General features: G+C 55.6%; 50 protein-coding genes and 3 pseudogenes (1 of these 53 running past the window's edge). 22 read left to right on the top strand and 31 right to left on the bottom strand.

Going from position 1 to position 57,671, the window contains the following annotated elements; all coding sequences use genetic code 11:
• Positions 1-692, top strand: partial view of a tRNA 2-thiocytidine(32) synthetase TtcA gene (gene ttcA, locus ACESQ2_RS09280; protein WP_004850317.1) — the 3' portion only. It extends 244 nt beyond the left edge of the window; 692 of the gene's 936 nt are visible here — the last part of the coding sequence; the start codon falls outside the window, past its left edge; it ends in the stop codon at positions 690-692.
• Positions 693-736: 44 nt separating this feature from the next.
• Here ttcA and dbpA read toward each other — a convergent pair whose 3' ends face one another.
• From dbpA to ACESQ2_RS09260, 4 genes and pseudogenes are all read right to left on the bottom strand, one after another.
• Positions 737-2,110, bottom strand: coding sequence for an ATP-dependent RNA helicase DbpA (gene dbpA / locus ACESQ2_RS09275; protein ID WP_032749350.1), 1,374 nt, complete (start codon positions 2,108-2,110; stop codon positions 737-739).
• A gap of 40 nt (positions 2,111-2,150) precedes the next feature.
• Positions 2,151-2,315 (bottom strand): annotated as a pseudogene (locus ACESQ2_RS09270) (hypothetical protein); the annotation flags it as partial.
• Positions 2,316-2,593: 278 nt separating this feature from the next.
• A complete protein-coding gene (zntB, locus tag ACESQ2_RS09265) occupies positions 2,594-3,577 on the bottom strand; it encodes a zinc transporter ZntB (RefSeq protein ID WP_004850311.1) in 984 nt (327 codons plus the stop codon).
• A 342-nt stretch (positions 3,578-3,919) separates the two neighbouring features.
• Positions 3,920-4,540 (bottom strand): LuxR C-terminal-related transcriptional regulator, encoded by a 621-nt coding sequence (locus tag ACESQ2_RS09260; RefSeq protein WP_014229117.1) that lies wholly within the window; start codon positions 4,538-4,540, stop codon positions 3,920-3,922.
• Positions 4,541-5,157: 617 nt separating this feature from the next.
• Between ACESQ2_RS09260 and ACESQ2_RS09255 the strand changes: the two genes are divergently transcribed.
• Positions 5,158-5,901, top strand: a complete 744-nt coding sequence (locus tag ACESQ2_RS09255) for a DeoR/GlpR family DNA-binding transcription regulator (protein ID WP_014229116.1) — start codon at positions 5,158-5,160, stop codon at positions 5,899-5,901.
• On the top strand, positions 5,894-6,985 hold the full coding sequence (locus ACESQ2_RS09250; protein ID WP_373170324.1) for an oxidoreductase: 1,092 nt from the start codon (positions 5,894-5,896) through the stop codon (positions 6,983-6,985). The genes ACESQ2_RS09255 and ACESQ2_RS09250 overlap by 8 nt, the downstream gene beginning before the upstream one ends.
• 72 nt (positions 6,986-7,057) lie before the next feature.
• Here ACESQ2_RS09250 and umuC read toward each other — a convergent pair whose 3' ends face one another.
• Both umuC and umuD read right to left on the bottom strand, forming a co-directional pair.
• Positions 7,058-8,323: a translesion error-prone DNA polymerase V subunit UmuC gene (gene umuC / locus ACESQ2_RS09245; protein WP_014229114.1), complete on the bottom strand. Its 1,266-nt coding sequence runs from the start codon at positions 8,321-8,323 to the stop codon at positions 7,058-7,060.
• Entirely contained in the window at positions 8,323-8,745 is a 423-nt protein-coding gene (umuD, locus tag ACESQ2_RS09240) for a translesion error-prone DNA polymerase V autoproteolytic subunit (RefSeq protein WP_004850301.1), read from the bottom strand. The genes umuC and umuD overlap by 1 nt, the downstream gene beginning before the upstream one ends.
• 286 nt (positions 8,746-9,031) lie before the next feature.
• Between umuD and ACESQ2_RS09235 the strand changes: the two genes are divergently transcribed.
• The 3 genes from ACESQ2_RS09235 to ACESQ2_RS09225 all read left to right on the top strand — a co-directional run bounded on the left by ACESQ2_RS09235 (position 9,032) and on the right by ACESQ2_RS09225 (position 10,066).
• Positions 9,032-9,226 (top strand): hypothetical protein, encoded by a 195-nt coding sequence (locus ACESQ2_RS09235; protein ID WP_014229113.1) that lies wholly within the window; start codon positions 9,032-9,034, stop codon positions 9,224-9,226.
• Positions 9,227-9,382: 156 nt separating this feature from the next.
• Positions 9,383-9,574 carry a hypothetical protein gene (locus tag ACESQ2_RS09230; RefSeq protein WP_004850297.1) on the top strand — a complete coding sequence of 64 codons (192 nt, stop codon included), beginning with the start codon at positions 9,383-9,385 and terminating at the stop codon, positions 9,572-9,574.
• A gap of 177 nt (positions 9,575-9,751) precedes the next feature.
• Entirely contained in the window at positions 9,752-10,066 is a 315-nt protein-coding gene (locus ACESQ2_RS09225) for a PTS sugar transporter subunit IIB (RefSeq protein ID WP_004850294.1), read from the top strand.
• 54 nt (positions 10,067-10,120) lie between these two features.
• Here ACESQ2_RS09225 and ACESQ2_RS09220 read toward each other — a convergent pair whose 3' ends face one another.
• From ACESQ2_RS09220 to ACESQ2_RS09205, 4 genes are all read right to left on the bottom strand, one after another.
• Complete coding sequence (locus tag ACESQ2_RS09220; protein WP_244346314.1) at positions 10,121-10,684, bottom strand: DUF1440 domain-containing protein; 564 nt, start codon at positions 10,682-10,684, stop codon at positions 10,121-10,123.
• 196 nt (positions 10,685-10,880) lie between these two features.
• Positions 10,881-11,462, bottom strand: coding sequence for an outer membrane beta-barrel protein (locus ACESQ2_RS09215; protein ID WP_042934341.1), 582 nt, complete (start codon positions 11,460-11,462; stop codon positions 10,881-10,883).
• Positions 11,463-11,587: 125 nt separating this feature from the next.
• Complete coding sequence (locus ACESQ2_RS09210) at positions 11,588-12,217, bottom strand: winged helix-turn-helix transcriptional regulator (protein ID WP_014838304.1); 630 nt, start codon at positions 12,215-12,217, stop codon at positions 11,588-11,590.
• Positions 12,218-12,578: 361 nt separating this feature from the next.
• The gene (locus ACESQ2_RS09205) at positions 12,579-12,767 is read right to left on the bottom strand and encodes a cold-shock protein (protein ID WP_071532263.1); all 189 of its coding nucleotides are present in this window, start codon (positions 12,765-12,767) and stop codon (positions 12,579-12,581) included.
• An 838-nt stretch (positions 12,768-13,605) separates the two neighbouring features.
• On the opposite strand from ACESQ2_RS09205, the gene ACESQ2_RS09200 reads away from it, so the two are divergent.
• On the top strand, positions 13,606-14,631 hold the full coding sequence (locus ACESQ2_RS09200; RefSeq protein ID WP_025107986.1) for an AraC family transcriptional regulator: 1,026 nt from the start codon (positions 13,606-13,608) through the stop codon (positions 14,629-14,631).
• Between the two features lie 194 nt (positions 14,632-14,825).
• Positions 14,826-15,656: an oxidoreductase gene (locus tag ACESQ2_RS09195; protein WP_373170323.1), complete on the top strand. Its 831-nt coding sequence runs from the start codon at positions 14,826-14,828 to the stop codon at positions 15,654-15,656.
• A gap of 44 nt (positions 15,657-15,700) precedes the next feature.
• Here ACESQ2_RS09195 and ACESQ2_RS09190 read toward each other — a convergent pair whose 3' ends face one another.
• Positions 15,701-16,681, bottom strand: coding sequence for a nitronate monooxygenase family protein (locus tag ACESQ2_RS09190; protein ID WP_014229106.1), 981 nt, complete (start codon positions 16,679-16,681; stop codon positions 15,701-15,703).
• A 158-nt stretch (positions 16,682-16,839) separates the two neighbouring features.
• Here ACESQ2_RS09190 and ACESQ2_RS09185 point away from each other — a divergent pair, with 158 nt between their 5' ends.
• Positions 16,840-17,724 (top strand): LysR family transcriptional regulator, encoded by an 885-nt coding sequence (locus ACESQ2_RS09185; RefSeq protein WP_046877226.1) that lies wholly within the window; start codon positions 16,840-16,842, stop codon positions 17,722-17,724.
• Positions 17,725-17,837: 113 nt separating this feature from the next.
• Here ACESQ2_RS09185 and ACESQ2_RS09180 read toward each other — a convergent pair whose 3' ends face one another.
• Positions 17,838-18,722: a LysR family transcriptional regulator gene (locus tag ACESQ2_RS09180; protein ID WP_373170322.1), complete on the bottom strand. Its 885-nt coding sequence runs from the start codon at positions 18,720-18,722 to the stop codon at positions 17,838-17,840.
• Between the two features lie 171 nt (positions 18,723-18,893).
• On the opposite strand from ACESQ2_RS09180, the gene ACESQ2_RS09175 reads away from it, so the two are divergent.
• The 11 genes from ACESQ2_RS09175 to ACESQ2_RS09125 all read left to right on the top strand — a co-directional run bounded on the left by ACESQ2_RS09175 (position 18,894) and on the right by ACESQ2_RS09125 (position 28,721).
• Positions 18,894-20,030 (top strand): alpha/beta hydrolase, encoded by a 1,137-nt coding sequence (locus ACESQ2_RS09175; RefSeq protein WP_014229103.1) that lies wholly within the window; start codon positions 18,894-18,896, stop codon positions 20,028-20,030.
• Between the two features lie 143 nt (positions 20,031-20,173).
• Complete coding sequence (locus tag ACESQ2_RS09170) at positions 20,174-21,361, top strand: MFS transporter (RefSeq protein ID WP_171820949.1); 1,188 nt, start codon at positions 20,174-20,176, stop codon at positions 21,359-21,361.
• 97 nt (positions 21,362-21,458) lie between these two features.
• Positions 21,459-21,803 (top strand): DUF1294 domain-containing protein, encoded by a 345-nt coding sequence (locus ACESQ2_RS09165; RefSeq protein WP_025107991.1) that lies wholly within the window; start codon positions 21,459-21,461, stop codon positions 21,801-21,803.
• A gap of 101 nt (positions 21,804-21,904) precedes the next feature.
• Positions 21,905-22,630 (top strand): MerR family transcriptional regulator, encoded by a 726-nt coding sequence (locus ACESQ2_RS09160; RefSeq protein WP_373170321.1) that lies wholly within the window; start codon positions 21,905-21,907, stop codon positions 22,628-22,630.
• A 242-nt stretch (positions 22,631-22,872) separates the two neighbouring features.
• Positions 22,873-23,307, top strand: coding sequence for a nuclear transport factor 2 family protein (locus tag ACESQ2_RS09155; protein WP_049071938.1), 435 nt, complete (start codon positions 22,873-22,875; stop codon positions 23,305-23,307).
• Positions 23,304-24,023: an SDR family NAD(P)-dependent oxidoreductase gene (locus tag ACESQ2_RS09150; RefSeq protein ID WP_154918952.1), complete on the top strand. Its 720-nt coding sequence runs from the start codon at positions 23,304-23,306 to the stop codon at positions 24,021-24,023. Before ACESQ2_RS09155 ends, ACESQ2_RS09150 begins: the two co-directional genes overlap by 4 nt.
• Entirely contained in the window at positions 24,020-25,273 is a 1,254-nt protein-coding gene (locus ACESQ2_RS09145) for an NAD(P)/FAD-dependent oxidoreductase (RefSeq protein ID WP_373170320.1), read from the top strand. The genes ACESQ2_RS09150 and ACESQ2_RS09145 overlap by 4 nt, the downstream gene beginning before the upstream one ends.
• A 1-nt stretch (position 25,274) precedes the next feature.
• Positions 25,275-25,997, top strand: coding sequence for a DUF1365 domain-containing protein (locus ACESQ2_RS09140; protein ID WP_160740868.1), 723 nt, complete (start codon positions 25,275-25,277; stop codon positions 25,995-25,997).
• The gene (locus ACESQ2_RS09135) at positions 25,994-27,217 is read left to right on the top strand and encodes a cyclopropane-fatty-acyl-phospholipid synthase family protein (RefSeq protein WP_014838292.1); all 1,224 of its coding nucleotides are present in this window, start codon (positions 25,994-25,996) and stop codon (positions 27,215-27,217) included. The genes ACESQ2_RS09140 and ACESQ2_RS09135 overlap by 4 nt, the downstream gene beginning before the upstream one ends.
• The gene (locus ACESQ2_RS09130) at positions 27,214-27,747 is read left to right on the top strand and encodes a DUF3833 domain-containing protein (protein ID WP_049071928.1); all 534 of its coding nucleotides are present in this window, start codon (positions 27,214-27,216) and stop codon (positions 27,745-27,747) included. The genes ACESQ2_RS09135 and ACESQ2_RS09130 overlap by 4 nt, the downstream gene beginning before the upstream one ends.
• Before the next feature lie 14 nt (positions 27,748-27,761).
• Entirely contained in the window at positions 27,762-28,721 is a 960-nt protein-coding gene (locus ACESQ2_RS09125) for a DUF523 and DUF1722 domain-containing protein (RefSeq protein WP_014229093.1), read from the top strand.
• An 82-nt stretch (positions 28,722-28,803) separates the two neighbouring features.
• On the opposite strand, the pseudogene ACESQ2_RS09120 reads toward ACESQ2_RS09125, so the two are convergent.
• A pseudogene (locus tag ACESQ2_RS09120) lies at positions 28,804-29,231 on the bottom strand (carbohydrate porin); the annotation flags it as partial.
• A gap of 462 nt (positions 29,232-29,693) precedes the next feature.
• On the opposite strand from ACESQ2_RS09120, the gene ACESQ2_RS09115 reads away from it, so the two are divergent.
• Together ACESQ2_RS09115 and ACESQ2_RS09110 are read left to right on the top strand one after the other, a co-directional pair.
• Positions 29,694-31,133, top strand: a complete 1,440-nt coding sequence (locus tag ACESQ2_RS09115; protein ID WP_162763191.1) for an MFS transporter — start codon at positions 29,694-29,696, stop codon at positions 31,131-31,133.
• A 54-nt stretch (positions 31,134-31,187) separates the two neighbouring features.
• The gene (locus tag ACESQ2_RS09110; RefSeq protein ID WP_046877217.1) at positions 31,188-32,867 is read left to right on the top strand and encodes a glycoside hydrolase family 43 protein; all 1,680 of its coding nucleotides are present in this window, start codon (positions 31,188-31,190) and stop codon (positions 32,865-32,867) included.
• A 162-nt stretch (positions 32,868-33,029) separates the two neighbouring features.
• On the opposite strand, the gene ACESQ2_RS09105 is transcribed toward ACESQ2_RS09110, so the two are convergent.
• The 18 genes and pseudogenes from ACESQ2_RS09105 to ACESQ2_RS09020 all read right to left on the bottom strand — a co-directional run.
• The gene (locus tag ACESQ2_RS09105; protein ID WP_032720917.1) at positions 33,030-34,364 is read right to left on the bottom strand and encodes a VasL domain-containing protein; all 1,335 of its coding nucleotides are present in this window, start codon (positions 34,362-34,364) and stop codon (positions 33,030-33,032) included.
• A gap of 23 nt (positions 34,365-34,387) precedes the next feature.
• Positions 34,388-34,843, bottom strand: coding sequence for a type VI secretion system baseplate subunit TssE (tssE, locus tag ACESQ2_RS09100; protein ID WP_014838282.1), 456 nt, complete (start codon positions 34,841-34,843; stop codon positions 34,388-34,390).
• A gap of 1 nt (position 34,844) precedes the next feature.
• Positions 34,845-35,384 carry a type VI secretion system lipoprotein TssJ gene (gene tssJ / locus ACESQ2_RS09095; protein WP_373170319.1) on the bottom strand — a complete coding sequence of 180 codons (540 nt, stop codon included), beginning with the start codon at positions 35,382-35,384 and terminating at the stop codon, positions 34,845-34,847.
• Positions 35,362-36,447: a type VI secretion system baseplate subunit TssG gene (gene tssG / locus ACESQ2_RS09090; RefSeq protein ID WP_201208839.1), complete on the bottom strand. Its 1,086-nt coding sequence runs from the start codon at positions 36,445-36,447 to the stop codon at positions 35,362-35,364. Before tssG ends, tssJ begins: the two co-directional genes overlap by 23 nt.
• On the bottom strand, positions 36,411-38,171 hold the full coding sequence (gene tssF, locus ACESQ2_RS09085; RefSeq protein WP_143440434.1) for a type VI secretion system baseplate subunit TssF: 1,761 nt from the start codon (positions 38,169-38,171) through the stop codon (positions 36,411-36,413). Before tssF ends, tssG begins: the two co-directional genes overlap by 37 nt.
• A gap of 213 nt (positions 38,172-38,384) precedes the next feature.
• The gene (locus tag ACESQ2_RS09080; RefSeq protein ID WP_373170318.1) at positions 38,385-41,807 is read right to left on the bottom strand and encodes an ImcF-related family protein; all 3,423 of its coding nucleotides are present in this window, start codon (positions 41,805-41,807) and stop codon (positions 38,385-38,387) included.
• 85 nt (positions 41,808-41,892) lie between these two features.
• Positions 41,893-43,107: a hypothetical protein gene (locus tag ACESQ2_RS09075; RefSeq protein ID WP_222581887.1), complete on the bottom strand. Its 1,215-nt coding sequence runs from the start codon at positions 43,105-43,107 to the stop codon at positions 41,893-41,895.
• Positions 43,107-43,373, bottom strand: coding sequence for a PAAR domain-containing protein (locus ACESQ2_RS09070; protein WP_071957396.1), 267 nt, complete (start codon positions 43,371-43,373; stop codon positions 43,107-43,109). Before ACESQ2_RS09070 ends, ACESQ2_RS09075 begins: the two co-directional genes overlap by 1 nt.
• Positions 43,370-44,140 carry a DUF6708 domain-containing protein gene (locus ACESQ2_RS09065; RefSeq protein WP_373170405.1) on the bottom strand — a complete coding sequence of 257 codons (771 nt, stop codon included), beginning with the start codon at positions 44,138-44,140 and terminating at the stop codon, positions 43,370-43,372. The genes ACESQ2_RS09070 and ACESQ2_RS09065 overlap by 4 nt, the downstream gene beginning before the upstream one ends.
• A 267-nt stretch (positions 44,141-44,407) precedes the next feature.
• On the bottom strand, positions 44,408-47,029 hold the full coding sequence (locus tag ACESQ2_RS09060; RefSeq protein WP_222581891.1) for a T6SS effector BTH_I2691 family protein: 2,622 nt from the start codon (positions 47,027-47,029) through the stop codon (positions 44,408-44,410).
• Positions 47,030-47,042: 13 nt separating this feature from the next.
• On the bottom strand, positions 47,043-47,894 hold the full coding sequence (locus tag ACESQ2_RS09055; RefSeq protein ID WP_134896733.1) for a DUF4123 domain-containing protein: 852 nt from the start codon (positions 47,892-47,894) through the stop codon (positions 47,043-47,045).
• An 11-nt stretch (positions 47,895-47,905) separates the two neighbouring features.
• On the bottom strand, positions 47,906-50,278 hold the full coding sequence (locus tag ACESQ2_RS09050) for a type VI secretion system Vgr family protein (RefSeq protein ID WP_373170317.1): 2,373 nt from the start codon (positions 50,276-50,278) through the stop codon (positions 47,906-47,908).
• Complete coding sequence (gene tssH / locus ACESQ2_RS09045) at positions 50,275-52,917, bottom strand: type VI secretion system ATPase TssH (protein ID WP_049070116.1); 2,643 nt, start codon at positions 52,915-52,917, stop codon at positions 50,275-50,277. Before tssH ends, ACESQ2_RS09050 begins: the two co-directional genes overlap by 4 nt.
• A 246-nt stretch (positions 52,918-53,163) precedes the next feature.
• Positions 53,164-53,655: a type VI secretion system effector Hcp gene (hcp, locus tag ACESQ2_RS09040; protein WP_014229074.1), complete on the bottom strand. Its 492-nt coding sequence runs from the start codon at positions 53,653-53,655 to the stop codon at positions 53,164-53,166.
• Positions 53,656-53,799: 144 nt separating this feature from the next.
• Positions 53,800-55,488 carry an OmpA family protein gene (locus ACESQ2_RS09035; RefSeq protein ID WP_373170316.1) on the bottom strand — a complete coding sequence of 563 codons (1,689 nt, stop codon included), beginning with the start codon at positions 55,486-55,488 and terminating at the stop codon, positions 53,800-53,802.
• Positions 55,485-56,150 (bottom strand): type VI secretion system protein TssL, short form, encoded by a 666-nt coding sequence (gene tssL / locus ACESQ2_RS09030; RefSeq protein WP_014229072.1) that lies wholly within the window; start codon positions 56,148-56,150, stop codon positions 55,485-55,487. Before tssL ends, ACESQ2_RS09035 begins: the two co-directional genes overlap by 4 nt.
• Positions 56,147-57,490, bottom strand: a complete 1,344-nt coding sequence (tssK, locus tag ACESQ2_RS09025; RefSeq protein WP_373170315.1) for a type VI secretion system baseplate subunit TssK — start codon at positions 57,488-57,490, stop codon at positions 56,147-56,149. The genes tssL and tssK overlap by 4 nt, the downstream gene beginning before the upstream one ends.
• A gap of 13 nt (positions 57,491-57,503) precedes the next feature.
• Positions 57,504-57,671: pseudogene (locus tag ACESQ2_RS09020) on the bottom strand (type VI secretion system contractile sheath large subunit); the annotation flags it as partial.

Raw genomic sequence — 57,671 nt, 5'->3', positions numbered from 1 at the left:
CGGGCTTCCCCGAGCATATCCTGCCGGAATATCTTGAGCAGCTGGGCGTTGAATACAAGATTGTTGAAGAAAATACCTACGGTATTGTTAAAGAAAAAATTCCGGAAGGTAAAACCACCTGCTCGCTCTGCTCACGTCTGCGCCGCGGCATTCTTTACCGCACCGCTTCTGAGCTGGGCGCGACCAAAATCGCCCTCGGCCACCACCGCGACGACATCCTGCAGACTCTGTTTCTGAATATGTTCTACGGCGGGAAGATGAAAGGGATGCCGCCGAAGCTGATGAGCGATGACGGTAAACATATCGTGATTCGCCCGCTGGCCTACTGCCGGGAAAAAGATATTGAGCGTTTCTCCCAGGCGAAAGGTTTTCCGATTATCCCGTGCAACCTGTGCGGCTCGCAGCCCAACCTCCAGCGCCAGGTCATTGCCGACATGCTTCGTGACTGGGACAAACGCTATCCAGGGCGCATCGAAACGATGTTTAGCGCGATGCAGAACGTGGTGCCTTCCCACCTCAGCGACGTTAACCTGTTCGACTTTAAAGGCATTCAGCACGGCTCGGCGGTCGTTGACGGCGGCGATCTGGCGTTCGATCGTGAAGAGATTCCGATGCAGCCGGCCGGCTGGCAGCCGGAAGAAGATGACGCGCAGCTGGATGAGCTGCGCCTGAACGTTGTGGAAGTAAAATAACGTCTTTGCGTCTCAGGCACGCGCCTGAGACGCCTTTTCCGCGCTTATTTCAGCAAACGAACCCGGCAGGCTTTACCTTTAATTTTCCCGTTTTGTAGCTGCTTAAACGCTTTATGCGCGACGCCCTGACGCACAGCAACGTAGACATGCGCCGGATGAACGGCGATTTTACCGATATCTGCGCCCTCAAGACCGATATCACCGGTCAACGCCCCCAGCACATCGCCCGCGCGCATCTTCGCTTTTTTGCCGCCATCAATGCATAGCGTGGCCATCTCTGCCTGCAGTGGCACAACGTTGCTATTCGTCGGCCCACTCATCCAGTTGAGCTTCATTTGCAGCATTTCGGCAAGGATATTTGCGCGCTGCGCCTCTTCCGGCGCGCAGAGGCTAATCGCCAGGCCGCTTTCACCGGCGCGGGCGGTACGACCAATACGGTGTACGTGAACCTCCGGATCCCAGGCCAGTTCATAGTTCACCACCAGCTCAAGCGACTTGATATCTAACCCGCGCGCAGCAACATCGGTCGCCACCAGCACGCGCGCGCTCCCGTTAGCAAAGCGCACCAGCGTCTGGTCGCGATCGCGCTGTTCAAGGTCGCCATGCAGCGACAGCGCGCTTTGCCCGGCGGCGTTTAGCGAGTCGCAGACGGCCTGACAATCTTTTTTGGTGTTGCAGAACACCACGCAGGAGGCAGGCTGATGCTGGCTCAACAGCTTTTGCAGCAGCGCGATTTTGCCGTGTTGCGAGGTTTCAAAAAACTGCTGCTCGATAGCCGGCAGTGCATCAACGGCGTCAATTTCAATAGTCTGCGGGTTGTTTTGTACGCGGCCGCTGATTGCCGCTATCGCTTCCGGCCATGTAGCGGAAAACAGCAGCGTCTGGCGCGAAGCCGGCGCAAAGCGGATCACTTCATCAATGGCATCGCTAAAGCCCATATCCAGCATGCGGTCCGCTTCGTCCATCACCAGCGTTTGTAGGGCATCTAACGATACGGTGCCCTTTTGCAGGTGATCGAGCAACCGCCCCGGCGTAGCAACGATAATATGCGGCGCATGCTGTAGCGAATCGCGCTGGGCGCCAAAGGGCTGGCCGCCGCAGAGGGTTAAAATTTTGATATTCGCCATGAAGCGCGCCAGCCGACGCAGCTCGCCGGCGACCTGATCCGCCAGCTCGCGGGTCGGGCACAGCACCAGCGACTGCGTCTGGAACAGCGAGGCGTCAACGTGCTGAAGTAGCCCGAGGCCGAATGCCGCCGTTTTACCGCTGCCGGTTTTTGCCTGCACGCGGACATCTTTACCCGCAAGAATCGCCGGCAAAGCCGCGGCCTGAACCGGGGTCATCGAAAGATACCCCAGTTCATTCAGGTTAGTTAGCTGGGCGGCGGGCAAAACATTCAGAGTTGAAAAAGCGGTCACAATTATTTCTCGCATTACATTTAGGGGCGGACAATCTGCTGGCGCGTATCGTCGCAGATCTCCGCTCCCGATGCGACAATTTAATCGGCTCATCGTCAGGCGGCGGGTCGGGTAACGGGCGCGGGCGAGGTTTGGGATCGTGGACCGGTACCGGATCGTTGGGTTCCGGCGGAATGGGAATTGAGTTCAGCTGTTTATTACGCATATTGACTCCCGGTTGTGGGCGGGTACACCCGTTAAGCGTAGAAGCTGAGAAACAGAGCGCAAAAAAAAAGCCGACTCATTAAAGTCGGCGTCGTACGAATCAATTGTGCTATGCAGTAAATCAAAAAAGGAAGTAAGACAATATGGAGCGCAACGCCCATCGCTTGACGTTGCATTCACCTGCGAGAGAGATATTGCCCTGAATGGGTAGATGGTTTATTGATTTCGCTCAAACATTGCCGGGTTTTCACCATCATCATCGCGACAAAAGACGATTCTTTACAGCCATTTACTACGATGCAACCACCATGTAACACCCCCAATGAGAACGACTAACATTAGGCAGAAAATGGCAAAACCCATATGCCAGCTGTTGCCGGGAATGCCGCCGAGGTTGACGCCAAAGAGACCGGTTAAAAAGGTACTGGGCAGAAAAACCATGGCCATCAACGACATCGTATAGGTTCTTCGCGATAGCGACTCCTGCATAATCTGAGCGATCTCATCGCTCATAATCGCCGTGCGGGCGATGCAGCTATCAATCTCATCCAGACCTCGCCCCAGACGTTCGGCAATATCCTGCATCCGGCGCCGGTGATCGTCCGTCATCCACGGCAGACGCTCGCTGGCTAATCTGGCATACACATCGCGCTGCGGCGCCATATAGCGGCGCATGACGATAAGCTGTTTACGCAACAGCGCCAGGAAACCGCGCGGCGGAACCTGCTGATCCAATAAATCATCTTCCAGATCGATAATCCGGTCGTGAAGCTGCTCGATAAACTCGCTGGCGTGATCGGTCAGCGCATCGCAGACCTCCACCAGCCAGCCGCCGCCGTCAACCGGACCGTTGCCCTCGCGCAAATCGCCGAGCACATCGTCCAGCGCCAGGACTTTGCGCTGCCGGGTAGAGACAATTAAGCGCTCATCCATATAAAGACGCATCGCGACCAGCTGGTCCGGGCGCTCATCGGTACTGCCATTGATGCAGCGCAGCGTGATTAACGCCCCATCGCCAATCCTCGTCACTCGCGGACGAGTGCTCTCCCCGGCCAGCGCGTCACGCACGTTATTGGGCAGCAGCGGCGTCGATGCCAGCCATTCCGCGCTATCCACATGGGTATAGTTGAGATGCAGCCAACAAGGATGCTCTTTATCAATGGTGTCACTATCGACCAACGGCTTTACGCCGCCCTGCCCGTCGAACACCCATGCAAAAACGGCATCCGGCACGTTCAGTTCCGATCCCTTAATGGCGTCCACTGGACCTCCGTTAACTCATGCACATTTCCGTAGTCTAGCCTTACGCGACGGTTACGCAAGAGCTAATCAGGGCATGCTGCTGAATTCACTGGCGAAAAGCGGGAGGGCTGAAAAAAAGAACCCGCCGGCGGCGGGTTGCTGATGAACTTTGCAATACGGTGCCTAACCTGCATTATCACCTGCCGCCAGACGCTGGGCTGACGGGAAGGCAGGCTAGCAGGAGCCGTTCATTTTTTCTCTTCTGCGTATTGACGAGCGTTGTCATGCAAATTAGTACACATTGCTTTTTCCTCCATTTTAGTAAGCAAAATAAGAATAGAGCGATCTTGCCGGTTTGCAAGTTTAAGAATTATCTTTCGCAACCCAGCGTGCGTTATCCAGATGACGCAGCAATAGTACGAGGTCTAAATCATTGCGTAGATCAAATTTAGACATAATAAGACGCTTGTGGGCAAAAACCGTTTTATTGCAAAGCGATAGCTTTCTGGCAATCGTGTTCACCGTTAACCCCTGATAAATCGCCGCCGCGATGATTCTCTGCTGCGGGGAAAGCGTCCTCTGCGGGCAACTATCGCACCGTAGCGCCAGCTTTTCTTTTGCTGACGGAGGCGTCAGAACCCATGAAAGTTTAATTTTCGCAATAACCTGAGAGAGCTTTTCATCGCGCCCAACAAAAACTATCTCCTTCAAGCAGAGCGGCAAAACGCCTTTCCCTCGATGATTTAGCCTGGCAACCACGCCGATCAGCAATCCCGGTTTACGGTTTAACAACTCTGGATGACATACGAACTCTTCCCCGCGGCATAAATCCAGTACGACGACGTCTGCATCACGCACGAGCCGTTCGTTAAGCGATGCGGTGACCTGTGTAGAGAATGAGTATTCCGGGAAGAGCGCCTGCAATAAAAAATGAAATCCCAAATTAAAGAACTGATTATTATTTTTAATAACAATATTCAACATCGATTTAGCCTGCTGACGAAAGTAAATCAAGTATTATCCAGATAGCTAACGATACGCACAGTACAGCTATCGTCGTTTTAAAAAACACGATATAAATAAACATTATTTTTTGACCTGAGAACGGGCACTCAACGAACTTTAAGTAAAATAGCTATCTGGCGTGACGGGCATTCCCCTCACCAATTAACTTCGAGGTGCCCCATCCGGGATTAATATTTTCAGCATTCAACCCAAACGGAAATAGTGAGAAAACGTCATGCCATCCATATGAATTATATTTCTGCCAACCGGACCGTCGCCAGCAAGTCCAGCTCACGACGAAGCGCTAGCAAAAACCAGCGCTATCGCTGCTGATAGTGAATTTTGATATAAACACACTCATTAACTCAAGTTATTTCTCGGTATCATTTTAGACTATTCATCGCTTGTCTTTTTCTGCAATCCCGACTTATCGCCTCCACGCCTCGTGGATTCAAACGGTGACTTCAGCCCTTGATCAAGCCATCCCGTATAAAAGTCTTCATTAACTCATCCCCGCAGCCGCGCGTTGTGCGGATTTCTTTTTCCGCAAAATGCTGTATTATGCAAGTTATTGCAGCATTTTGCGGATTCAAACGATGCATAAAACGGCCAGGCAAAAATATCTTATTGATATTCTCAGTGAAAAAGGCCAGATCACGATCAGTGAGCTGGTAGACAGACTGCAGGTTTCTGCAGATACGCTGCGCCGGGATCTTAGCGACCTCGAAAAACAGGGGCTCGCCCAGAAAAACCACGGCGGCGCTATCGCGCTCAATCTCTCCGCCATGAATCGGCAGAACAGGAATACCCTGCTACCGGATACCAAGAAGCGCTTAGGTAAAATGGTGGCGGAGAAGATCCCCGGCGGATCCACGCTGTTTCTTGACGCCGGGAGCACCGTGCTGGCCGTCGCCACCCAGATACAGGGTCCAATGACGGTCATTACCCCCTCTTTAGATATTGCCCAGCACTTCAGCACCCGTGCGGATATTCAGCTTATTTTGCTGGGGGGGAAATGGGATATGCAGCAGCGCCTGTTTGCCGGTAGCGCTACGGTTTCGCTGCTGGAACGCTATCGGGCGGATATCGCTGTTCTCGGCACCTGCGCGCTCCACGCCGACCTCGGCCTCAGCGCCAGTCAGGAGGCGGATGCTGAAGTCAAGCGCGCCATGCTGGCGGCCAGCGCGGAACATTGGCTGGTTGCCGATCATATGAAACTGAATCACTGCGAGCCCTGGCTGGTTGCCGGACTCGCCGACATCCATCAGCTCTTCCTCGATCGCCCCTGGGACGAACTGAAGGATAACGACTCAATACAGCTCCATATCGCTGATGCTTAATAACGCGGAGATGCTTATGACTACCGGTAAGAACATTAATATTGCCCTGATTGGCTACGGCTTCGTCGGCAAAACTTTCCACGCCCCGCTGATCCAGTCCGTCGACGGCCTGAATCTGGCGATTGTCGCCTCGCGTGATGAAGAGAAAGTGAAACGTGACCTGCCAGAAGTCACCGTCATCGCATCGCCTGAAGAGGCCATCCAGCATCCGGATGTCGATCTGGTGGTTATCGCCTCTCCTAACGCAACCCATGCTCCGCTTGCCCGTCTGGCTTTACACGCCGGCAAGCACGTCGTCGTCGACAAACCCTTTACCCTCGATATGCAGGAGGCTCGCGAACTGATTGCCCTCGCGGAAGAGAAACAGCGGGTACTGTCGGTATTCCATAACCGCCGCTGGGACAGCGATTATCTGGGCGTGAAGCAGGTTATCGAACAGGGGCTCATCGGCAAAGTTAAACATTTTGAATCCCATTTCGACCGATTCCGCCCGGAAGTGCGCGTCCGCTGGCGGGAGCAGAACGTACCGGGCAGCGGCCTGTGGTTTGATTTAGGTCCACATCTGATCGACCAGACCCTGCAACTGTTCGGCCTGCCGCAGTCGGTGCAGGGGAATATCGCCACCCTGCGTGAAGGCGCGGAAATCAACGACTGGGCGCACGTGGTGCTGAACTATCCGCAGCACAAAGTGGTTCTGCACTGCAGCATGCTGGTCGCGGGCGGCGTATCCCGCTTTACCGTCCATGGTGATAAAGGTAGCGTTGTCAAACAACGCGCTGACCAGCAGGAGAGCCAGCTGCTGGCGGGCGTGGTCCCGGGCAGCGAAAGCTGGGGCGAAGACGACGATAGCCTGGTGGTGTTTGATGCCAACCTGCGCGCCAGTGAAATCAGCGCGCCACGAGGCGATCAGCGCCAGTACTATATTCACGTCCGCGATGCGCTGACCGGCAAAATCAGCAACCCGGTATCGCCCTTAGAAGCGCTCGCCGTCATGGCGGTACTGGAAGCCGCAGCGCAGTCTGCCGAAAGCGGGACAACGCAAACTTTAGCGCTGACCGCCGATGAACTGGCGGGCCTGAAATAAGCGCTGCGCGATATGTTTGACGGTTTGTCGTCCGGAGCGCTGCTCCGGATAACCACTCCCTTTCATACCAGCCTACAATTTCACCCGCAGCAAATCGCTGAATCGGGTGGTGTAGGCTGGCGACAGCATATGCCGTTTCATCTCCCAGCTGCGCTCGATTCCCTGCCCGGCAAACCAGAGCTGGCCTTTTTCACGTCGGTTCACTAAATCAAGCACCGTCATCAGCTGTTCGCTATTCGCTCGCGGCTGATAGTCGTCAAACAGGCCTAACTGCGCCACTCCCTGGCTAAAGAAATCGCCCAGCATCACGCCACACTTTTGATATCGGCATCCCTCCCGCCAGATAGTATCCAGGCATTTTAGCGCCGCAGCGACGATATCCCGGCTATCCTGCGTCGGGATGTGGATTTTCGTGCCGGCGTCTTTGCTGTAATAGACTTCATGACCGGCGAACGGACTGGTCTTCACAAAGACCGAAACATAGCGGCAGTACTGGTGCTCCGCGCGCAGCTTCTCGGCGGCGCGGACCGCATGGCTGCAGACGGCTTCGCGCATCGCCCCGTATTCAATCACCTTCTGACTAAAGGAACGCGAGCAGATAATTTGCTGTTTAGTCGGCATATACTCTTCCAGTTCAAGGCACGACTCGCCTCTCAGCTCCCGCACGGTGCGCTCCATTACAACGCTGAAATGTTTTCTGATCAGCGAAGCGGGCGTCTCGGCCAGCTGAAGAGCCGTCGTAATCCCCATGTCATTGAGCTTTTTCGCAATCCGTCGCCCCACTCCCCAGATTTCACCGACGGCAACCTTCTCCAGCAGTTTTCTCTGCCTGGCCGGCAATGAGAGATCGACAACGCCCTCGAATTTTGGCCACCTTTTGGCCGCATAATTCGCCAGCTTGGCCAGGGTTTTCGTCGGCCCGATCCCCACCCCTACCGTCAAGCCGGTACTCTGGAGTAATGTACTACGCACGTGGCGACCAAACGCCTCAAGCTCCTCAGAACGATGGATCCCGGTCAAATTTACGAACGCTTCATCAATGGAATATTGATACACCGCGGGCGCCAGTTCTTCGAGAATCGTCATGACGCGATGGGACATATCGCCATAAAGGGCATAGTTGCTGCTAAACACCGCTACCTGATGACGTTCAAACTGTGATTTCACTTTGAAATACGGCGCGCCCATTGGAATTTCCAGCAGTTTCGCCTCATGGTTTCTGGCGATGACGCAGCCATCGTTATTGCTTAACACCACCACCGGACGCCCGCGTAAGTCAGGGCGAAAGGCTATTTCACAGCTGGCGTAAAATGAATTCACATCGACCAGGGCAAACATCAGCGGAGCCTGTTGATGCTGAAAGTGACGACGCCAAAAATCTCCAGCGCTTCACCGTCGTTGCGCAGCACAATTGGCGGAAAATCCGGGTTCATCGGCAAGAGCTGCATGATGGGGTGCGTACAAAGACGTTTAACCGTGTATTCACCGTCGACTGAGGCAATGATGATATCCCCATGCTTCGCTTTCAGGCCGCGATCCACCACCAGCAGCGTACCTTCATAAATACCGGCATCCACCATTGAGGTGCCTGTCGCCATGACAAAATAGGTTGCCGCGGGATGGCTGATACAAAGCTCATTGAGATCGATTCCCTTCTCAATATAATCCTGCGCAGGGCTGGGAAAACCGCATGGGACAAGGTCGCTAAACAGCGGAATCGACACGATCTGACGCAACTCAACCGGTTTATAGAACAACATAATAGACTCACCGTTATAATACTGTGTTTTTATACAGTATCGATAGTTCATCTGAGTTTTTCAAGTCGCCTGTCGGAGATTGGCGTGAAGCCGTTGAAGTTGCGCTGAATTTTGCGTAAGGCGTTGCATAGCTCGGGGCTGGAGAATGCCTCTCCCTACGTATTCCAGATGGTTTTGTACGGCATGCTGGAAATTTCCGCGAATTGGGAGGAGGATAGAATCCGTTGATGCGTGCTTTGCTCATCGCTTGTTGTTGTCCACCCGACATACTGAACCGGAGATTCATATGTATTACACGTTAGGAGACAAAACTCTCCACTTTTATCGTTATCAGTGCCGTTTTTATGTCGCTCATTGGGACGGAGGTCATGTGATGACGGAGAAGTTCAAGCCGTTTATTGCCTCCATCACCGAGAAAACGGGCATTGAGGCAAAGAACGTTGAGGCGGCGGCGCGGGACTACTTCAATAACGTCGACTGAGATTGAACCCCGGACCATCGCTATCGGCTTATCCATAGCGATGGCAACGGCTGGCGAACGGCAGAAAGCGCAAATAATAAGCCGTGTCACGCGATCGTAAAACAAAGCCTGTAGGATAGCCCCCGGACGCCACCAGCGCTAAAACGAGGTGAAGAGATGGGAACAGTAAAAGCCAGCAATCTGGAACAGGCAAAGCAGCTTCTGCAGTCCGGCGACGCCATTAAACTCGAACTGGATTTCGAGCTCGACTCTGATGAATTTTTTAACTTTGCTATCGAGTACTGTACAAATGGAACGAAGCTCACGCGAGCCGGCGATCGCTTCCTGATTTCACGTAAAAAAAGGTAGCCTGAGAGTCATCCCTGCCATTCACAGCATCACAGAGGCATACGTTTTTCGCATCTGTGATGCTCTCCGTCATAATAAAAATATCCGCAGAAATTAACCTCAAATATTGATACATCGCGCATTTTCGTGAGTAAAGGAGGAATAGTGTAGCTTCGCTATCTCACCGAGGGTTAAATCGTGAAAAAACTATTAATATGCTGTCTGTTTGGCGAAACGGCAGGGATTATTGCCCGCAAAATGCAAAAAATTGCTGACGATCGGCAATTAGATTTATTAATCAGCGCCGTTGGGGTTGAAAATTTCTTTAGCGTCGCGCCTGCCTATGATGGCGTACTGGTTGCGCCGCATATCCAGTATAAGGTTGAACAATTTATTAGCGCACTGCATTTACCACAAGAAATTGCCGTGATTGAAAGCTTGCCCTATGCCTCATTTGATGGCGAGAAGATCCTCAACTTCGCGCTGAATACAATGCCTTCATCTCTGTCCTGATCTCTACGTCCCGCCCCACACAACCCGCGAGATCGCGGGCTCTGTGGGGATTAATTATCTGAACGGCGCATCAAGAGGCACTTCAGCGTCCGGTTCGTGGGTGATGCGGTTGCGAAGATCGCGACGAATCATCTCAATGACCCAGAACCAAAAAATATGCCCCACCAGTTCCGAAATATATTCATCGGCAGGAATATTCAATAAAGAGGGGGTCAGGCCCAGTAACGGAAAGGAAATCCAGTGTACGGCGATAGTTGCGACAATCCCGGCCCATGCCCCCTGCCATAATTTAACTTTCGGAAAGACCTCCGCGACGACACAATAGCCAACGGCAAATACCAATGAGAATATAATATGCGTAACCATCACCGGATTGATGATGTGTTCGGAAAAAGTATAAACCGTATGCGTCGGGTCAATGCCCAGATAGTCGCGTAAGAAAAGATAAGGTGGGTTAAATTCATCTCTGCCACCGGAGAAAGTACGCGGCGGTAAAGGAACTTCAGCGCCCCATTTAACAAATGCCGACATAATCCCTGCCACTACCCCGACAAATAACGCTACGCCATAACGACGGCGTCCAGGTGTGGTCTGTTTAAAAAAATCCTTAATTGCCATAAAATCACCATTAATATATTACATTTATTTTCCCTGTATCATATTTAAAGGCATTGGCGATTATCAATGTTGATCACGATCACACTTTATCGGGTCCTGTGGCTACCAGTTCTATACTGTAATTATGACCATAGGTATACCATTAGCAGATAAAGAGCCCCTTTTATTCAAAGGAGACTCTTCCCGTACGATGCGTTTATTGCCCAAAGCGGTAGCTAATGCCGGCCATCACGGAGCTCACATCGCTGCTCACGCCAATTTGGTTTTCGTTACCCACATTGTTGACCCACTGGTACTCCAGGCGCCCCGACCATCTGTCATTAAAGGCATATTCGGTACCGAAAGCCAGCACCGGACGCACGCCCGTATCAAATCGATTTTTTCCATTCACATTGGATTCCGCACGGTAGCCCATCAGGCCGGCCCGGCCGTACAGATCCCAGTCGCTGGTCAGGCTGTAGCTGGCCTTCAACGAAAGCTGTAGCCCCTGACTTTTCATTTGCGAACCGGCTGCGCCATGGCGACCATTGATGCCCATATTCCCTAAATAGTCATATCCACCTTCAACCGCCAGCCAGGGGTTAATCTGATAGCCGGTAAACACACCGCCGCCGACGTTATCGCGGTCAACATCGACTTGCCGATCGGTGCTGGAGTCGCCGTAGTGCGACCAGCCAAATTTAGACCCCGCGTACCAGGTTCCAGTCTCCGCAGCAGCAAAAGCGGCAGTCGCCGTAAAAGTATGAGCAATAATTAACGTAATAAGCGTCTTCTTCATAATCATCCCATTGTCGACCCGTTGTCGAATAAATGTCATCGTCAAAAGTTAAGTGGGCCTACAATAGAATATTAGCGTCGCGCTGATAATCGTTTTATTATTTAATTTTGGACACACTGCCAGCGCTAAAAACGCTCGGGTAATTTATTCACCCCCGTCAAATACCCTCCCCGTTTAAAAGCAATATAATTACCACTTTTTAACGCCGACAACACGTTTAATACACTGCTGCGAGATAAGTGCGTACGTTCCTGGATATAATCCAGGATAGAGACCCGCATCCGGGTCTCTTCGGGTAGCTGGCCCATTTCCTGCAAATGATTGCGGATAACGGCGTAGGTTCGCTGCTGTACGACGAGCGCGTCGCGATAGAAAAGATAAGCCGTGTGGTACGACAACAGTGAGGCGACGTCTTCCCAAACGCCGTGCTGGCGAAAGGCTTCCATCGCTTTTTGCGCATCAACGCGCAGTATTGTCGATTCGGTTTCCGCACGCAGCTGATGGCCGCGTACCGGCTGGATCATCTCGGCAATACCAAACAGGTGTGGGTGGTAAACCGTGACAATCAACAGACCGTCCGAGGCCCGGAGTATGGAGAGCTCGCCGTCAAGGAAAAGGAACAACTGCGGTTGATTTTTATGCGTCCAGGTCATGCGTTTCCGCGGCACAACGACCATTTTTTCAGCAATTGGCGTCAGGAGCGCCGTTAAGCGCTGGATACTCTCTTCCGGACGGACGGGCGGTAGGATATGCATAGAAATACCTGATTAGTTCTGGTTTAAGAATTATAGAACGCAACAAGATTTCCGTAAGAATTGCGTAGCTGCGCATTGACGCACATCGGCAAAGAGAAGAAAAGTACGGCGTGATTTAAATTTAAACAAACTAAAAAGCTGCCCGCAGGCAGCCCGATCAAAATGGTAATAATGCTTACTATACCCGTCATACTTCAAGCGGCTTATGTGTTTACTCGGTTCATCCATGAGCCTCGCCCTTACGGGCCGCCGGGATAAGGCGTTATCTATGCTTCTTGAAGCTCACGCCCTGGCCGCCTTTAAGCAACTCGAATTATTTAGGGTATTTGCAGATATCAAAGGCCCTTTTCGGGGCCTTTTCTTACTTCCGTAACGCCAGCGATGCCGAGTTTCTGGAAATATGCGGTGCGATGTTATCAAATGTAATCATTGCGGATTTACAAAAAATGCATTTCGCGCCAAACGGATTTTTTTCAGAAACATCGTAGGTGGATGTTCTGTACTGTGACCCATGACAGCATGGGCATCTGAAATGAATGTGGTCAATCATGATGTTAGCCTCTTTTTGCTACAACATTCTCTACCGCAGGGACATTTAGCCATATTTCACAGAAAACGCCTTCCCGGCTTTTCTGTCACAGCGTAAAAACGCTGCTCTGAATGGTTGAGAATAACAATAACATCATTGTCATTACTTCTTATAGAAACATCTGAAGCGCACTTCAGACTGAACTCTATTACTGCACCAGCGATTTTTTAATGTTGTTAATTTCTTAGTTTGCCCGAGGGCACGTAATGTTCGGTAGATTTCAATAAAATAATCGTGTGCTTTGGGATAACGCTATCTCTTATGCACTTTTCACGCTAAACGGGAGATACAAGGACTTTCCTTCACTATCACCGTTTGCGCCAGCTTCTGAGCCTGTCTACTCGGGTTTAGACCGTCATCGTTGTCGCAGGTTCAAAAAACTTTAACATTATTCGCGTCACAGAGCTTAATTAATCACGATAAGGAGAGTCTAAAGAAGGATTATCTATGGATAACGCTTGAGATGAGAACTGCTTCGCTAAACCGTTTATTACCGCATCTGTGTAGTAAATCAACTTGCTATTGATCACACAGATGGCGATTGATAGCAAGCTTTATTTTCACGCCACGATGTTCGCCAGCTGGCGAGCTGGTAACGCGAATGAATCCAGGGCCCAGGCTGGAGAGGCCGCCCAGGGATGACCCGATGACCCCGGGAAGGTGTACAGCCGCCTCTCATTTGGCGTGATTTGCCACAATTGTGGCGCTTTATGAATGTTACCGCCAGGATTGAAACGTTATGCTCTTCTCCGGGAAAAGATTCGCTCCCTGACAACACTCATCCTGCGGAAACCTGACAATGGCACATAACCGTACTTTCTCTCTCAATATCGGCTGGAAAGCGCTGCTAAAAGATGCGGGTTTAGAGCCTCAACATCTACTACGCAAAGCAGGATTGCCCGACGACACGTTTTCGAGGACAGAGCGCGGCCTTAATATCGAGGAGTATATTCGTTTCTGGCGCGCCCTTGAGGTAGAAACAAACGATCCTGCTTTTCCCTTACCACTGGTAGAAAGAGTCTCTGCTGAAATCTTTGATCCCCCGCTTTTCGCCGCACTATGCAGCACCAACATGATGCAGGCAGTTCAGCGACTGGCCAGATATAAGCAACTCATTGCCCCAATGGTTCTGGAAATAGTTGTAGAACACAGCGGCATCCTTACCGTTTCACCGCGCTGGCTGTCAGCGACAAACATTCCTCCGTCCCTGCAGATAGCAGAACTTGCTTTCTTACTGCGGCTGCTAAAACTTGCCACTCGCGAACCGGTCACAGCAGTGAAAGTCACGCTCCCTCAGCTTCCCGCCAGAATACAGGACGGCCACCTTACCCGCTTTTTCGGTACCGCCGTAGCGTATGGAGAAAAACCGGCCATCAGCTTTTCCGCCGCTGATGCCCTCCGCCCGTTTTTAACGGTGAACGAAGGAATGTGGCAAATATTTGAACCAGAGCTGCGACGCCGTCTCAGCACGTTAGATGAAACGGCCTCAACAACTGAACGCGTACAGGCGGTACTTCTTGAGCTTCTTCCCGGTAACGAAGCCACTATTGAGAAAACGGCGGAGCGTCTCGGTATGAGCAAACGTACGCTTCAGCGCAGACTTGAAAGTGAGGGAGGAAATTTTCGTACATTGGTCAATATTTGCCGGGAGAACCTGGCGCGGCACTATCTGAGTCATACCCATCTCTCCGGCTATGAGATTGCATTCCTGCTTGGCTTTGAAGATCCAAACTCCTTCTATCGCGCATTTATGGCCTGGACCGGACAGACGCCGGAAACCGTCAGAGGGAGCATGCGTCTTAATGGAAAGAACTCCTCAGGTTAAACAAACGAGATGACGCGGTTGTTAAGCACCGACTTGCCATAAGAATCGCGTTACCTCCTGTCGTTTCCACAAAAGGCGGCTTCCTTTCTGATCTGAAGCGAATGGCGCCGTTAGCAAGCGTACTGGCGCATAAGGCCAGATGAAAAGAGCCTGTCTGCAGGCAAACTGTAGCCAGTCCATGAAACGAGGTCCTTATGTTCGCTCCGGAAAAGAAAACCGCGCTGGTCACCGGCGCATCGTCAGGGATGGGTAAAGCTATTGCCCGTCGCCTGATTCAGGATGGTTACCAGGTATATGTTGCCGCCCGTAGCATCCATAAAATGGCCGCTCTGGCCGAACTTGGCGCACAGCCGTTACGGATGGATATAGCCAGGGATGAGGAGATTGTCTCCTGTGTAAACGCCATTCTGTCGCAAACCGGGGGAGTGGATGTCCTGATCAATAATGCAGGTTTTGGCCTGTATGGACCCGTAGAAGAGATCGGTATTGATGAAGCACGCTATCAATTTGAGGTTAACCTCTTTGGTGCCGCACGGCTGACGCAGCTACTGCTCCCTGCAATGCGGGCCAGACGTAGCGGGCATATTGTCAACATCTCCTCGATGGGAGGGAAGATGTACAGCATCCTTGGTGCCTGGTACCACGCCACAAAACACGCGCTCGAAGGATGGTCAGACTGCCTGCGCCTGGAGGTCGCCGGATTTGGGATTAAGGTCACGATCGTCGAGCCGGGGGTGATAGAGACAGGCTTCGGTGATGCTGCCAGCGAAAGCATCGTCAAACGTTCACACAGTGGCCCCTATGGCCAACTGGTGAAAATGGTGGCCGCGTCGATCAAAAAAACTTACGGGCACGGGACAGGCAGCGATCCGAAGGTTATCGCGGATGTCGTTTCAAGCGCCATTAACAGTAAGAACCCACGTACGCGCTATGCCGCGGGTAAGTTTGCAAAAATGCTTATCTGTCTGCGCGTCTGGCTGGGCGACCGTATATTCGACCGTATTATTCTCAGTCAGACACGCTAACAAGCGGATGATTTAGCTGAACGGCCTGCGTCTCTTGGGGAGCGCTAACTCACGGTTAACGCGTCGACCACTTCCGCTACGCTTTTGACGCTGCGGATGCTGCCGATACCCGTGCCGAGCGCGATATAGCCCTCATCGGCATTGCCTTCCAGCATGCCGACGCGCAGGCCGCGTAATCCCCCCATTGCTTCACCGAGCGCCTCGTTGCTGGCGCCGGCTTTATCCATCGCCACCAGTTTTTCGGCCAGTCTGCCCGGCAGAGAGCGATAGTAATGGGGCAGCGTGCGGAAAAGCAGCAAATCCAGGCCACTGGCGGCAATAATTTTATTTTTGACCGACCGCGGCACTCTGCTTTCTTCCGTCGCGATAAAAACCGAACCGGCAAATATCCCTTCAGCGCCGAGCGCGTGCGCCGCTCTGGCGGTGCGCTTGTCGGTAATACCGCCCGCGGCCATCACCGGAACACGCTTCACCGCATCGGCGATCAGCGGCACGATAGAAAAGGTTCCCAGCGCGGTCCCCGGCAATGTTCCTCCCTCATCAAAGCCGGTCGCGACGATGATATCGGCACCCGCTTCTTCAGCAAGGCGGGTATTTTCAGGCGTCGGGTTAATATCGCGATAGATGATAGCAATGCCCGCCTCTTTTAATTCGTTGAACAGCGCCGGTATGAGCGCCCCTTCACCGTAGCCGGTATACACCACGGCCCTGACGCCCTCTTCTTTTATCACCTGCAAAATAGGCGGGGTCCAGATATCGTTTTCAGCCGCGGGGATCAGGTTCACGCCGAAAGGTTTTTCGGTCAGCCGTTTGGTTTTGCGGATCTCTTCACGCATTTTTTCGGCGGTTTCTTCCGGCGTGGACACCGCGGTCTCAGCGGTTAAACCGGCATTCGGCCCCAGCACACCAAGCCCGCCGGCATTGCTGACAGCGGCGACTAAACGGGCATCGGTCAACCACGATAACGGCCCCTGAATAACAGGTTTTTCTATATTCAGGATCTGGCAGATTCGGTTATTTTTCATGGGGTAATATCCTTCACAATAGCGCTATGGAGCGGTTCAGTTTCATGATGGAAGGAGTGTAGGACGTTATATTATTTAGAAAAATAGCCAAAAAAGTGCATCACTATTATAAAATCAGTAACAATGTGATATCCCGATCCCGGCAAAAGAAGCCCGCTATGCAAATAAACCTCTTTGAATCGATTCGCATTTTTATTGAAATTGTCGAGTCCGGTAGCTTTACTCAGGCAGCGGAGAACCTGCAGATTCATCGTCCTGCCGTCACTAAGGCATTGCAGCTGCTTGAGCAGCACTGCGGCACGCGTTTGATGCAGCGAACAACGCGGCGCATCAACCTGACGCCTGACGGCGAAGCGTTTTATCGGCAGAGTAAACCTTTACTGGCCCAGGCAGATGCGCTGCTGGAGTCGTTTGGGAGCGATAGCGTATTGCACGGCCAGCTTCACGTGGATATGCCCGTCGCTTTTGCGACGTTATTGGTCGTCCCCCATTTGCCTGATTTTTATCGCCAGCACCCTGGCGTCGAAATCATCCTCAGTAGCTCAGACCTCCGCCGGGATATGCTGCGCGATGGTCTTGATTGCTTGCTGCGGGTGGGGGAACTGGACGACGGGGACTATATCGCCCGTAAGTTAGGCAATATTAAAATGACGACCTGCGCCAGCCCGGCCTATATTGCCAGCCACGGTGTGCCGCAAACGCTGGAGGATCTACCGCAGCATCAGGCCATCAACTGGATTAACAGCAGCAGCCGACAAATTATGCCGTGGACGTTTTCTACGCCAGAAGGAACAGTTGAAATGACGCTTCCCGGCAAGCTGGTCATCGATAACTCTGAAACCTATTTATCGGCAGGCCTGGCAGGGCTGGGATTAGTCCAGGGAATGAACGTTTTTTTACAGCCTTATCTCGATCGCGGCCTGTTAGTGGAAGTCTTACCTGACAACCCTACCCCCGATCGCAAATTGTCACTTCTGTATCCGCACCGTCATCTCTCACGCAAAGTGCGGGTGTTTACCGAGTGGTTAGAAAGCTTATTGTGAAAAACGGGATTAAGGCACTCATCCCCGCGCAAAACCACAATGATTGATAAATGCTTGCGATTACTGCCTTAAACCCGGTCAACGATCCGCGCCCCACTCTGGGTCCTGCTTGCTCAGATTCTCAGCGTGTCTATCACCGCCCGCAGCGCGGGCGACACATTACGATGGGGATAATAGAGAAAAGAGCCTTCCAGCCGCTGGCTGTAACGCTGCAGGACTCTGATAAGCGCACCTCGCTCTAAGTCATCGGCAACCAGTTCCTGCGGGACATAGGCCAGCCCCAACCCCAGCCGGGCGGCCTTCGCTTCCATGTAGCTGTCGGCAAAGGCCCACTGTCCCTGCGGCCGGTGGGTGATTTTTTTACCGTCCTGATTGAGTTCCCAGGCATAAATAGTCCCGTCGCCAAACTGGTACGCGATACAGGGATGAACCACCAGGTCCGCCGGCGTTTGCGGAAAACCGTAGCGGCGAAAATGCTCGGGCGTGCCAACAACGACCATCTCCATATCGGGTGAAATGCGCACCGCGACCATACCGCCGCCGACTTCCGGCCCCAGACGCACCCCGGCATCAAATCGCTCCGCGATAATATCGACAAACCGGCTTTCACTGATGAGTTCCAGCCGGATATCGGGATAGCGTTGTTTGAACACCGAAAGCTTTGGCAGAAGCACTTTATCAATGGCGTGCTGGCTGGCATTGATGCGGACGGTACCGGAGGGGGTGTTGCGATAATACGCCAGAGTGGAAAGCCCCGAATCTAACGCATCAAAGCCGGATTCAACGGTTCGATAGAGCTGCTCGCCGGCCTGGGTGAGCGAGAGTTTACGGGTGGTACGCACCAGAAGCTGTACCCCCAGCCTTTCTTCAAGTTCACGTACCGCACGGCTGACGCCGGATTGCGCCAGCCCAAGCCGCTGCGCCGCGGCGGTAAAAGTGCCCTCCCGTACCACCAGCATAAACAGGTACAGATCGTTATAGTTTTCCCGTTTTGCCAAGATTCCTCCCGCGCCTGCGCCGTAATTTATAACAATATGATATGAATCTTAGCATTTTTCACCCGCTAATCAGCACTCTGACTGCTAACTATAATCAGCGCATTGCAACAAAGCACAGCAGCGTTGTCCGTATGAAACCTGTATCTGGAACCTGTTTTAGGGGAATGATTAATGAAAGCGTTTACCAGAAAATTGACGGCCGCCATGCCTGCCATGCTGCTATGCGCGTCACTAAGTGGAGTCACCACCATGAGCTATGCCGGGACAACCAATCCAAACGCGCCCGTTTCACTGGTCGAAAAATGGGACAAAACCTTCGCGGAAAGCGCGAAAGTCACTCACCGTAAGGTGACCTTCCAGAACCGCTATGGGATCACCCTGGTCGGCGATCTCTACATTCCGAAAGATCGCGGCGAGCGCAAGCTGGCGGCGATTGCAGTCAGCGGCCCCTTCGGCGCGGTAAAAGAGCAGTCCAGCGGTCTGTATGCGCAGACCCTGGCGGAACAGGGCTTTGTCACCCTCGCCTTCGATCCTTCTTATACGGGGGAAAGCGGCGGCCATCCGCGTAACGTCGCCTCTCCGGATATCAACACCGAGGATTTCAGCGCGGCGGTGGATTTCTTAGGATTGCAAAACGAGGTGGACCGCAACCGAATTGGCCTGCTCGGCATCTGCGGCTGGGGCGGCATGGCGCTGAACGACGCCGCGATGGATACCCGGGTGAAAGCGGTGGCCACCAGCGTCATGTACGACATGAGCCGCGCGATGGGCCACGGCGTTGGCGACGGTAAAGACCGCTATACCACCGCCGATCGCCGCGCCGTCTTGCAGTATCTGAACGCGCAGCGCTGGAAGGATGCGGAAAGCGGCACCTTCGCGCCGGGCGGGCATGATATTTATGTCGATCAGAAAGGTCACGTCAGCGCAGGCGATCGTATTCTGCCGGAAACCTTACCGGCCAACCCGAACCCGGTTTTGAAAGAGTTCTTTGACTATTACCGGATGCCGCGCGGTTTCCACGCCCGCTCCGTGAACTCAACCGGCGCGTGGAATGCAACCATGCCGCTGTCGTTTATGAATATGCCGCTGCTGAGCTATGCCAGTGAAGTCACTATCCCGACGCTGATCGTGACCGGAGAAAAAGCCCACTCACGCTATTTTGCCGAAGATGCCTTTAAGGCCATCGGCAGCAAAGAGAAAGAGCTGGTGATTGTCCCCGGCGCGAACCATGTCGATCTCTATGACAATGCGGCCGGTAAAATCCCGTTTGCCCGATTTGAACAGTTTTTCAAAACCAACCTGAGATAACGGCCGGAAGCCGCCCGATCGTCGCGGGCGGCTTGCCCTCGCCCGCGCATGACGTTTACCCACGCTTTAGTCGTTATTCAATGAATAGCGTCCGCTCCGGCAGCACCCGAATCTGGCCGGAAAAATAAAGAGATACCCCTATCATGTCCATACTGAGTCGTCGTACACCACCCCCTCAACCGCACGCCCATTGGGGCGGCGTCTTTGCCATGACGCTGTGCGTTTTTGTCCTCATCGCTTCCGAATTTCTGCCGGTCAGCCTGCTGACGCCGATCGCCGGAGAGTTAAACATCACCGAGGGGCTGGCAGGCCAGGGCATTGCGATTTCCGGCGCCCTGGCGGTGCTGACCAGCCTGACTATCTCTAACCTTGCAGGAAGTCTGAATCGTAAACACCTTCTGCTGGGGCTGACGGTTCTGATGGCGGTCTCGGGAATGATTGTCGCGCTGGCCCACAGCTATGCGATCTATATGGCGGGAAGAGCCCTGATTGGCATCGTTATCGGGGGATTCTGGTCGATGTCGGCGGCCACCGCCATCAGGCTGGTCCCCGCGCACCAGGTTCCCCGCGCGCTGGCGATTTTCAACGGCGGCAACGCGCTGGCGACCGTCGTGGCCGCGCCGCTTGGCAGCTATCTGGGGGCCACCGTCGGCTGGCGCGGCGCCTTTTTTTGCCTCGTACCGCTGGCGATAGTCGCGTTCATCTGGCAATGCTTCAGCCTGCCTGCGATGGAAAGCGATAAAGCGAGCCGGCCGCGCGGCTCCGTGCTTCGCCTGCTCAGACATTCCATTGTCGCGATCGGTCTGCTGGCCTGCGGACTCTTCTTTATGGGGCAGTTTGCCTTATTTACCTACGTGCGGCCGTTTCTGGAAGCGGTGACCGGCGTCAGCGCCTCTGGCCTGTCCCTGATTTTGCTCGCTATCGGCGTCGCAGGTTTTATCGGCACCCTGGGCGTTTCAACACTCCTCAACGCCCGGTTTTATCAGACCTTAATGACCATCCCTTTATTGATGGCCCTCATCGCCGGCACGTTGCTTCTGGTAGGACACCACGCCTGGACCGTTGCCGTGCTGTTAAGCCTGTGGGGGATGCTGGCGACCGCGGCGCCAACCGGCTGGTGGACATGGATCGCGCGGACGCTGCCCGACGACGCCGAAGCGGGAGGCGGTCTGATGGTTGCCGTTATTCAGCTGTCGATCGCGCTGGGTTCGACGACGGGCGGTTTGGTATTTGACCGCCTGGGGTGGCAAAGCGCGTTTGGCTTAAGCGGCATACTGCTTCTTGCCGCGGTCGGGATGACGTTGTACACCAGCCGGCAAATGACGCAATAAGCTCACGCCATCCGAAGCGGGTAGCGGATTTTTCTCGCCGCGGGTAATGCGTATAATGCGGCTTCGATACACGCTAAAAATAACCGCGGCTCATATGATAAATCTCAATCGATGTTGTTATTTGCTCCTGATCTTCGCAGCGGTCGGCAGCATTTTTACCGCCTGGCCCTTTGCTACCTGGCTCCTGCTGGTCAACGCGCTGACCCTGGCGATCTACGGCGTGGATAAAATGGCGGCGCGCAGGGCCTGGCGCAGAGTACCGGAAGCCACATTGCTGGCGTTCGGGGTGCTGGGCGGCTGGGCTGGCGCGATAGCCGGCCAACAGCTGTTCCGCCACAAAACGCAAAAGCAGCCGTTCAGAACCCGATTCATCATCAGCACGATCGTCAGCCTCTCAGGGATGGTGGCGATTTATTTGTTCTCTCCTTTTTCTTTTCACTAATTTCCGGCGAGGCTAACGGTTTGCAAACGCGTGGAATGCACTCAACCCGCCGCTATTCGTAGTATATTATTGAGAGTATTGTTGATTATCAGGTGTACCTTATGACCTACTCCATCGGAGAATTTGCGCAGCTTTGCGGCATAAACGCGACGACGCTCCGCGCCTGGCAGCGTCGCTACGGCCTGCTTAAACCACAGCGTACCGATGGCGGCCATCGCCTGTATAACGATGACGATATCCAGCAGGCGCTTAAAATCCTCGACTGGGTAAAAAAAGGGGTACCTGTCAGCCAGGTAAAGCCCCTGCTGGCACGCCCTGGCGCACGGCGGACGAATAACTGGATCACCTTGCAGGAGAACATGCTCCAGCGGCTTAAAGAGGGGAAAATCGAATCCCTGCGCCAGCTGATTTACGACGCCGGTCGTGAATCTCCCCGCCCCGAGCTGGTCACCGAAGTGCTGCGCCCGCTGCGTAGCCAGGTTTCCGCCAACGTACCGGCCATCATGACGCTGCGCGAAATCCTTGACGGCATCATTATCGCCTACACTTCTTTTTGCCTCGAAGGGGACAAAAAGGCGCCCGGCGATAACTATCTGATCACCGGCTGGCACCTGACGGACGCCTGCGAAATCTGGCTCGAAGCGCTCAAACGCACCGGTCAGGGCCACCGCATCGACATCCTTCCCTCTCCCCCCGCGACCCTGGTGCCGGAGATCCTGCCGGATCGCAAATGGCTGCTGGTGACGACCGGTAAACTCTCTGCAGCCCGCCAGAAACAGGTTGAACGCTGGCAGCAGGTTGTCTCTCTGGAGATTGTTGCGCTGTAATTGCGTGCGCCACCGCTCCGTGGCGCAACGAGCAGGTCCCTCAGAATTGCCCCTCTTCTTTTTTCGCACAAGCCCGCTGACTCTTCTTTTCTCTCCAACACCCACAAAATCATGCTTCAAAGACATGTTATTAACCAACTGATAATTAATGAAAATAAAAAATATTTTAGTCAAAACTTGGACAAATAATATTAATTGTGTAAGTTTTAACTATGCCATATTGTTTACTCAGGAAGTGACCTATGAGTCCCTTGTCGTCCGCCATCAGTCGTTTTAGCGCGTACTACGCCACGCTGGATACCCAGCCGCCTTCGGCGCTGGCCGCGCTGTACCACACGAATGCGGTGCTGATCGATCCTTTTGGCCAACACCAGGGGCTGTCCGCGATCCAGGGTTATCTTTCGCACCTGCTGGCCAACGTCGATCATTGCCGTTTCACCCTCGATGCCCCGCTCTGCGAAGGTCAACGTTTTGCCGTCGCCTGGACCATGCACTGGTCGCATCCGAGACTTGCCGGGGGTAAGGCGCTACAGCTTGCGGGCTGCTCGGTGGTCACCGTTGAAGACGAACGAATTATTCACCAGCGTGACTACTACGACGCCGGGGAGATGCTGTACGAACACCTTCCCCTGCTGGGCTGGGCGGTGCGCGGCGCTAAACGGAGGGTGCGGTCATGATGACGGTGCTCATCACCGGCGCCAGCTCCGGCATTGGCGCCGGGCTCGCCAGGTCCTTCGCTGCGGACGGCCACCGGGTTATCGCCTGCGGCCGCGATCCGTCGCGTCTGTCCGCGCTACAGCAGCACAGCCCCCACATCAGCGTCCGCTCTTTCGATATGACGGACAGGGATGCCTGTCGCCAGACGCTCGCTGACTGCCGCGCCGATCTGATCATTCTCTGCGCCGGGACCTGCGAATATCTCGAACACGGAACGGTGGATGCCGGGCTGGTTGAAAGGGTCATCACCACTAATTTTCTCGGGCCGGTGAACTGCCTGGCGGCGATTCAGTCGCAGCTGTCAGCCGGGAATCGCGTGGTGCTGGTGAGCTCGATGGCGCACTGGCTACCCTTTCCTCGGGCCGAAGCCTATGGCGCCTCGAAAGCGGCGCTGACCTGGTTTGCCAACAGTCTGCGCCTGGACTGGGAGCCAAGAGGGATCGCCGTCACGGTCGTTTCGCCGGGGTTTGTTGACACTCCGCTGACGCGTAAAAACGATTTTTCTATGCCCGGCCAGGTGAGCGTGGAGCAGGCGGTTAAAGCGATTCGCCGCGGTCTGGCGAAAGGGCACGATCGTATCGCCTTCCCGACGGGCTTTTGCCTGCTTCTGCGCCTGCTGGCCGGGCTTCCTGAAGGACTTCAGCGCAGGCTATTGCGCAGGATGGTGCGCTCATGAAAATCGCGATTATTGGCAGCGGCATTGCCGGGCTGACCTGCGCCTGGCGCCTTGCCGGGCAACACGAAGTGACCCTGTTCGAAGCGGCGTCCACGCCGGGGGGACATACCGCCACGGTGGATATCGCCACGCCGCAGGGTACCTGGGCCATCGATACCGGATTCATCGTGTATAACGATCGCACCTATCCGCGCTTTATGGGCCTGCTTAACGAGCTTGGGCTGAGCGGTCAAAAAACGCAGATGAGCTTTTCGGTCCACAATCCGCAGAGCGGGATGGAGTATAACGGCCACAGCCTGAGCTCGCTTTTCGCCCAGCGGCGCAATCTGTTAAAGCCGGCCTTCTGGAGGTTGCTGACGGAGATCGTCCGCTTTAATCGCCTGGCGAAGCAGGCTCTGGCGGGAGCGTTCGACCCGGGCGCCACGCTGCAGACCTTCCTTGAGCGGCACCGTTTTAGCCCCTTTTTCGCACGCCACTATATCCTGCCGATGGGGGCCGCTATCTGGTCTTCGTCGCTGCAGGAGATGCGCCGCTTCCCGCTGGCGCTGTTCTTGCGCTTCTTTGATAATCACGGCCTGCTGGATATCCGCCAGCGCCCGCAGTGGTACGTGGTGCCCGGCGGCTCGCGCGAATACGTGCGCGCCCTGCTTGCCCGGTCCGGCGATCGCCTGCGCCTCAATGCGCCGGTGCAGAACGTGATCCGTCATCAGGATGGCGTCACGCTCCAGCTGGCAGCGGAGGAGCAGCACTTCGATCAGGCGATCTTCGCCTGCCACTCTGCCGAAGCGCTGGCCATGCTGGCGGACCCGACGCTCGCCGAACGCGAAATACTGGGGGATATCGGCTGGCAGCGAAACGAGGTGGTCCTGCACAGCGATCCCCGCTGGCTGCCGGTGCGCAAGCGCGCCTGGGCCAGCTGGAACTATCGCCTGAGCGAACAAGATCAGGCCAGCGCCTGCGTCACCTATAACATGAATATTCTCCAGGGCCTGCCTGCCGACGCCCCGCTGTTCTGCGTCACCCTCAATCCGCCAACGCCGGTGGACCCGCGCTTCGTCTGGAAGCGTATGGTCTATGAACACCCGCTATTTAATCCCCAAAGCTGGTCCGCCCAGATGCGGCGCGAGGAGATTAACGGCCGCCAGCGAAGCTGGTTCTGCGGCGCGTACTGGTACAACGGTTTTCATGAAGATGGCGTGCGCAGCGCCCTCGATGTGGTCAACGGCATCATCGCGGCGGAGAACCTCTGACATGAACAGCTGCCTCTATCAGGGCGTATTACGCCACCGCCGTCTTCAGCCGAAAGCGCACCACTTTCGCTATCGCATCTTTATGGCCTGGCTCGATCTGGATGAGCTGGATCGGCTCGGCGAAGCGGGTATCCGCCGCAATCGCTTTGCTGCCGCCTCTTTTTACGATGCGGATTATCCGCTGGGCACGCCGCTGAAAGCGCAGGTTCTGAACCGGCTGGAAAACCTGACCGGCACGCGCCCGGATGGCCGCGTCATGCTGCTGACCCAACTGCGCTACCTGGGCTTTCATTTTAACCCGGTCAACTTTTACTACTGCTACGACGGCGCCGGTACCCTGCGCTGGGTGCTGGCCGAAGTGCGCAACACGCCGTGGAATGAGCGCCATTACTACGCGGTAGACGGTCAACGGGCGCGCCCGCTGGCGAAAGCCTTTCACGTCTCGCCGTTTAACCCGATGGATATGGTCTACCTCTGGCGCTTTAACAGTCCCGGTAAAACGCTGCACATGCATATCGAGAACCATCAGGCCGCGAAAGTCTTCGACGCCACGCTGGCCCTGAGCCGCGCGCCTTTAACGCGGGCCAGCCTGCGCGGGCTGCTGCTGCGCATTCCGCTGATGACGCTGAAAACCGTCCTCGCGATCTACTGGCAGGCGCTGCGGCTATGGCTCAAGCGCGTGCCGCTGTACAACCACCCTGTCAGCAGGAGTGAACGTTCATGACCGATCCAGTCTTTGCGCTTGAACCCGATATCCCGCGCAACGTGCGTATCGCGCGCTGGTTGCTCTTTCGTCTGTTGAGCGGCATTCGCGAAGGGGCGCTCACCGTACGCGAAGGGGCGCAGACCTTTCACTTTGGCGACCCCGCCGCCGCGCTGCGCGCCGAGGTGCACGTGCTCTCCTCGGGCGTCTACCGGCGTTTACTGACCGGCGGCAGCCTCGCCGCCGCGGAGGCCTGGATGGACGGCGAATGGGAGAGCCAGCAGTTGACGCCGCTGCTGCAGATCCTGGCGCGTAACGGCCAGGTACTGGGGCGGCTGGAGCGCGGCTTCCGGCTGCTGGGCAAGCCCGTAGAGCGGCTGCGCCACTGGACGCGCCGCAACTCGCGCGCGCAGGCGAAGGCGAATATCGCCGCCCATTACGATCTGGGCAACGACTTTTACGCCCACTTCCTTGACGACGAGCTGCTTTACTCCAGCGCGCTGTTTACCGACGACGGCCAGGATCTCACCCAGGCCCAGCGGGCCAAAATGGCGCGCCTTTGCGAGCGTCTGGCGCTTACGCCCGGCGATCATCTCCTGGAGATTGGCACCGGCTGGGGGGCGATGGCCGAATACGCCGCCCGCCACTACGGCTGCCGGGTCACCACCACCACCCTGTCGCAGGAACAGTTCCAGTGGGCCAACGCGCGAATTGCCCGCGCCGGGCTGCAGGATCGCGTCGAGGTACTGCTCTGCGATTACCGCGATCTGACCGGCCAGTACGACAAGCTGCTGTCGGTGGAGATGATTGAAGCCGTGGGGCAACGCTATCTGCCGGCTTTTTTTCGCACCTGCCAGGCGCGACTGCGCCCGGGCGGCAGAATGGCGATCCAGGCAATTACCATCCAGGATCAGCGCTATCGCGGCTACAGCAAAAACGTGGATTTTATTCAGCGCTACATCTTCCCCGGCGGATTTTTGCCCAGCATCACGGCGATGAACGAGCTGATGACGCGGCACACCGATTTTGTGGTGCGCGATCTGTTCGATATGGGGCCGGACTATGCCCGCACCCTGGCCCACTGGCGGCAGCGATTTATCCACGCCTGGCAGGATATTGAGAAGCTCGGCTTTGACGATCGCTTCCGCCGCATGTGGCTCTACTACTTCGGCTACTGCGAAGCCGGGTTTAACGCCCGCACCATCAGCGTTGTGCAGCTTACCGCGGAGCGAACATCATGAAACGCATTATGACCCTTGGCCTCGCGCTGCTGATGCTGGCGCTGGCGGGCTGCAGCACCGAAGTGACCGACTACCGCCAGCAGCAGCCGGCGCTGGACATTTTCCACTACTTTCAGGGCAAAACGGAAGCCTGGGGGATGGTTCAGGATCGCAACGGCAAACAGCTGCGCCGCTTCCATGTCGCCATTGACGGCGACGTTGTTGGCGACACGCTGACGCTCCACGAACGCTTTATTTACGATGATGGCGAAAAGCAGCAGCGGGTATGGCGCATTCGCCGCACCGGCGACCACCGTTATGAAGGCACCGCGGGCGACATTGCCGGCGTGGCGACCGGCCAGGCGGCGGGCAACGCTTTTCACTGGCGCTACAGCATGAACGTGACGGCCAGCGGTAGCACCTGGCTCCTGCACTTCGACGACTGGATGTTCCTGCAGGACGACGCGCATCTGTTCAACAAAACCGAGATGAAGAAATTCGGCATTACCGTCGCCACCGTGACCCTTTTCTTCACCCGAACCGCACAATAAAAGAGGACTACGCCATGAACACACAACCTGTCATTGGGATCAGCGGATGTTTGACCGGTTCTGCCGTACGATTCGACGGCGGGCATAAGCGCATGGGCTTCGTGATGGACGAGCTGGCGCAGTGGGTGGCGTTTAAACCCGTCTGCCCGGAGATGGCTATCGGCCTCCCCGTCCCGCGCCCGGCGCTGCGGCTGGTGCAAACGACCGAAGGAGAAATCCGCATGCGCTTCACGCATGCACCGCACGACGACGTGACGGAGAAGATGGCCGATTTCGCCAGCGCCCACCTCTCGACCCTGGGCGAGCTATCGGGATTTATCGTCTGCGCCAAATCGCCCAGCTGCGGCATGGAGCGCGTGCGGCTGTACGATGAAAAGGGCAATCGCGGGCGAAAAGAAGGCACAGGGTTGTTTACCGCCGCGCTGATGGAGAAATATCCGTGGCTGCCGGTGGAAGAAGATGGCCGCCTGCACGATCCGGTGCTGCGTGAAAATTTTGTCGAACGGGTCTTCGCCCTGCACGAGCTTAACTGTCTGCACAAAAATGGCCTGACGCGCCGCGCGCTGCTGGATTTCCATAGCCGCTATAAACTGCAGCTGCTGGCCCACCATCAGGCGGGATACCGCGAGATTGGCCCGTTTGTTGCCTCGCTCCACGAATGGCAGGATCTGGAGGCTTTCTTTGCGATCTACCGCGAAAAACTGATGACGATCCTGAAACAGCCCGCCTCGCGTAAAAACCACACCAACGTGCTGATGCATATTCAGGGCTACTTTCGTAACCAGCTAAATAGCCGCCAGCGCGGCGAGCTGCGGGAGGTGATCCTTAACTATCGCTCCGGGCTGCTGCCTATCCTTGCGCCGTTAACGCTGCTTAAGCACTATCTGGCCGAATACCCGGATCGCTATCTGCAGGCGCAGAACTACTTTGATCCCTACCCGCAGGACCTGGCCCTGCGCCTGACGGTGCATTGAGATAGCTGAACGCGCGAAGAGGCTGGCGCACGCCAGCCTCTTCGTTGTTGGATCCATCGGCTTCTGGAACCATGCCTCACCCCATCCGGAAGTCGTTGTTGATCCCCTGTTGCGGACGCTGATGGAAGTCACGGCCGGCTCCGATTTGGCATTGGGGTTAGACTCCAGCACGTTGGTGACGCCGACGTAGGCTTTTTTCAGGTTAACTTCATCGCTCCGGTGGGCAAACATGACGTTGATATCCCAGATAGCTCCTTTACAGCTGTTGAAGGCTTTGGTTATCTGGAATTCGCCGCCATTGCCTTCATTGCCTAAACGGCCGATCGCCGGTCTGGAACTGCGCGCCGTAGCGGGCCTTCAGACCGAAGGGGATCGCCATATCCGGCGTGGCCGCGGTGGTCTGCGGGTTGGTAATAACATCCACTTTTTTATCAGCACGGCGTCGATCTGTTCTTGAGTAAATTCTCGCGCGAATACGAAAATTGGGCACAGCGTGGCCACGACCGCCATCGGTAATGGAAGTTTTTTATCATTGTCATAATTATCTCAATATAGGTTAGCTTTATTCGGATAATAACAATCCCATTCTGGGCAATCAGAATATATTACGTTATTTCGCTTCGCTATTAAGAAAACACCCAAACGTGAGCCCACCCGCAGATATTATCGCCATTTACTCAGCGCGCGGATAACCCTGTAGAGTACATTTCCTGAAGTGGCCAGAGTAAAAAAAACAATAAAACAAAATGCCGGTTTTGCGGCGTTTTAAATCTACCGGGGTATAGCTTGTAACGCGTTAATCAACAAGTGAAATGGAGGGTCTGGAAGAGGCTTTGCTTCGATGATCACAGAAGTAAAAAAACATAATAAATTAATTTAAAAACGTAATAGATTCTTCGAGATCATTTATGTCAGAAATTGTTACACATCCACACAACACACCGGAGTCTGCTCAGAATGAGTAAAAACATAATGCAAAGCCGCCATGATGAATATCATAAATTAACGCGTGGAGAACGTATTGGTTATGGTATGGGTGACTTCGCTCAAAATCTGGTTTTTGGCACAATAGGCGGCTTTCTGGCTCTTCACATGCTGACGGTTAATACCATCAGCACGGCAACGGCAGGGTTTATATTTCTTTTTGTCCGAATCATCAATGTCTTTTGGGATCCGATGGTCGGCACGTATGTTGACAAAAGAACGTCAAAAGCAGGTAAATACCGCCCCTGGCTGTTAAGAGCCGGCGTACCGCTGGTGATCCTTTCCGCTTTACTTTTTGCTCCCATTCCTGGGGTCAGAGGTTCGGTACCTTTTGCCTTCATCGTTTATTTGGCTCTGGATTTAGTTTATTCCGTAGTGAATATTCCTTATGGTTCGCTTAATGCGTCCCTGACCCGGGATCCGGAATCGATTGATAAACTCACCAGTACCCGAATGATGCTGGCCAATAGCGCCAATCTTCTTGTTTATACCCTGTTCCCGATGTTTGTACAGATGGCTTCACCAAAAGATCGCAGCCTTAAGGACACCGGTTTTTTCGGCATTGAGCTCAATCTGGGAAACTATACCGATCCATCAGCCAACTACGCCTGGTTCGGCGTCTACTCCGTGTATATGCTCATCGGCGCGGTGGCGCTTTTCATCTGCTATAAATTTACGAAAGAACGCGTTGTCGCGACGGCAGAACAGACCGCCAACGTCAAAACGACCGATCTGTTCCTTGAACTCAAACATAACCGCCCGCTGGTTATTCTCGGGCTGTTCTTCATGCTGGCCTTCACGTTCATGTTTTTCATGAACACGGTTAACGGCTTTTTCAATCAGTACGTTGTCGGTCATTCAGAATGGATGGGCGCCGTAGGCCTTGTCGCCTCCATACCGGGCATCGCATTCCCTATTTTTTGGCCCAAACTCAAGAAAATTTTTGGTAAAAAAGGCTTCTTCCATATTTTTCTGGCCATGTTTATTGTCGGTGAGCTACTGACTTACGTCTGGTCACGCGAGGGCATGCACGATGCGCTTTGGCTTGCTTACATCGCCACCTTCATTAAACAATGGGGCTTAACGTCCGCGACCGGCTTTATGTGGGCGCTGGTTCCTGAAGTGATTGCGTATGGCGAATTAAAATCCGGCAAGCGAAATGCGGCGATCATTAATGCGATTATGGGCCTCTTTTTCAAAATCGGCTTTACCATCGGCGGCGCGATTCCCCTGTGGTTACTGGCCGTTTATGGCTTTAATGAAACCGGCGCCCGGCAAAGCGCCAGCGCTATCGACGGGATCATTATGACCGCGGTGTGGATCCCTATCGCGTTAGCCATCGTATCGATGATCATCATGCAGGTTTACCCCATCTCTGACAAAAACGTAACCGATATCAACCGTCAGCTTGATGAAGTCCGCGTGTAGTTAAAAATATAAATTAAATGCATTTGGAACATTTAAATAAAAAGGTGTAATGATATGTCACTCATTCAAAACCCTATTTTACGTGGGTTTAATGCCGACCCCAGTATTATCCGTGTCGAGGACACCTACTATATCGCCAACTCTACGTTTGAGTGGTTCCCTGGCGTTCGTTTACATGAGTCAAAAGACCTGGAGCACTGGAATCTTCTCCCTTCGCCCCTGTCAACCACCATCCTGCTGGATATGAAAGGCAATCCTTCATCAGGCGGCATTTGGGCGCCGGCGCTCTCTTATGCCGACGGTCAATTCTGGCTAGTGTATACCGACGTCAAAGTCACCGAAGGCGCCTTTAAAGACATGACAAACTATCTGACCACCGCAACCGATATCCGCGGCCCGTGGTCAGATCCCATTAAGCTTAACGGCGTAGGTTTTGATGCTTCTCTCTTCCACGACGATGATGGCCGGAAATATATCGTGCAGCAAACCTGGGACCATCGCGAATATCACCATCCCTTTGACGGCATCACGTTAACTGAACTGGATACAAAAACCCTGAAATTAATGCCAGAGACCGCGCGTACCGTTTATCGGGGGACCGCCGTTGGGCTCGTTGAAGGGCCGCATCTCTATAAACTGAACGGATATTATTATCTTTTTGCCGCCCAGGGGGGCACCGTATTTACGCACCAGGAAGTGGTTGCGCGTTCTAAAACCTTAGACGCCAACAGCTTTGAAACGGAGCCAGGTGAGGTCTTCTTAACCAACGTCGATACGCCAGACAGCTACATCCAAAAGCAAGGGCACGGCGCGTTGGTTTCCACCCCCGGCGGCGAATGGTACTACGCCTCGCTCTGCGCGCGTCCGTGGAATCGCCCGGGTGAGTCAGTCTACGATCCTCGCGGCTGGTCAACGCTGGGCAGAGAAACGGCTATCCAGAAGGTGTACTGGGATGAAGGCGGCTGGCCGCGTATTGAAGGCGGTCACGGCGGAAAGACGTTTGTCGAAGGCCCGAAAGATGCCATTGATACCGAAAGTCCGGAAGACCGTAGCCAGCACGACGAATTTACAACGGCGACACTCGATGGTAACTGGAACACCCTGCGGGTGCCGTTTACAGAAAAAATGGGTACCACCGGCGATGGCAAGTTAACGTTAATTGGCCAGGGATCTTTAGCGAATACCCATGACCTGTCGCTGATTGCCCGACGCTGGCAAGCCTTTTATTTTGATGCGAAAGTTAAAGTTAAATTTAATCCATTTAACTACCAGCAAATGGCCGGATTAACGAATTACTATAACGATCGTCACTGGAGTTTTGTGTTCATTACCTGGAATGAAATTAACGGTAAGGTCATTGAAATAGGTGAGAATAACCGAGGGCGGTATACATCATATTTAAAAGATGAAGCCATCAAGGTCCCGGAGCACGTTGAATATGTCTGGTTCCGGACGAAAGTCAGGAAGGAAACGTATAGCTATGAATATAGCTTTGATGGGGTTGAGTTCACTGAAATCCCTGTGAAGCTAGATGCTGCGATCCTTTCGGATGATTATGTCCTGCAAAGCTATGGCGGATTCTTTACCGGAGCGTTTGTTGGCCTTGCGGCTGTCGACTACTCCGGTTATGGCGCCCGCGCTGAGTTTTATCATTTCGATTATCAGGAGCTTGGCGACACGTTAATCGCCAGGGACGCGTATAGCTGGGAAGCCAGTGAATTACGGCGTTATTAGATAGCCTTGTCTGGGGAGATTAAACGCTGAAAGGAGGCACCGGCGCGACAGGCGCGCCGGTGCCGGGTGTGGCAGGGTTGTCGCATCAGGCCGGCAACCGGCCGTTCCGATAGCGAAAGTCATGCGTCACGCTAATGACCCGTGCGGGTGGCTATTGCAGGCTTATTCCGCCGTTTTTTGTTTCAGCGCAGCATAGCGGGCAATCAGTTGTTGCAGATGCTGCTCCGTCTGGTTCTGCTGCGCCGCAGACCCTGGCTGATTGCGCGGCTGTGCGGAGAGTTGTCGCAGCTGCTCTTCCGCCGGAACGGTACGGCTCAACGACTGCGTTATGGCAAACACCGCTGACTTCAGCTCACTCACCGTGATATACCGCCCCTTCTGTTCATCCAGCGCGTTAAGCCGGTTCGTCAACTGCTGTAGCTGCGTCATTCCCTGGTGCCAGCCGCTGAGATTCTCCACGGGAAGCGCGGCGGCGCTGACCTGCTGTTGCCATTGTTGCGCCAGCGGTTTCGCCTGTTCTGGCCATAGCGTCAGCGCCTGCTGCGCCAGATGAGTGCCATAACTCAAAGCCCAGTCCGGTTTTAGCTGTAAAAGCTGCGCCAGCTGCTGCTGAGTCTGTTTTATCCCCGGCTCCGCCGAGGGGGATTGTTGTCGTAGCGTCTGTAACTGCTCAGCGGAAAGCACCGTAGGCAATGGAGAGAACCGGGCGGGAAACCGCATCTGCCCCGAATCGGACGGGTGCGTTGCCCGCCATCCTCCCGCCGCGGCCCCGGCCAGCGCCAGCATAGTCAGCATCCCGGCGACAAACGGCTTCCAGGGCTTCGCGGGCGCCGGGAATGCCGTCACAACGTCAGCATTCGGCCGCGATGCCGGCTCGGCGACATAGACCCATTTCACCTGCGCGGTCGGTTCAGGGAGGCTGGAAGGGGCAGGATCAGGCGCGGCCGCTTGCGGCGCGGTCTCCTCTTTATTTTCGCTGCTCTCCAGCCGTACCGCCGCGTTGTGCAGCAGGATAGACAGGGCATCAAGCTGGCCGGCATGTTTGAGCTCCAGACGCTGCAGTACGTCATCCAGCGCCGTCAGATGCGCTTCTGCCTGGTAAAGCTGGCTCAGGTCGATATCGGTCAGCGACAGCGTGCGCATCGCCTGCTGCAGCCGTTGACTGAGCGAACTGAGTATTTTGATTCGCGCAGTCGTCGGCTGCGGCCACATATTGCCCCACTGCCGGGAGACCAGCGCGACCAGTATCGCCAGCCCTTCATTCATGCCGTATAGCCCCGCCAGATGCATGCGGACAAGCGTATACCAGGCGGCAGTCTGTAGCTCCACGCCGTTGTGCTCAAACAGCGACAGGCAGAGTTTTTCCGCGAGCCGCCAGTTGACATCCGGGCGCGCCGGATGGGTTAGTTTGTTCATTTCATCGCGAAGGCGCGCGTAATCCGCAAGCGTACGCGGGTCGCCGCCGGTTTTCAGGCAACATTCAGAAGGAGTCGTCATGATGGTTTCAGCCAGAATAAAAACTAGATAGAGGAGCGGACTTCCAGGTACTGCTGCTGTTTGAGGTGGCGGATAAGCACCCTGCCCTCGGGCATAAATTCGGTGCCGTAGCGCACCAGGCCTACGCCCTTCAGCTCCGCGTCAATGGCGTAACGCAGCTCGCCGGGAATAGCCTGCTCGAGCAGAACCACGTCAATTTTCTTCAGCCGCGGTTCATATTTAAGCAATACGGCCGACAGGATGCCCATCAGCTCATGAGCCGTACCCGGCATCCCCTGGAGGATTTTAGTCATATCCGGCAGGCCGTAATCGGGCAGGTGCGCCAGCGTCCCGGCGCGACAGTTGAGGACGCGCTGCATATTATCCAGCACCGACAGAATAACCTGGTTTTCCTCACTGACCTGATGCAGGTCGAGTCCGCCGGTAAAGTTGCCGTACAGCATTTCATACAGCGAGGGGGCATTATGGCGTGTGGGCATCTCAGTCATCCTTCAGGGGTTTCAGCGTCAGGCGGTTATGGCTGGCTTCAATAATGCGCGGTTTGTCGGGATCGAGATCGTCGCGCCTCAGCACCAGCTTCCAGTCATTCTTCACCATATCCGGCGCCCGGAATAACCCCACCACCGCGATAAACTGCGCCTTCTCGTCCATCGGCATATCCAGGCTGACGTCAGTGCCGGGTTTTACCACCAGGCTACGGCTGGCAAGCCGTTCGTCTCCGGCGGCCTCCTCGCTTTCCGTGACCAGCTGCTGATAGACCCGTTTATCGAACGCCTTGCGGTCACTGAGCTGGTAGACCCACACCATCACCGGCTGGGAGAGCGAGGTGTTCTCCCGCTCATCGGTGTTCAGTTCCGCCCGGGCGGTAACGTCCAGATGCAGGACGTTTACCTGCTTATAAAACACCGATTTCACCGCCGATGAGGTGCTGTCGCTAATTTTCTGCGTCAGGCCACAGCCTGTCAGCAGTAAAGGCATAAGAAGTAAACTCCATCGTTTAATCGAAGTGGTATGCAACACGCTGGTTTCCTTGTTGTAAAGTTGCAGACGGCATTCCGCAATAGCCGCCAGGCTCAGTAGTAAAGGTGGCGGGGATATCGGGCGGGATCTCCTCTCCCTCCACGCCCAGTATCCCCGTCATGCCGAGCATAAAGGGGGTTTCGCCCAGCACCGGCGCAGGTAGTAACCGGGCAGGAACGGTCAGCTGTATACGCGCTTTATAGCGCCAGCCGAGATAGACCCGCAGCAGGACCAGAAAGTCCTGATATATCTGCCCTTCCGGTAACCACCCCTGCGCCTCGGCGATATCGTCCGTGTACAGCGCAATCAATAGCTGGCTGCTGACCTCTGTCGTTTCGTCGCCCAGCACGTTATAGCCATCGAGCAGAAAATCGTCATTGCCGTAAAAACCCAGTGGATCGTTGATGAAAAACGTGCGCGGGCAGTGCGGCGTGACGGTGGTCCGCGTGCGGGGAGCCAGCAGACGCACCAGCGCCTGAATCCCCTCTTCGGTACGCGCAGGCAGGCGCATGATGCCGAGCAGCGCCAGAAAACGCGATATCGGGGTGGCGATATGCTTATCGGTACCCGGCATTCCCAGACCGATAAGGCCCAGCAGGCTCTGCGAGGTGCTGTCCCTGCCCCCCGCTTCAAACGTCGCCGGGTAGGAATATTTTCGCCAGATGCGGTAAAACTGCGTCAGAATGCGGTGGTTAAAGATATCGAGAAACGCCTCCTGCGCTTCGTGCCCTTCCCGCTGCTGGGCGATCTCGTCGAGCCACGCGGTGGGCAGCGGCGAGTCGACGCCGTAGAGCCCCATAAACGTCGTGCGCACCGTCGGCGGCGCATCCGGATGGTCTTCATCATATTCCACCGCTTTCAGCTCGCTGACCGGGAAGCCCATTCCCGGATGCGGGCGAAACCGTACCGGATCGTCCGCCGGATTCAGGGTGCTGCCCAACGGCGATGCGCCCGGACGACGCTTTTCCAGTAACTGGCAGAAGCGGTAGAAGTTGATGCGATAGATTTCCCGCTCAAGCCGGGGGCTTAGCCGGGAATGCGGCGGTTGTGGTTCTCCTGCCATTCGAGGCGTTCTCCCCCAGGTTGTAGTATCAGAATCAGATGGTTGAACAGGTGAATATCGGTATACAGCGCGAAGAAGCGGTTCAGCATCTCGCCGAACAGGCAGATATCGCCGTGCCCGGCGAAGCCGCTGCTGTCGAGGGTCACCTCAATCTGCACGCCGCGCAGAAAATGGCCCTGTGCAAAACGTTCCACCTCGCTATGCCTGACATCGACAATCGCTTCCAGGCGGCGGCGGTTCATCTCGTTATCGGTCCAGTCATAGAGGGCCAGCGCGCCGCGCAGCACGTCGGCGTTATCCATCATCCACAGGAAACTGCTGCCGAGATGGCTCAGCACCCGCCAGTGAAAACGATCGCGGTCCGGCGGGTAGCACGGCAGCGTCGGGGCGCAGAGGTTACGCACCTGAATGCGCGCGGTGGTGGATTTCACCACCGTGTCCAGCAGCGTACTCTGCAGCGCCCGGCGCGGCAGCTGGCCGTTGGTGCCGGTCAGGCTGAGCGACAGTTTTTCATTCTCCGGTACGGTGTGGTTATCAAACGCCTCGCCGCCGAGCGTCAGCCAGGTGTCGTGCAGCCCTGAAGGACCGGACTTTACCCGCGTATGGTAATAATATTCCGGCGCATCATGGCGCAGCATTCCTCCCTTATGACGAAAGCTGGTGAACGGCACATACGTCTGGTGACCGGAGTGGCGCGAGGAGGTGACCGAATCCACGGAATAAATCTCGGTATGACCGTCCTGGACACGCATCGGGCGCAGCAGGTATTCGGTCTGTAACGAGTCCAGATGCAGGGGATCGGACTCCAGCGGAAACAGATTAATCACCGGCGTGCAGTGCAGGCGCAGATGTTTCTCCGACAGCGCATATTCATGCGGCCACTGTCTCTCCAGCACGATATCGATTTCAAACCACGCAAGTTCTTCCGGGAAATCCACATTTTCCAGGCCGCGCAGCGTCACCGACATAAACTTTTCACGGAAGGTAAAATACTCCAGCAGCAGCTGATAACCGCTGAAACTGCCGCACTCCGGCAGCAGCGCCTCCTCCTTACTGAAACCGCAGACGGCAAAACGGGCGTCCAGCGGTCTGCGGTCAGCATCGCCGGGAAAGCGGATACCCGTTTTCGCCACCCGGAGCGTCAGCGCCTCATGCAAGGCGCAGGCCAGTGGCGCGTCGCCATTCAGGTACAGCGGGATGCGGCTTAAATCGATGCGGCTCCAGTCTGCCAGCGGGCTGCACTCAAAGCGCAGGCGGAGAAGCGAGCGCCCATCCGGTTCCGTCGAGATCCCCGCCCGGGCGAGCGACAGGGGCTGCAGGATCAGCGGCTGCGTCGTGGTGTAATGGCAGCGGGTGCGCTTTTCACCAATGGGCTGAGAAAGAATTCCAAAGCCTTTTTCAACGCGGACAGGTTCTTTCAGTTCACGCCAGTCCGCGGTGAACTCAACAATGGAGAGCGACGGAATGGTACGCAGGTAGTGTGGCCAAATCATGCTCACCAGTCCGCCGGTCAGCTCCGGCAGATCGTCGTCGAGCTTTTCGCGCAGGCGGCCCATCAGAAAGGCGAAGCCTTCAAACAGGCGCTCGACATAGGGGTCGCGCGCGCCCGCTTTGTCGAGATTTAAGGCCGCCGCCCGGTCAGGATGGGCGCGGGCGAACTCTTCGCCCGCTTCACGCAGGTAACGCATTTCGGCGTCAAAATAACGCAGGGTTAAGTCGTCCATAGAAATATGCTTTTAGCCTTAGAGCTACAGGAGGTGCGTTTAAAAAATGGGGAGAAGATCGCGATAGGTGTTTTCTGCAACCTCAGATCGCATCAGTGTCATTGAACATTGAAGCAATAAGTTGCGCGCCCTTACCTCATCACGCATCTTCTTGAAATCATCGTTGCCGGGGGGATCTCCGGCGGTTGGCGAGCAGAATATCAACAGAGATCATTATTCACTCCCTTCCACAACGTCAGATTCATATTCATCCGTGCGGCCTGGCGCCGGGACACCGACGCTGAATATCTGCGACGGCAGACTGAAGTTTCGCAGCTTCAGCAGCGCCAGCGGTCCGTCGCCCAGTTCCGTACGCAGCAGCCACTGAAGCTGTCGCCTGTCCGGCGCGGTGACGCTCAGCCGGTACAGCCCGTCCCCCGCTTTCTGCCGCTGCATCTGTTCCAGCATCCGGATAACGCCCCACGGACCACTGTGGTTTGTATACAGACGGGTTCCCGCCGCCGTCGACGTCCAGGTCAGCATCGCCCCCGGTTTATTGATTACCCCCGGCCAGCGGAAGCTCTGCCAGTCGGCAACCTGGTTAAAATAGTGGAGTTTCTGCCCGTCAAGCGTCAGCTGTGTTTCCACCACTTCCGGCATCGCCACCCCCTGCAGTTCAAAGCTGATACCCTGGCTGCCGTCGGTAAACAGGATGTCGGACAGCTGGCTGAGCTGGTTCACCGCGTTCAGGAAGGCCGGGCTGAACGTCAGCCCCTGACTGTGGGTTCTGTCCGCCACCCAGGTGCTGCCCTCCCTGTGCAGAACGCCGCCCAGCTGCGTGCTGAGGAAACGGTCAATACGTCCGGTATCGCGGCGGATGAACGCCGCCAGCATCGGCAGCGAGGCGTCGCTCTTCGCGGCAGCAAAGGGGTAGCGCCCTTTAAACGCTGAATTCCAGTTCGCGACAACTGAGCGCTGCCACGCTTCGTTCAGGCTGGCCGCCGACGGCTGAAGCACCGTCTCCCAGGCCTGGGTCAGCGGCTGAACAAACATCGTCTGCCCGAAACCGCTCCACTCTTCACCGAGGCTTGCCGCCACCAGGCTGCCGTACTCCTGCGTGTCGGTCAGGTCAACGCTCTTGCCCTGGAAGACCGTCTGCGCCAGCTGCTGCATCATCGCCTGCGGGTCGGCGGCGTTTGCCACCTGCTGGAGCCTGAGGCGCACGCGGGTCAGGCGCGTCAGGTAAGTCTGTAAACTGAGCGAACTGTCCGCCGCCATCACGCTCTGCGCGCTGTTTTTACCCATAAGCTGCAGCAGCGGCCCGAAGGTGCTGTCCAGCGGCCCCGCCGGTCCGGCGGCCTGCTGGTCAATCACCGGCCGGTCATCACCGCCCAGCAGGTTTTTCGCCGATTTCACCAGCGATGCGGAAATGGCCTCTTTCTGCTGCCCGGTCTGCCCCTGGTAAGCCAGGGTGTTCATCAGGGCAATCAGCGGCGACTGGCGCACGTCCCCGGCCAGCGTTAACTGGTCGGTGACGTCGGCAATATTGTGCGCCGGGTTCAGCCGGATACTGTTGAGGAAGTTCAGCCAGGCACCGGCAAAATCGGTGAAGTAGCGCGCCGTCAGGCGCTGCTTCAGCGCCTCCGGGGAGACGTCGCCGGACAGCGTTTTACGGCTATCGCTCAGCACCCAGTCGATTTCATCGCGCCGGGACGCCACGGCGTTATCAATGGCTTCCTGAACCCCGCCCTCCCACGCCTGGCGGGTGAACATCCCCGGCACCGACTCCGGCGTGCTGAACAGGCGACCGGCGTCGGTCTGCGGCGTCATGTCCTCCAGCGTCATGTCCGCGTAGCTGCGGCGCACCCGGGTGAGCATGTTCTCATACAGCGTACTTTCCGCGTTGCGCCGGCCAATCTGCTCCAGCAGCACCTGACGTACCCGGGTGACCAGCTGCCTGTCCGGCGTGATTTTCCAGGCAGGCTGCGACGGCAGGCTCTGCATGTAAAAGGCGTGAAGGTCCGGGGCGATACTCTGCCACAGCGCCGGGGAGAGTCCCGGCCGGGATGGCGCGGTGGTTGTCATCACCTGCGCGTACAGGGCAGCGTCGGCTTTGTCCGGGCGCGCCATCATCAGGTATGCTTTCAGCTGATCGTAGCCCGCCTTAGCTAACGTGGCGCGCTGCGGGCTGCGCGGCGGCAGGTTCGCCAGGACAGTCAGTTTCTGCGTCAGCGCCTGCATGGCCGCATCGCGTATCAGGCGGTTACTGGCCTGGCCGTACCAGGGCATCAGGGCGGCTGAAAGCGGCGCATTGTGGTCCAGCCCGAAGCGCTGGTACCAGGGAGCGCCATTCGCCTGTTGCGTCTGCAGGCGCCCGATATCGTTACGCAGAGCCTGCAGCGCCATCAGCTGCGGGTCGTTAACCGCGGGATGATTCACCAGCTGCTGCGCCCGCGCCGCCGCGCTGACGATATGGTGGCGGTTAACGGCAAAGGAGACCACGCTGCCTGCCCCCCACAGGGCAATCAGCGTCAGCAGGGTGACGCCCGGCGTTCGCTGCCACGGCATCCCTGCCCGCACGCCCCGCGCCTGAGCGCAGTCCGCCGTCACGCCCTGCCAGACCGCCGGAGCGGACCAGCGGTGTTCATGGCCCGCGGCATTATCCTCAGGGGCCAGCGACGGGCTGAACATCAGGCCGCGCAGCGGAACACGCTTCAGGTGCTCCGTCAGCCACGGCGTCAGCAGCGTTTTCCAATGGGATATTCCCTGTTTCTCCAGCTGCCGGCCGAAACGTAACAGGAAATCGTGCGACGGCCCGGCGCACAGCTGCTGCATTCCCCTTTCGCGCAGGGATGGCAGGATAGCGCGGAGCTGGCGCTCCACCCCCGCCGGCGTGGCGCGGGCCGGGAAAAGCGCCCCTACCGTCTGGGTGACGCGCGCATCCTGCGACCAGTCGCTGTCAGTCACCTGCCACAGGTACACCGGCGGCTGCCAGCGCAGCGCCTCCCCGACCTGCTCCAGGGCGCGAAGATGGTTATCCAGCGTACCGGCGGTGGTCTGTCTCTCATCCAGCGCCAGCACGATGCCGTCCAGCGGACGGCTGCGGCGCAGCTTACGCAGGGCGGTCAGGTGCCCGGTGTCCGGCGCCGATGACAGGCTGCCGCCGTAAATCAGCACCGTGCGGTGGCCTTCAAGCCACTGTTTTTCGGCAAGGCCGGGGGCGATGGCGGCGATGTGCGCGGGTTCGCCACAGACCAGCAGCAGGCGGACCTGACTGCGCCAGAAAAGGTTGTAGCGACGGCGGAGGTGGGCTTTCAAATGCCGAATGCTGGCAACGGTCGAGGATTCTGCCTCACTTCGATGCTGTATAAAATCGGTTTTATTTCCAGATGAGAGGAATTTAGCCTGGCGGTAAGCGTTTTTACCAAACAAATATGTCGTAATAAAAAAAATGATAATAAAGAGCAGTAATCCACCCGTTAGTACCAGAGCTAATATAAATAGCCGCTCAAACCAGATAGAGTCTGGAGAAATCCCCAGTATAGTCGGTTCACTCCTGAGGATAAGGCATGCTGCAACTCCCAAGCATAAAAGAACAAACAAGATAAACCACAACTGAAATGTTGTGTTTTTTATTCCCTGTAAAATACGTTTCACCTTTTCTCCCGACATAAAATAACTGGATAGAGAAACATCAGCAATGACTTACAACTTAAATAACACGAGGATAATAAATTCGAAGCTACAACTGTGCTTGAGGCCTGACGACCAACGACCACAAGAAATCATCATGTTCAGACATACTGACAATCAGCTGCGGTGAGGAATATCTGTGATTACCAGAAGCCAAAGCAATAGCAAGCCACGGCGATACACTCCCCGTAAAACCACTCTTCATGTCAATATCGATCAACTTCGCCTTTGTATCATTCAATGGCAAACCGAGATTATTAGCAACCTGTGTTTTCTCTTTATTTCTCGCCCCCATTCCTGCTAACCAGAGATATTCGATATTTTCGAGATTGCTCTTCCCCCATAACAATGACTGCATCACTGATGCATTTAGTCCTGCATGAGTTGTTTTTTCCGGCCTGTGAATATGAGCTATATAATTTTTCAGTTGTGAATCGGCTTGTGTGGCGTTTAAAAGCAATGCCACTGCAGCTTCCCCTTCTCCATTACGTAATTTTGTTTTTAATTTGATTGACAAAATCAATAGAGCTTCTATAGTTCGAGGTTTATCCAGCCAATTATCAATATCGGTCAATCCAAATTGGGAGGAAAACAAAACTTGCGCATGCTCAGGCACAAGTAATTTAATTTCCTCCTGAATATCTGAAATAGTATCTGACGCCAATGCAATATCACTATCGAGCTGTAAAACCACAGTCAACCGCTTTGAAGCCTTACATTTCATTAACGCTGTCTGTAATGTTACGTCCTCAAGAAGTAAGGTTAGCTCCCTGACTATTCTGATTGATAGAGGCAACCTGGCATCGCCAAAACGGGTTTGATAGCTCACTATTTGCGTGACTTCATCCACCACTGTGGGTAACTCAACTCCCCCGGGTATTATAAATTGGTCCGTCATGACACCAGACGTTACAACGTGTGGTAAATGCGTACATACAGCTTCCAGCGTCAGATAACGCTGCCCACGCTGAATTTCATTCTCAATATCTTTTTCCCGTTCATGATTCCAGCCATCAGAGAACCATACGGATGTCAAATAACATAGCCAGCGAACACCAAATATAAACAACCATATTATAAATGGTAAGCTGATAAAACAGTTCCAGAATAATCCCCCTCGTACTATGCTATGTGAGGGCCACAACAATGAGGTAAAAAGCCCACCACAAACAATGAAGACAAGCAGAACAACCGACCATCGTTTTACGGACGGAGGTAATTTCCGCTTAGTTGCGGGAGGAATCACAGAGAGATCAACAGGCATTATTTACTCGTTGTAGCGCAGCTTAGTGAGGTAATTAATGTGCAACCGCAAGTACATTTATAATTATGAAATGCAACGGGTACGCCATTATCTTTCATAGTAGGGTGGCCTTCCGCTATATATGATGGACTATGCCCTTCTATGGGACAACTTACCGCATCGCCTAAACGCGCCACACCCACCCCCTGAAATTTCATGGTCCCGGAACCGGACAGCACCTGACCACCATGCGTTGTTTTATCGCCAATACGAACGATGCCTTTCATTTCTTCACCTCCATCATGGCGCGTTTTTTATCCACCATGCTGTGCGACTTGTCCATTCCCAGCATCCAGCGCCAGAGTGAACGGGGATTCTGCGCGGCACTGATATCCCAGGGATCGTCCGGCGCAATCACGCAGCTGGCCTGCACCTCCTCACTCCAGCGCGGGATCCGGCAGGTGTACATCGCAAAGACCCGGAACGGCCAGGCCGTCAGATACAGCGCCATCAGAAAGGGCACCACAAAAAACGGCGCCCCGTAGGTGGCGCTGAACATCAGATACCAGTAGCCAAAAAATATTCCTTCCCGGCATACCTCCACCGGCGGCATCAGTTTCAGCACGCCGGCAACCGCCTCCGGCCCTTCTTCCATATAGCGGCGCACAAATTCCCAGTTGCGGTATAAGTCTTCACGCCGCGGAGCGGAAACCGACAGCGTGAACGTTTTCAGCACCGTTTTGCGATCTTCCGCCAGCACATGTCCGCGAATATCGTAATTCTTCCGCTTCGTTAATTTATAAGTCACGCAATCGCCGGTGGTGAAAAAGATGTCGTCCCAGGGGGCGCTGTAAACCTCCCCGTCCACGCTGAATACATGCACCAGTCTGTTTTTCCTGTCAAATCTGACGGGATAATGCGTCCAGCGGAAACATTCAACTCTTAGCATTAAATAACAGAATAAAGAGACCAGAATTGACACAAAAAGAGCAATAAAACCGATGACATAAAACCATCCGTCATAATCCTGCTGCAAAAAAAAATGAACAAACATATTACAGGGTATATAAATTACACCTGAGGCAAAAAGCACAAGTAATGCCAGTGACGGTACGGTTAAAAATCCTTTTACCGCATACCACTTATCCACCACCTCCATATAACCCGAGCTGAGATGAATCACCGCCGCATCATCCATGACTTTCTTGTCACCCAGGTCTACTTTTTCATTCTGATGTAATTGATTAGCGAGTTCATCTTCTGTCAGTACAGGTGAGGCCCGGTACTTATATTTAATCATTAACCCATCATAATCCATTTTTTATCCTACCTGTGTAATATCGTTCAGACTCTGCATTTCAATTTGAAGCGTCTGATGAGGTTCAGGGGGAAGTCCTTCTGGCGTTACTCCCCACATCGTTTTCTCCAGCCATTGCTGCAGCTCATTGGTCTGTTTCCTGGAAATATAAAATGCCGCGACCAAAAGTATCCCTACCATTACCCACCCTAAAGTCAGAGCAGTCACTTCGATACCTAAACCAAGACCAACAAGTGTTTGCGCTCCTAATCTTCCACCGATCCTAATTAATAAGTCACCAACCCACTTCCAGTTAATAAACGGCGCGAAAGCCAAGTAAGTTCCAGATGCCGCCGACGCTCCATAGGCAAAAGCCAACCCTTTACGCTTACTGTTCCATTCTTCCTGAAAATGAACAGCATCATAATAAGCCGCCACCAGTCCCCCTGCGGCCCCAAGGAAACGTCCGGATGCAGCAAACCATTTTGCAATTTTTTCCGCCGCTGAACCGGGAAACTCCGCACCCAGTTTATTAAAGCGAACTATCGCCGACTCTATCGTTCCAGCTGTTGTTCCCGTTAGTGACAGTGTTCCTGCCCAGAAGCGATTTCTGGCTTCCTGCTGACTTGCGGTTACGGGCTTATGGCTGAAATCCATGCTTACCCACAACGACGCTGTTTGCAACGCCATTGAGACCACCCCGAGCGCCAAAGGCACGCTTTGTTTTATCGAACTGAATCCCGCGTTGATATGGTTCTGCCAGCGAGCAAATAATAACCTGTCAACATCAGTATCGGTGCGTAAGGATTCACTCAGGCGATACACGCGTTGACTTTCCGGTAGCGCAGCCAGCTCATTGAACGTATCCATATCAACAGCGGCAATATAATGGCGTTCGCCGGCTCCGGTAAGCGGCACGCCATCAATTCCAAGTCGGCGAACTTCCCATCTGACGTACATACGCAGAACATCTTCAGTACTATCCCCGGTAATCCCGGCATTTCTACCCAGCACTCTGACAACGTCCTCCACAAAATCAGCCTCGCTCCCGATACGAGTTACAGGAATAAATGCGCGTCGGTCAATGACGGCCATCATGCTAAATAATTGATAACTCAAATGACTTTTTGCTGCTGCCTGTAAAATTTGTGAAACAGGACCAATGACTTTTCCCAAAAAGGTTCCAAGGTAACCTGCGGCGGCCTCCTGCATCTTGTCAAACGTATCTTTAAAAGCATCAGCAACCCCATTCCAGGGCTGAGCCCACAAACTACTATTATCCTGAACTAACGCTCCCAGACGCTGTGACAGTTTGTCCTGATTAAACACCAGCGCACGCATCAGGATATTGTTGTAATCATTAGACTTCATTTTTAGCTGTTGGGTGAAATAGCGCAGCGTCAATGCCTTATCTTGCATGCCAACGATGCAATAACCCACTGTCTGTATATAATCGAACCCACTCTGAATATCGGCCACATCAAAATTGCACTTGAAGTACCCAGTGGTGACTTCACTTTTGAACCACTCCAGGTACATCTCTGTCGTAGGACCGACGACTGATTCATCGTAGGAATTAACTTCTTCATTAAATTCCTTGATAAATTGTTCAAGCTGTTTTTCATCATAATGTGACGCGTAGGTCTGCCATTCTTTCTCAACGCGACTGTTTAGTGTGGCATCCAAATCAGCATTGCGCTGCTTTGCGAGTTCCTGGGAAGGTAATAAATCAAGGCCTTCTCGTGTTTTTGTTCCGAGTTTCTCACTCATGGAAGTGAACTCAACGTTTGCAATCTTGTCCCGCGCCATCTGACGGGTCATCGACTCCTTTAAGCCAATCAGTGTGGAAGCTAAAGAGTGTTTCCAGATATATTTCTCATTGCCATAAAGATCCCGAGTTGTTTGATATGACAGCAGCGATGAAATTTCTTGCAGTATTGCCACTGGATCCGGAAGCACTAAAATCGCCCCTTTACCCGGCATTAATTTCTCGGCAGACTTAATCAAATTGGTCGCGGCAAGTGGAAGGGGCTGAAAATATGACGCCGAGTAGTCCTTAATTTCAGCATAAGCTGACATTGGGCTATACTCGGCAACAACTTTAGTCACTTGGGAAAGGGCTAATAGCTTTTCCCCATTACCGCTGCTTAGCCATCCATCCATATCGAATCTTTGCATTATTTTTTGACGGACCGCAGGAACTTCATATTTTTTTCTTACCGCAGGCGTCCATTTGTTTTGCGACCAGGCAAACCAGAATATGCCGTTTTTCATTGGCGGCGGCATTACAGGTAACGTAATTAATGAAGCTTTTGCCAGATCTTCTGGCTTAGTAATACATGGCTTCATTTCACCACTTAACAATCTTGGTGGCACATCACCACATCCAGGCAAAGGATAATAATAACCCTCTTCCGTCACATAGTAGTCCTGCCATCGATTAATCATTTCATCATAGACATGAAGGTAACCTTCTCTCAATAAACGCCCTGTATAGGCAGAACGGCCACGAGGAGCGATGGACGGTGAGATATTTTCAGGCAAATATGGGATATTATCATGATTATCTGCGATACCCGGCCGTACAGGTAGAATGGGTAGCCCGTAACGGCTACAAAAACCGCATCCCTGGTTATTTTCACTCATGATTATTTTCCTTTTATCTTTCCTGTTGTAACAGAAGTTTCTGCCATTCAATATCACTCAAACCATTAATCATCCGCGAAAAAACTTCAGGCGTGTTTTCTGCACACCTTAACCATTCCTGGATTATTGGAATACGCCAGAAATCAGGCTCACGGGTCAAGCCACTACAGGCAAAGGCAATAAGATCATTGTGATGTATCAGGCCCAGACTCAGCCCCCGACTCAGCAATTTTTCAATACGCTGACTACAGTTTCGACGTTCTGCAATATCAGTAATAAATGGAATTTCCATTAACACTCGATTTATTAACCCTATGTTTTTTAGGCGCGCAGCTGGAAAAACGGTTTCATGTTCAACGGATGTGAGCATTACTTCTGAAGGATGACATACCAGAGTATGCCATTGACCTTCAATCCAAAGCGTCCAGTATGATGACTGTCTGACAGGGATGAGTTCCATTAACTGTCTGTATGTAAACATCCAGGAAAGATGGAACAACACACGGGGATCGTAATATCGAAGAATATGACGTCGGTGATTTTCATCAGTAAAATGCATTGCTTTGATAAGCACGCTACGCATTTCAGATACCGTGCGTTCGCTTCGGATTAGCAAAGTGCATAGCGGAGGTATTTCAGGTTTTTTTTCCTGCCTCAGATTTGTCATAAGCATATTCCAGTCAGCAGCACTCATTTCTTTCAACGGCAGTAACCAGGGATAAAGATGCGCCTGAGGTTTCAGCATGGGGGAAACCATTTCCAGCACTGGCCATGATTTATCAATATCAGGATGCTGAACTCTGTCAATAATCGCAAAGTCATGCTGACTTAATGGCAGAGCATCTCTTAAAAAGTCATTTTCCATACCCTTTCCTTTTAGCTTAACGGTACAGTCGCATCACCCTGACTTGAGGCCTCAGCTACAGCATTTTCACATGCCGTAAACTCTGGAAATGGTGCCTGTTGGGTTGCTGGTCCAGCATAATCAAAGCCAGCACTCTTGACATAAAAATGCCCACCAGTTCCATTTTCAATTTTGTCAGGCGAAACCGTCAGATAAGAGCCGCCACACTGAAGGGTGATTTTCTTCTGTGCGGAGATCACGATTTCATCCTGGGTGCTGGTGATGGTGATGCCTTTCATCGCCGTCATTTCCATCGCATCAGTTTGCGCCTGAATTGTCACTCTTCCGGCTGCTGCCACCAGTTTCATACCCAGTTCATGTACAAACGCCACCATGCCGCGTTTTGCTGCCAGCACCATTCGTCGTAAGGAGGAGACTTCGGTATTGCCTCCCGCCGTCATTATCTGACTGCCATTCGCGCTGAGCTGAATATGCCGGGGAGTTGAAAGAGCAATCCCGCCGGGCGCACCCGCAACAATTACAGGTTGCTTAAGGGTATCTACGTTTTGTTGCAGAAAACTCTGCTGGGTACTGTTATCCAGGGGCTCAAGCTGAGCCGTCTGCAATAAACCGGACAGAGATTCAGCGAGAGAGAGGGCATCGGAAAGCTGACGCTTTATCTCATCCATATTCAGTTGCTGCCCGGCTGATTTAGGCTGAGCCTGGGTTGTCAGAAGGATCCCCTTTCCGGCCCGTATCGCTCCGTAGCTGTCCGTCCGCAGCTCAAACCCCTCCCCGCGAGGCTGTTTTTCGCTGTCCACCAGATGCCCCAGGTTCAGCTGACTCTTGCCGCCGTACTCCGTGCTGACCTTGATGTGCTCTTTGCCACGCGCGTCGTCGAGGCGGATTTTGTTGTTCGCCGGGGTCCGCAGGACGTTGCGCTTATAGTTCCGGATGGTGACAGGGTCCGGGTGCGCCGAGTCGTGCAGGACACCGGCAATATACGGACGGTCCGGGTCTCCCTGCTCAAAAGCGATGGCCACTTCCGTCCCCGCCAGCAGCGGCAGGTGCAGGCCGTATGTGTCCCCGGCATAGGGGCGCGCCTGACGTACCCACAGACTCTCTTCCCCCGGCTGCCAGTGGTCGCGGTCAAACAGCAGGTTGACCTTATAACGGCCGTCGCGGTCGATATGGCCGTAGATATCGTTGGTTTTCGTACTGGTCACCCGCGCCGGCAGCGTGCCGGCCATGACCGGCCTGTCGCCCGGTTGCGGACGGAAGCCGTAATTTTCCGAGAACGGGATGGCCGTAAACGCCACCTCATAGCTGCGGTCGCGACGGGCGCGGCTGTGGATGCCGGTAATCACCACGCCCTGGCGGAAAACCTCCGTCACCTCAGCGCCTCCGGTGACCTTCAGCTCCCGGCCCGGCGCCAGCGCCGCGCTGCTGGTCCTGCCGCTCAGCCGGGTCTGGTCGTTCAGGTAGAGCTCGTGGCGCAGACGGGCATAAAACGCCCCGCTCTCCGGCTCCGGGTTGCGCTGGCCGTCACTGCCCGGCGCCAGGTAGTTATCCGCCCAGTGATACGCCTCACCGTAGGTGGTGACGTCGCCGGACGTCACGTCCGCGCTCTGGCTCATCTCCTCCGGCGTGTTGCGGTAGTTGTAGTCCCGGGTGAACACCGACTGCTGCACCACGTTATGCTGGCTTTTCAGCGCCCACACCGACTCGGTACCGCTGTCGTGCTGGCCGGAGGGCGGCACCGACGGCAGAACCAGCCCCTGCTCGTAGTGCCGCTGGTCATCGTAAAACTCCACCACGTCAATGTTCAGCCGGGTGTCGGCGGTGAAGCGGAACCAGATACCGACCTCGCCCAGCAGGCGGGTGATAAAGCGCAGGTCGTCCTCGCCGTACTGCATCACCTGCTCGCGACGCGGATACGCCTGTGCCAGGGTGAAAACAAAGTCCTCCCCGCGCATGGCGTGGCGGGTACGCAGGATATGCTCCACGATATCCGGCACCGACATATCCTGGTAAATCCGGTTCTGGTGGCTCCGGGAAAGCAGCGCCAGACGGGGCTGCAGGGTCAGGGAATAGTGCGTTTCGTCGCGGGATGCGGAAAGGCGCTCAAACGCCGTCACCACGCCCTGAATCGTGCGCACCGGCTGCTGAATGTTAATCCCGAAACCCTGGTCCGCAGGCGCCTGCAGGGTGAAGGTCGCGTCCTGCATCAGCATCTGCTGCGGCGTGATGGTTTTGTCGGCGCTGGTGAACTCAATCACGTATCTGAACGGTTCGCTCAGGGCCTCCTCACCTTCAAAGCTCAGCACGTCCAGAAGAGCGCTGCAGCCGCGCACCGTTAACAGATGGTGGCTGTGGCTGAACAACAGGGATTTTATCTCGCTCATACGCCCGCCCCTGCGCCAAACTCCATCACAATCCCCCCCTCTTCATCCCGGCCCAGCATCAGGTGCTGCGGCTTCTGCCCCGCCGCCATATGGGTCAGCAACTGCTGGCTCAGCGCCGGCAGTATCTGCTGGTTGAGCAGGCTGTCCACGTTGCGCGCCCCGGTATCCGGCAGCAGGCAGGCATCCGTCAGAGCGTCGTACAGGCTGTCGCTGATGGTAGTGGTCATGCCGTAGTGGCGACTGAGGCGTTTGCTCACCTGGCTGAGCTTCATTCCGACAATCGTGCGCATCGCGTCCCGCGTGAGCGGGCGGTAGATCACCGTCTGGAAGCGCGCCAGCAGCGCGGGCTGGAAGTGGTCGCGCAGCAGCGGACGCAGCAGTTCATGCAGGTCGGACTCCGTGGCCTCCGGCCGTTCGCCCAGCATCTGCATGATGTGGTCGCTGCCGAGGTTAGAGGTCATCAGAATAACCGTGTTGCGAAAGTCGATCTCCCGCCCCTCGCCGTCGCGCATAAAACCCCGGTCAAACACCTGGTAGAACAGGTTCATCACGTCCCGGTGCGCCTTCTCCACTTCGTCCAGCAGCACCACGCTGTACGGACGCTTTCTGACCGCTTCGGTGAGGATCCCGCCCTGGCCGTAGCCGACGTAGCCCGGAGGAGAGCCTTTCAACTGGGAGACGGTATGCGGCTCCTGGTATTCGGAGAGGTTGATAGTGATTAAGGATTTCTCACCGCCGAACAGCGCGTCAGCAAGGGCAAGCGCGGTTTCAGTCTTGCCGGTGCCGCTCGGCCCGGTCAGCAGGAACACGCCCTGCGGGCCGTTCTCCGACGTCAGCCCGGTTTTGCTGGCACGGAGACGCTGCGCGATGGCGTTCAGCGCAGCGTCCTGGCCCACCACGCGTCTACCGAGCTGCTGTTCCAGGCTCAGCAGCTCCGTCTGCTCATCCTTCATCAGAGACGAGAGCGGCACGCCGGTCCAGTCGGCGATGACCGTGGCAACGGTGCGCGCATCCACGTCCAGCCCCAGCAGCGGGTTCCCCTGCTGCACGGCACTAAGCTGGTTTTGCAGGTCCGCGATTTCCGCCTGGCGGGAGATATCGGCGCGGCAGGCGAGCAGGTTTTCCGTGAGCTTCAGCTCCTGGCCGTACTGCGTTTCCAGCTCATCGAGCTGCAGGATAATACGGACTTCGTCCTGTTCGATGGCCGCCAGGCGTTCGCCGTGGGTGTGGTTGCCCGCCGCGATATCTTCCAGCAGCGCCTGCTTTTCCATCGCCAGGGCGGTGAGCTGCGCCTTCAGTCGGGTCAGCGGCGCCGGCACCGTATCCAGGCTCATGCGGATGCGGGCGGAGGCGGTGTCGAGTAAATCCACCGCCTTGTCCGGCAGCTGGCGTCCGGTCAGATAGCGTCTGGAGAGGATGACGGCGGCGCGCACCGCCTCATCGGTGATGTGCACCCCGTGATGCTCCGCGTAGCGGGACTTCAGGCCCCTGAGCATCAGGCAGGCGGTGTCGTCGTCCGGCTCATCGACTTTGATCATCTGGAAGCGCCGCTCCAGCGCCGCATCGCGCTCAAAATACTGTTTGTACTCGCTCCAGGTTGTGGCGGCGATAGTTCTGAGTTCGCCCCGGGCAAGGGCCGGTTTCAGCAGGTTAGCCGCATCGGCGCCGCCCGCCTGGTTACCCGCGCCGATAAGGGTGTGGGCCTCATCAATAAACAGAAGCACAGGCAGCGGCGACTGCTGCACCGCGTCGATAATGTTTTTCAGCCGCTGCTCGAATTCTCCCTTCACCCCCGCTCCGGCCTGCAGCAGGCCGAGGTCAAGGGTGCGCACGCTTACCGGTTTCAGCGCATCCGGGACGTTGCCCTCGGCGATTCTGATCGCCAGACCTTCCACCAGCGCGGTCTTGCCGACGCCCGGCTCGCCCACCAGTATCGGGTTGTTCTTGCGGCGTCGGGAAAGAATGTCCACCATCTGGCGGATTTCATTATCACGGCCGAACACCGGGTCAATTTTGCCGTCCCGGGCGCGGGCGGTCACGTCGAGGGTGAACTTATCCAGCGCATTCTGCAGGGCCGGATTCAGATCCCCTTCTTTTACGCCCGCATTAACCGGACGGCCGACAAACGCCACCTCGTCGCCCTGCGCCAGCTCTGCTTCCTGCTGCACCTCCGGGCGTTCCTCGGACTGCGCGTCCAGTAGCGGACGCAGGCGCGCCAGCTGGCTCTGCGCCAGGGTCAGCAGCGGCCACAGGCCGTCGCAGCGCACCAGACTCTGTTTATCCACCAGCGCCATCAGCAGGTGGATACTACGGATATGCTCCTCCCCGGCCAGCGAAGCGCTTAGCCATGCCTCCTGCATCAGAGTCTGAATAGCGTCTGAAAGCTGCGGGCGGCCGCGCACCGAACGGGGGAGCTTATCCATAAAGGTCAGCAAATCCTGCCATATCGCGTCCATATCCCATTCGTAGCGCCGCGCCAGTACCGTCAGGTCGCCCTCGCCCTGCTCCAGCAGTTTCAGCAGCCAGTGCTCGGGCAGGATTTCCGCGTGCGCCCGGGTCTGGCACAGGGTGGCAGCGCCTTCCATCGCACGGGCGCAGTAAGGGTTAAGACGGCGTAACAAAATGGCGGGATTTTCCATGAGCTTTTCTCTTTATCAGTTCCGGACACGCTACCGCCCGTCGCTGTTCCCTGTTATTCAGGAACCCAAAGCGCATCAGGTCAGGCAGGCAGATTGTTTTTTTGCTGAGCGCCCGTCAGTTCAGGCGCTCAGCAAAAACGGGCAGCGGAAACTGCCCATCAGGGGATGACTCTAAATAGTTCGCGCTGTAGCAAGACGACAAGCGAATGCAGCCAACGGCGCTACAGCGTGAAATATGGCGAGTCATCAGGCGGTGGCGCGTTCGTTCCAGCTGTCGGAATGAATGATGTTGCCGTCCTTGTAGGTCCAGGTGATTTTTTCGTAACGCAGCTCAATCTGCTCGAGGTGGTTATGCTTCTCGTAGGACGGGTCCTTGACGTCGTGCATCAGCGGGTTGACCTTCACCACCTTCACGTTCTCAAGCTTCGTGTTGAAGTACTCCACTTCCTGACCGGCGTCGTTGATTTTGTACCAGCGGAATTCAGCCGACTTCAGCGTCTGGCCGGTGGTCACCGCCTTGTACAGGTACGGGCTGGAGGCGTCGATTTCCTTGGTGAACAAGAACGGCGTGTGGATACGCGTGCCGGTCAGCTTCCCGGTGTTGTTGTCGGTCGGGATGTACAGGTTATGCTCCTGCGCCACCACCTCGATGCTGCCCTCGCGGTCCTTCACGTCCACGGAACCTTTGATGTCCGCGCCGCCGTCGTCCTTCAGCCACAGATAGACTGGAATTGCCATATTACTTCTCCATTTATACACGTCGTCCTTCAGGCTGCCTCTTTGTTGGCTGCCTTCATTTGCCCCGGTCACATAGTGAACTATGCTTCCGGGGACGCATTCAGTTGCCGCTGCGAGGCAGCCCGAATGACTGTGTGTATCATTTTAAAAAGCGCCATCATCCTGCGATGGCGCGGGGGTCATGCCCGGTGGCTGGCAGGCATTCGCCTGCGGCACCAGACTGATTTCGACACGGCGGTTCAGCGCCCGGCCTTCGACCGTGTCGTTGGGGGCAACGGGTCGGCTCTCGCCGTAGCCCTGCACCGCAAAACAGCTCTCCGGCACGTCGCCGGTGTCGCGCATCCAGTCGCGCACCGATTCGGCACGCTTAAGCGAAAGTATCTGGTTGGATTTATCGTCGCCGGTGCTGTCGGTATGGCCCGCCACCACAATCAGCCAGCCGGGCTTCGCTTTAATGCCGACCAGCGAGTTCACCAGCAGCTTTGTCGAGCCGGGCTTCAGCACCCACCTGCCGGTGTCGAACAGCGACATGCTGTCGAGGCGGATGATTTTCGGCGCGGTTTTCTCGGCAGGCTTCAGTGGCGGAGGCGGCGGGACATAGGAACGAATGGCGTCAAGCACCGGCATGCGCAAATGCTCCCCGTGATACAGGCCGAGCCCCATTTCCAGCGGTTCACCGTGGCGCGCCCACCGATCCAGCTGCAGCGCATCCCCGCGCAGGATCTGCACGGCGCGGGCTTTCGGGGCGTAGTCATCCATCGCAATCTGCGCGTAATGCTGAATATCGAACCCCACCCGCTGCAGCAGCTGGCGGTTGTTCCACGCGCTGGCGCACAGTGCGATGATGGCGGCAAGGGTGAACAGGCAGAATGCCCGCCGTAAAGTTCTGCTGAGCGGCGTCACGCCGGCGCCCAGTGGCAACAGCGGCAGAATAAAATTCGGCAGCGTGACATCCGCTGATGAGGGTTCGGGCTGCCAGCCGGGCAGCGAATTCAGGGCAGTATGTTGAGACAACCAGCGCTGCCACAGGCTATCAGCCAGAACCGGCGCCCCCGAAGGCGTCATGTGATATACCACCATCGCCGGGTCCGCCGGAGGCATATCGTCCGACGCCGCCGTCAGCGCGGCCATCATTGTTTGTTCAGTCAGGCGAACCAGCGTATTCATCCTCACCTGCGCAGCCAGGCGGTCCGTCCCGTCCTTTTGCGCCAGCCATGTCCCGGTGCTGCACGGCACATCGTCCGCCAGCCATACCTGCATGGCCTCCCCGGCCTGCGCTGTCTGCCACAGCGGTTGTGGAACAGACGCCCCCACCACCTTACTGTTCAACAGTAAAGGCACCGCCCGGCGGCAATCGCTCCGCACCTGGCTCAGCTGCCAGCGCAGCTCATAAAGCCCGGCCGCCAGCGCCGCCTCATCACGATGCAGCTGCGGACAGACGCTGACCATCACCGCCAGCTGCGATACGAGGTCCGGGCGTTTCCACAGAAGAATACGTACCGTCTGCTGCAGTTCAGCCGTCGGGACGTTTAACCAGCAGCCCCGTGCCGTGCGGTAAACTGGCCCGCTCTCCGGCCACCCGGCGATATCACCGCAGACCAGCACCACCGGCAGGCGATACGGCGCGTCCGGTATCTCATCCAGCCAGGCGTTATCTACCAGCGGATCTTCCCGCCTGCGCCCGGCGAAAATCAGCCCGGCGATAACGGCGGCCAGTATCAGCGCAGCGGCCAGAATCCGCCCGCCGGAGGCCAGCGGCAGAAACAGCAGGCAGAGCAGCAGCGCCAGGATCCCGCCCCAGAGCCATAACAGGCGCAAATAGCGCACGTTCATTTCCCGGCCCCCGGCAGCAGGGTTGCAATCAGGGAATCAAGCCAGTGGTTCAGACCCCACCACAGCGCGGCGATCGCTACCAGCGACAGCCCGATGCAAACCGGCCAGCGACGTAACCCGTCCGCCAGGCCGCTGCGCCCGGAGATACCCGCCAGTACGGGACGGCTCTGGTCCGTTTCAAACGGCGGCACGCGCTCGGTCAGTACCCGAACAAGCTGGTCACGAGCCGGTTCATTCAGGGCATAACACCCTTTAAAGCCGAGCATCAGCACCCGGTGGAAACAGGTCAGCACCGCCATATCCGGCGCGGGCTCACGCAGAACCTGTCGCATCCGTTCATACAACGCGTCTCCGGCGTCCAGAGCACCAAAGTATTTCGCCTGCAGCGGACGGTCATACCAGACGATGCAGGCATCATCCTCGCCTTCGCGCCCTTTGGCGGTCTCATCCAGCAGCGCACACCAGGCGTAGAGAATATGCCGACGGCTCGCCTCGCTGACGTCCGCAGCCTCGAGCTTCGCCATCACCTGTTCAATATGATCTACACAATGTCGCCACAGGCGGTCGCCCTCCCCGTCGGCCAGTCTTGCGCCGAACCGCAGTTCCGTCACCGTCAGCCACGCGTCCGCCATCAGGGCGTCGATATTTATGTCCTGTTTCATGAGCGCAGCACCGCAAACAGTTCAAGTTCCGGATCGCCCAGCAGACCGGGGACGTAAAAGACACAACTGCCTTCCAGCAGCATCGCCCGCGCCGCCGGATGGGCCATATCAAGGGTGAAATACTGGTTTTCCAGGCGCAGCGGGATAGCCGCAGGGACGTGGCTCATCGCGCGCAAAGGAATGCCGGGCTGCGAACCGTTGACCACCCTGTCGACTTCATCCGGGCTACCCGCTTTGCACTGAAGCGGAAACTGCTCCAGCAGTTGCGCTACCGGCAGCGGCGAGCGTACCGAAAGATAAAAATCCGCCTCTTCACGCAGTCTCGGATCGCGGAGACGGGCGTGCCAGCGCTTGCGCCGTTCATCGCGGACCATGTCAATCGCCACGACCCGCGACGGCAGGCTGGCTTCCAGCAGCACACCCAGTAGGTCAAACAACGGCGGGAAGACCGCCGTTAGCTGCTCATGACGATAGGCCGGAATATCGGCGGTGGTGTGATCAAGAGAAAACGTCAGCAGGCTGCCTGCAAGACCGGCCAGCGCCTGATAAAGCCGCTCCGGGTGCACCTGCGGATAGCGCACCAAATGGCTCAGCACCGGCTCAGCGCTGTTGAGCGCATTCAGCAGCCAGAACAGCGACACGTCCGCCACCGCGAAGTCGGCCATCCGTTCGTTGCTCTCCCGGCGCATAGACATCAGGCGCTGCAGGCGCGCGCGTAGCTGACCCGTCAGATATTCGGTCTGCTCCGTTAGCCAGCGGCTGGCCTGCACGTTCAGCAGCGGCGGGATAAACGACGCGTCCTGCGACCAGTCTCCCTGGCTGTCGCGCTTAAGACGGGCCACGGCGACGGTCTGGTAATTGCCGTTGTCGTTATCCTCTGTACGCAGCGTCAGCTCCGGCTGCATTACCGCAATCTGGCGGCTGTCATCCCCATAGCGGTTACGCACCTCCCGCCAGGCCAGACGCCAGCGCACAGGACGCTCCGCTTTCTGCTCCGGTTGCAGGCAGTTGCCGCCGTTTTCATACTCATGGGGCAGCGCCAAAACCACCGTCAGTTCGTGGCTTTCTGTTTCCGGTAAGGTCATCACGGGCGGCAACGCATCGGCGTTATCGCTATCAGTGAGCGTTCCGTCGGCGAAACGCACGCACAGGTGGTCGGCCTTCAGTTTCCCCTGCTTCAGCAGCGCGGCGTCAAAAGCCGTCCGCGCAACCCCCCAGGGATGTATTGCTCCCAGTCGGGCGACACACTCTGTGTGCCAGGCCGCTTGCGCGGCCTCCTGCTGAAAATGTTGAGGGGAAACCATCTGGCCCCGCCCCCACAGCGGTCGTACTGTTTTCATCCCTGCCCCCGCCTTACGCTTTCGCTTTCGGCATCTGAGAAACCAGAGACAGGTTCACGTCCATCCCTTCCACCTGGAAGTGCGGCACCGCGTACAGCTTCACGCGGAAGAAGCCCGGATTGTCCTCGATATCTTCCACCACCACCTTCGCGTCGCGCAGCGGGTGTGAGGCCTGCAGCTC

This window comes from Klebsiella sp. Q11, from assembly GCF_964241505.1.
Classification (GTDB): Bacteria; Pseudomonadota; Gammaproteobacteria; order Enterobacterales; family Enterobacteriaceae; genus Klebsiella; species Klebsiella michiganensis.
This window is presented reverse-complemented; position numbering and strand designations above follow the sequence as displayed.

Bases quoted from the DNA above. Each gene is read 5' to 3' on its own strand.
- ACESQ2_RS09260 (WP_014229117.1), bottom strand. From the start codon at position 4,540: ATGTTGAATATTGTTATTAAAAATAATAATCAGTTCTTTAATTTGGGA.
- ACESQ2_RS09255 (WP_014229116.1), top strand. From the start codon at position 5,158: ATGCATAAAACGGCCAGGCAAAAATATCTTATTGATATTCTCAGTGAA.
- ACESQ2_RS09250 (WP_373170324.1), top strand. From the start codon at position 5,894: ATGCTTAATAACGCGGAGATGCTTATGACTACCGGTAAGAACATTAAT.
- umuC (WP_014229114.1), bottom strand. From the start codon at position 8,323: ATGTTTGCCCTGGTCGATGTGAATTCATTTTACGCCAGCTGTGAAATA.
- umuD (WP_004850301.1), bottom strand. From the start codon at position 8,745: ATGTTGTTCTATAAACCGGTTGAGTTGCGTCAGATCGTGTCGATTCCG.
- ACESQ2_RS09235 (WP_014229113.1), top strand. From the start codon at position 9,032: ATGTATTACACGTTAGGAGACAAAACTCTCCACTTTTATCGTTATCAG.
- ACESQ2_RS09230 (WP_004850297.1), top strand. From the start codon at position 9,383: ATGGGAACAGTAAAAGCCAGCAATCTGGAACAGGCAAAGCAGCTTCTG.
- ACESQ2_RS09220 (WP_244346314.1), bottom strand. From the start codon at position 10,684: ATGGCAATTAAGGATTTTTTTAAACAGACCACACCTGGACGCCGTCGT.
- ACESQ2_RS09215 (WP_042934341.1), bottom strand. From the start codon at position 11,462: ATGAAGAAGACGCTTATTACGTTAATTATTGCTCATACTTTTACGGCG.
- ACESQ2_RS09210 (WP_014838304.1), bottom strand. From the start codon at position 12,217: ATGCATATCCTACCGCCCGTCCGTCCGGAAGAGAGTATCCAGCGCTTA.
- ACESQ2_RS09205 (WP_071532263.1), bottom strand. From the start codon at position 12,767: ATGATTGACCACATTCATTTCAGATGCCCATGCTGTCATGGGTCACAG.
- ACESQ2_RS09200 (WP_025107986.1), top strand. From the start codon at position 13,606: ATGGCACATAACCGTACTTTCTCTCTCAATATCGGCTGGAAAGCGCTG.
- ACESQ2_RS09195 (WP_373170323.1), top strand. From the start codon at position 14,826: ATGTTCGCTCCGGAAAAGAAAACCGCGCTGGTCACCGGCGCATCGTCA.
- ACESQ2_RS09190 (WP_014229106.1), bottom strand. From the start codon at position 16,681: ATGAAAAATAACCGAATCTGCCAGATCCTGAATATAGAAAAACCTGTT.
- ACESQ2_RS09185 (WP_046877226.1), top strand. From the start codon at position 16,840: ATGCAAATAAACCTCTTTGAATCGATTCGCATTTTTATTGAAATTGTC.
- ACESQ2_RS09175 (WP_014229103.1), top strand. From the start codon at position 18,894: ATGAAAGCGTTTACCAGAAAATTGACGGCCGCCATGCCTGCCATGCTG.
- ACESQ2_RS09170 (WP_171820949.1), top strand. From the start codon at position 20,174: ATGTCCATACTGAGTCGTCGTACACCACCCCCTCAACCGCACGCCCAT.
- ACESQ2_RS09160 (WP_373170321.1), top strand. From the start codon at position 21,905: ATGACCTACTCCATCGGAGAATTTGCGCAGCTTTGCGGCATAAACGCG.
- ACESQ2_RS09155 (WP_049071938.1), top strand. From the start codon at position 22,873: ATGAGTCCCTTGTCGTCCGCCATCAGTCGTTTTAGCGCGTACTACGCC.
- ACESQ2_RS09150 (WP_154918952.1), top strand. From the start codon at position 23,304: ATGATGACGGTGCTCATCACCGGCGCCAGCTCCGGCATTGGCGCCGGG.
- ACESQ2_RS09145 (WP_373170320.1), top strand. From the start codon at position 24,020: ATGAAAATCGCGATTATTGGCAGCGGCATTGCCGGGCTGACCTGCGCC.
- ACESQ2_RS09140 (WP_160740868.1), top strand. From the start codon at position 25,275: ATGAACAGCTGCCTCTATCAGGGCGTATTACGCCACCGCCGTCTTCAG.
- ACESQ2_RS09135 (WP_014838292.1), top strand. From the start codon at position 25,994: ATGACCGATCCAGTCTTTGCGCTTGAACCCGATATCCCGCGCAACGTG.
- ACESQ2_RS09130 (WP_049071928.1), top strand. From the start codon at position 27,214: ATGAAACGCATTATGACCCTTGGCCTCGCGCTGCTGATGCTGGCGCTG.
- ACESQ2_RS09125 (WP_014229093.1), top strand. From the start codon at position 27,762: ATGAACACACAACCTGTCATTGGGATCAGCGGATGTTTGACCGGTTCT.
- ACESQ2_RS09115 (WP_162763191.1), top strand. From the start codon at position 29,694: ATGCAAAGCCGCCATGATGAATATCATAAATTAACGCGTGGAGAACGT.
- ACESQ2_RS09110 (WP_046877217.1), top strand. From the start codon at position 31,188: ATGTCACTCATTCAAAACCCTATTTTACGTGGGTTTAATGCCGACCCC.
- ACESQ2_RS09105 (WP_032720917.1), bottom strand. From the start codon at position 34,364: ATGACGACTCCTTCTGAATGTTGCCTGAAAACCGGCGGCGACCCGCGT.
- tssE (WP_014838282.1), bottom strand. From the start codon at position 34,843: ATGCCCACACGCCATAATGCCCCCTCGCTGTATGAAATGCTGTACGGC.
- tssG (WP_201208839.1), bottom strand. From the start codon at position 36,447: ATGGCAGGAGAACCACAACCGCCGCATTCCCGGCTAAGCCCCCGGCTT.
- tssF (WP_143440434.1), bottom strand. From the start codon at position 38,171: ATGGACGACTTAACCCTGCGTTATTTTGACGCCGAAATGCGTTACCTG.
- ACESQ2_RS09075 (WP_222581887.1), bottom strand. From the start codon at position 43,107: ATGCCTGTTGATCTCTCTGTGATTCCTCCCGCAACTAAGCGGAAATTA.
- ACESQ2_RS09070 (WP_071957396.1), bottom strand. From the start codon at position 43,373: ATGAAAGGCATCGTTCGTATTGGCGATAAAACAACGCATGGTGGTCAG.
- ACESQ2_RS09065 (WP_373170405.1), bottom strand. From the start codon at position 44,140: ATGTTTGTTCATTTTTTTTTGCAGCAGGATTATGACGGATGGTTTTAT.
- ACESQ2_RS09060 (WP_222581891.1), bottom strand. From the start codon at position 47,029: ATGAGTGAAAATAACCAGGGATGCGGTTTTTGTAGCCGTTACGGGCTA.
- ACESQ2_RS09055 (WP_134896733.1), bottom strand. From the start codon at position 47,894: ATGGAAAATGACTTTTTAAGAGATGCTCTGCCATTAAGTCAGCATGAC.
- ACESQ2_RS09050 (WP_373170317.1), bottom strand. From the start codon at position 50,278: ATGAGCGAGATAAAATCCCTGTTGTTCAGCCACAGCCACCATCTGTTA.
- tssH (WP_049070116.1), bottom strand. From the start codon at position 52,917: ATGGAAAATCCCGCCATTTTGTTACGCCGTCTTAACCCTTACTGCGCC.
- hcp (WP_014229074.1), bottom strand. From the start codon at position 53,655: ATGGCAATTCCAGTCTATCTGTGGCTGAAGGACGACGGCGGCGCGGAC.
- ACESQ2_RS09035 (WP_373170316.1), bottom strand. From the start codon at position 55,488: ATGAACGTGCGCTATTTGCGCCTGTTATGGCTCTGGGGCGGGATCCTG.
- tssL (WP_014229072.1), bottom strand. From the start codon at position 56,150: ATGAAACAGGACATAAATATCGACGCCCTGATGGCGGACGCGTGGCTG.
- tssK (WP_373170315.1), bottom strand. From the start codon at position 57,490: ATGAAAACAGTACGACCGCTGTGGGGGCGGGGCCAGATGGTTTCCCCT.